The sequence below is a fragment of the Catenulispora pinisilvae genome (assembly GCF_015356865.1).
Classification (GTDB): Bacteria; Actinomycetota; Actinomycetes; order Streptomycetales; family Catenulisporaceae; genus Catenulispora; species Catenulispora pinisilvae.
The window spans coordinates 1-43,136 of sequence record NZ_JAAFZA010000072.1 but is presented as its reverse complement, the minus strand read 5'-3'; the positions used below and the strand labels follow the sequence as shown (position 1 = coordinate 43,136).

General features: G+C 69.8%; 34 protein-coding genes and 1 pseudogene. 18 read left to right on the top strand and 17 right to left on the bottom strand.

Features of this window, described 5'->3' with window-relative positions; all coding sequences use genetic code 11:
• Positions 1–305: 305 nt before the first annotated feature.
• Positions 306–2,180, bottom strand: a complete 1,875-nt coding sequence (locus tag IZR01_RS20910; protein ID WP_194924810.1) for an anthranilate synthase family protein — start codon at positions 2,178–2,180, stop codon at positions 306–308.
• 276 nt (positions 2,181–2,456) lie between these two features.
• Between IZR01_RS20910 and IZR01_RS20905 the strand changes: the two genes are divergently transcribed.
• Positions 2,457–3,440 carry a DUF5926 family protein gene (locus IZR01_RS20905; RefSeq protein ID WP_194899920.1) on the top strand — a complete coding sequence of 328 codons (984 nt, stop codon included), beginning with the start codon at positions 2,457–2,459 and terminating at the stop codon, positions 3,438–3,440.
• A gap of 153 nt (positions 3,441–3,593) precedes the next feature.
• Here the strand turns inward: IZR01_RS20905 and IZR01_RS20900 are convergent, their stop codons facing one another.
• Entirely contained in the window at positions 3,594–4,787 is a 1,194-nt protein-coding gene (locus IZR01_RS20900; protein WP_194924809.1) for a hypothetical protein, read from the bottom strand.
• Between the two features lie 181 nt (positions 4,788–4,968).
• On the bottom strand, positions 4,969–5,595 hold the full coding sequence (locus IZR01_RS20895; RefSeq protein WP_194893967.1) for a TetR/AcrR family transcriptional regulator: 627 nt from the start codon (positions 5,593–5,595) through the stop codon (positions 4,969–4,971).
• Positions 5,596–5,625: 30 nt separating this feature from the next.
• Between IZR01_RS20895 and IZR01_RS20890 the strand changes: the two genes are divergently transcribed.
• Positions 5,626–6,327 (top strand): glycosyltransferase family 2 protein, encoded by a 702-nt coding sequence (locus tag IZR01_RS20890; RefSeq protein ID WP_194924808.1) that lies wholly within the window; start codon positions 5,626–5,628, stop codon positions 6,325–6,327.
• On the opposite strand, the gene IZR01_RS20885 is transcribed toward IZR01_RS20890, so the two are convergent.
• On the bottom strand, positions 6,293–6,613 hold the full coding sequence (locus IZR01_RS20885) for a rhodanese-like domain-containing protein (protein ID WP_194893971.1): 321 nt from the start codon (positions 6,611–6,613) through the stop codon (positions 6,293–6,295). The genes IZR01_RS20890 and IZR01_RS20885 overlap by 35 nt on opposite strands.
• A gap of 83 nt (positions 6,614–6,696) precedes the next feature.
• Here IZR01_RS20885 and serS point away from each other — a divergent pair, with 83 nt between their 5' ends.
• Positions 6,697–7,974 (top strand): serine--tRNA ligase, encoded by a 1,278-nt coding sequence (serS, locus tag IZR01_RS20880; protein ID WP_194924807.1) that lies wholly within the window; start codon positions 6,697–6,699, stop codon positions 7,972–7,974.
• Between the two features lie 182 nt (positions 7,975–8,156).
• On the opposite strand, the gene IZR01_RS20875 is transcribed toward serS, so the two are convergent.
• The 4 genes from IZR01_RS20875 to IZR01_RS20860 form a co-directional block, all read right to left on the bottom strand.
• Positions 8,157–9,311: a hypothetical protein gene (locus tag IZR01_RS20875; protein ID WP_194924806.1), complete on the bottom strand. Its 1,155-nt coding sequence runs from the start codon at positions 9,309–9,311 to the stop codon at positions 8,157–8,159.
• Entirely contained in the window at positions 9,301–9,861 is a 561-nt protein-coding gene (locus IZR01_RS20870; RefSeq protein WP_194924805.1) for a SigE family RNA polymerase sigma factor, read from the bottom strand. Before IZR01_RS20870 ends, IZR01_RS20875 begins: the two co-directional genes overlap by 11 nt.
• Positions 9,862–9,955: 94 nt before the next feature.
• Positions 9,956–11,311, bottom strand: a complete 1,356-nt coding sequence (locus IZR01_RS20865; RefSeq protein ID WP_194924804.1) for an MFS transporter — start codon at positions 11,309–11,311, stop codon at positions 9,956–9,958.
• 47 nt (positions 11,312–11,358) lie between these two features.
• Entirely contained in the window at positions 11,359–12,681 is a 1,323-nt protein-coding gene (locus IZR01_RS20860; RefSeq protein ID WP_194924803.1) for an MFS transporter, read from the bottom strand.
• Positions 12,682–12,882: 201 nt separating this feature from the next.
• Here IZR01_RS20860 and IZR01_RS20855 point away from each other — a divergent pair, with 201 nt between their 5' ends.
• Positions 12,883–14,277: a cell wall-binding repeat-containing protein gene (locus IZR01_RS20855; protein WP_194893960.1), complete on the top strand. Its 1,395-nt coding sequence runs from the start codon at positions 12,883–12,885 to the stop codon at positions 14,275–14,277.
• 41 nt (positions 14,278–14,318) lie between these two features.
• On the opposite strand, the gene hutI is transcribed toward IZR01_RS20855, so the two are convergent.
• The 4 genes from hutI to hutU form a co-directional block, all read right to left on the bottom strand.
• Positions 14,319–15,479 carry an imidazolonepropionase gene (gene hutI, locus IZR01_RS20850; protein WP_194924802.1) on the bottom strand — a complete coding sequence of 387 codons (1,161 nt, stop codon included), beginning with the start codon at positions 15,477–15,479 and terminating at the stop codon, positions 14,319–14,321.
• 324 nt (positions 15,480–15,803) lie between these two features.
• Positions 15,804–17,180 carry a formimidoylglutamate deiminase gene (locus tag IZR01_RS20845; protein WP_438939627.1) on the bottom strand — a complete coding sequence of 459 codons (1,377 nt, stop codon included), beginning with the start codon at positions 17,178–17,180 and terminating at the stop codon, positions 15,804–15,806.
• The gene (locus IZR01_RS20840) at positions 17,171–18,364 is read right to left on the bottom strand and encodes an allantoate amidohydrolase (protein ID WP_194893970.1); all 1,194 of its coding nucleotides are present in this window, start codon (positions 18,362–18,364) and stop codon (positions 17,171–17,173) included. The genes IZR01_RS20845 and IZR01_RS20840 overlap by 10 nt, the downstream gene beginning before the upstream one ends.
• Positions 18,365–18,429: 65 nt before the next feature.
• Entirely contained in the window at positions 18,430–20,100 is a 1,671-nt protein-coding gene (hutU, locus tag IZR01_RS20835; protein ID WP_194893957.1) for a urocanate hydratase, read from the bottom strand.
• Between the two features lie 90 nt (positions 20,101–20,190).
• Between hutU and hutH the strand changes: the two genes are divergently transcribed.
• The gene (gene hutH, locus IZR01_RS20830) at positions 20,191–21,744 is read left to right on the top strand and encodes a histidine ammonia-lyase (protein ID WP_194893956.1); all 1,554 of its coding nucleotides are present in this window, start codon (positions 20,191–20,193) and stop codon (positions 21,742–21,744) included.
• A 130-nt stretch (positions 21,745–21,874) separates the two neighbouring features.
• Here the strand turns inward: hutH and IZR01_RS20825 are convergent, their stop codons facing one another.
• The gene (locus IZR01_RS20825; protein ID WP_194893955.1) at positions 21,875–22,642 is read right to left on the bottom strand and encodes a hypothetical protein; all 768 of its coding nucleotides are present in this window, start codon (positions 22,640–22,642) and stop codon (positions 21,875–21,877) included.
• 193 nt (positions 22,643–22,835) lie between these two features.
• On the opposite strand from IZR01_RS20825, the gene IZR01_RS20820 reads away from it, so the two are divergent.
• Positions 22,836–23,261 carry a hypothetical protein gene (locus IZR01_RS20820; protein ID WP_194924801.1) on the top strand — a complete coding sequence of 142 codons (426 nt, stop codon included), beginning with the start codon at positions 22,836–22,838 and terminating at the stop codon, positions 23,259–23,261.
• A gap of 73 nt (positions 23,262–23,334) precedes the next feature.
• On the opposite strand, the gene IZR01_RS20815 is transcribed toward IZR01_RS20820, so the two are convergent.
• From IZR01_RS20815 to IZR01_RS20805, 3 genes are all read right to left on the bottom strand, one after another.
• Complete coding sequence (locus IZR01_RS20815; RefSeq protein ID WP_194924800.1) at positions 23,335–24,657, bottom strand: MFS transporter; 1,323 nt, start codon at positions 24,655–24,657, stop codon at positions 23,335–23,337.
• Positions 24,657–25,172 (bottom strand): ArsR/SmtB family transcription factor, encoded by a 516-nt coding sequence (locus tag IZR01_RS20810; RefSeq protein WP_194893952.1) that lies wholly within the window; start codon positions 25,170–25,172, stop codon positions 24,657–24,659. The genes IZR01_RS20815 and IZR01_RS20810 overlap by 1 nt, the downstream gene beginning before the upstream one ends.
• Before the next feature lie 99 nt (positions 25,173–25,271).
• Positions 25,272–26,210, bottom strand: coding sequence for a MurR/RpiR family transcriptional regulator (locus tag IZR01_RS20805; protein WP_228554490.1), 939 nt, complete (start codon positions 26,208–26,210; stop codon positions 25,272–25,274).
• A gap of 125 nt (positions 26,211–26,335) precedes the next feature.
• Between IZR01_RS20805 and IZR01_RS20800 the strand changes: the two genes are divergently transcribed.
• The gene (locus tag IZR01_RS20800; protein WP_194924799.1) at positions 26,336–28,564 is read left to right on the top strand and encodes a (Fe-S)-binding protein; all 2,229 of its coding nucleotides are present in this window, start codon (positions 26,336–26,338) and stop codon (positions 28,562–28,564) included.
• Positions 28,565–28,693: 129 nt separating this feature from the next.
• Positions 28,694–29,737, top strand: coding sequence for a hypothetical protein (locus IZR01_RS20795; RefSeq protein WP_194924798.1), 1,044 nt, complete (start codon positions 28,694–28,696; stop codon positions 29,735–29,737).
• A gap of 336 nt (positions 29,738–30,073) precedes the next feature.
• Here the strand turns inward: IZR01_RS20795 and IZR01_RS20790 are convergent, their stop codons facing one another.
• A complete protein-coding gene (locus IZR01_RS20790; protein ID WP_194893948.1) occupies positions 30,074–30,277 on the bottom strand; it encodes a hypothetical protein in 204 nt (67 codons plus the stop codon).
• Positions 30,278–30,670: 393 nt separating this feature from the next.
• On the opposite strand from IZR01_RS20790, the gene IZR01_RS20785 reads away from it, so the two are divergent.
• The 10 genes and pseudogenes from IZR01_RS20785 to IZR01_RS20740 all read left to right on the top strand — a co-directional run.
• Positions 30,671–31,651: a helix-turn-helix domain-containing protein gene (locus IZR01_RS20785; RefSeq protein ID WP_194924797.1), complete on the top strand. Its 981-nt coding sequence runs from the start codon at positions 30,671–30,673 to the stop codon at positions 31,649–31,651.
• A complete protein-coding gene (locus tag IZR01_RS20780) occupies positions 31,648–31,854 on the top strand; it encodes a DUF397 domain-containing protein (protein WP_194924796.1) in 207 nt (68 codons plus the stop codon). The genes IZR01_RS20785 and IZR01_RS20780 overlap by 4 nt, the downstream gene beginning before the upstream one ends.
• Positions 31,855–32,094: 240 nt before the next feature.
• On the top strand, positions 32,095–32,307 hold the full coding sequence (locus IZR01_RS20775) for a DUF397 domain-containing protein (protein WP_194924795.1): 213 nt from the start codon (positions 32,095–32,097) through the stop codon (positions 32,305–32,307).
• An 83-nt stretch (positions 32,308–32,390) separates the two neighbouring features.
• Entirely contained in the window at positions 32,391–34,361 is a 1,971-nt protein-coding gene (locus IZR01_RS20770) for an HSP90 family protein (RefSeq protein WP_194924811.1), read from the top strand.
• 8 nt (positions 34,362–34,369) lie between these two features.
• On the top strand, positions 34,370–37,558 hold the full coding sequence (locus IZR01_RS20765; protein WP_194924794.1) for a hypothetical protein: 3,189 nt from the start codon (positions 34,370–34,372) through the stop codon (positions 37,556–37,558).
• 164 nt (positions 37,559–37,722) lie between these two features.
• Positions 37,723–38,205, top strand: coding sequence for a SigE family RNA polymerase sigma factor (locus IZR01_RS20760; RefSeq protein ID WP_228559918.1), 483 nt, complete (start codon positions 37,723–37,725; stop codon positions 38,203–38,205).
• On the top strand, positions 38,202–39,344 hold the full coding sequence (locus IZR01_RS20755) for a hypothetical protein (protein WP_194924792.1): 1,143 nt from the start codon (positions 38,202–38,204) through the stop codon (positions 39,342–39,344). Before IZR01_RS20760 ends, IZR01_RS20755 begins: the two co-directional genes overlap by 4 nt.
• Before the next feature lie 171 nt (positions 39,345–39,515).
• Positions 39,516–40,799 carry an adenylosuccinate synthase gene (locus tag IZR01_RS20750; protein WP_194893941.1) on the top strand — a complete coding sequence of 428 codons (1,284 nt, stop codon included), beginning with the start codon at positions 39,516–39,518 and terminating at the stop codon, positions 40,797–40,799.
• A 128-nt stretch (positions 40,800–40,927) separates the two neighbouring features.
• Positions 40,928–42,289 carry an aspartate aminotransferase family protein gene (locus tag IZR01_RS20745; protein ID WP_194924791.1) on the top strand — a complete coding sequence of 454 codons (1,362 nt, stop codon included), beginning with the start codon at positions 40,928–40,930 and terminating at the stop codon, positions 42,287–42,289.
• Positions 42,290–42,383: 94 nt separating this feature from the next.
• Positions 42,384–43,136 (top strand): annotated as a pseudogene (locus IZR01_RS20740) (hypothetical protein); the annotation flags it as partial.

The following is a 43,136-nucleotide window of genomic DNA, read 5'->3' as shown; positions in this document are numbered from 1 at the left end:
GGGTGAGGGGCGTGCGGCGAGCGGACGGGGCGGCGCCTTGAGGCTTTGAGGCGAAGCGCGAAGGCGCGGCTGTCGGCGCGGGCGGAGGAGGTTCGCGTCGGCGGTCGGGCTGAGGATGATCCGCTGTGGCTGTGGCTGTGGCTGTGGCTGTGGCTGTGGCTGTGGCTGTGGCTGGGCTGCGGCTGCGGCTGGGCGCCGGCGGAGACTGTGGCGCGATCGATTAGCCGGTGTCAGCCACCTGATGCTTCGGCATGCGGCGGCGCGCCTGGTAACCCGTGACCCCGGATCGCGCCGCCGCAGCCGCTTCAACGACTCAGCAGCCGCCGGATCTCGCGTCCGAGGATGCCACGCCCGTCCATCGTCAGCACCGACTCGGGGTGGAACTGGAGCCCGGTGAAGGAGGGTCCCCGCAGCGCTGCTGTCAGGCTGCTGTCGGGGATCGCCACCGTTTCCAGGACCAGGAACTCCGGAAGGCGCGCCGCGTAGGAGTTGTAGAAGGCGACTCGCTCCCGGCTGCCGAACAGGTCCAGCTCCGCCTGCATCCCCTGCATCGGCGTGGGCAGCCGGACCAGCTCCAGGCCGAGTTCGGCGGCCAGCGCCTGGTGGCCGAGGCAGAGGCCGAGGGTGGGCGTGCGGTGGTCGATCAGGAGCTTGGCTAGTTTGCGGACCCCGTTGATGCGTGGCGAGGTCAGGTCGCGGGGGTCACCGGGGCCGGGGCCGAGCAGGACCAGGTCGTAGGCGCTGTGGTCGGGGACCTCGTCGTGCGCGACGCGCGTCGTCTCCAAGCCGAGGGAGCGCAGCTCGACTGCCAGCATCGACGTGAACGCGTCCTCGTTGTCGACGATCAGCACCCTGCGTCCGGCCAGCACCGGGTCGACCAGGTTCTCGGGCTCGTGCTCGTTCAGCCAGAAGGGGGACAGGGTTTCGTTACGGGCCGCCAGCAGTGCGGCGATCTCGGGGTCCTCGGACCACGGTGCCGTGCGGGCCTCCGCCGCGGTGCCCTGGCTGGTGCGTGCCGGGGATGTCGGCCCGAACGCCACCCCGAAGGCCCGCAGCACCCCCGCCGCCTTCGCGTACGTCTCCCGCACCTCCTCGTACGGATCCGACCCCCGCACCAGCGTCGCGCCGACCGGTACCCGCACCGTCCCGTCGTTCGCCACATACGCGACCCGCAGCAGCAGGGGCGCGTCCATCTCCGGCGCCCCGGTCTCGTCGCGGGAGATCAGCGCCGCGACCCCCGCGTAGTACCCGCGGCCGCCTCGTTCGTGCCGCTTGATCACCCGGAACGCGTTGCGGATCGGGGAGCCGGTGGCGGTGGGGGCGAACATGGTGGTGCGCAGGATCAGGCGCGGGTCCATCGTGGTGCGCGCCTCGATGTAGTACTCGGTGTGCGCGAGGTTCGTCATCTCCTTCAGGAACGGTCCGCGGACCCGGCCGCCGAGGTCCCCGACTTCGGCGAGCATCTTCAGTTCCTCGTCCACGACCATCGCCAGTTCGTCGCGCTCCTTGGCGTCGCCCAGGAACGCCACCACACGCTCTCGTGAAGCCGTAGCCGGGGGTTCGCGCAGGGTTCCGCTAATGGGGTTCATCACTGCGACCCCTCTGGAGAGCGATACATGGCGTTCCGGAGTCGCCCCGACCATCAGCCCCTCGCCGGTGTCGATGAGGAACGTCCAATAAGCATTCCGCTCCCGCTCCAGCAGTGCGTGGAACGCTCCATACGCCGTCTCCCGTGCGGAGTCGCAGTGTCCGACGAACGTCCGGCGCAATACGAAGTTCGACCCCTCGCCCGCGCCGATCTCCTCATCGAGTACGCGTTTTACGGACGCCCCGTATGCCTCGTCATCCACATCGAACGCGCCGTCCCGCAGGACCGGCGGTGTGGCGGGCGGCAACTCCGTGATCAAGCATCGGGAACGTTCCCTGATACGCAGGGCGAGCAGTGGCGTGTGGTCGTCGTGACATTCGTCCCCGCGTTCCATGAGCTGCCTATAGGGGACGAGCGCGAGGAGCGCGTCAGAGTCCTCTGTAGGGAGATCCGCCAGTGCGGGGAACTGCTCGAAGGCGCCCCCGGTGAGCAGTTCGACGTCCGGCTCGGCGCCGCGCCGGATCAGCACGAACGGTCCGTCCGGGAGACGGAAGCCCGGTAGCAAGTCCTGCGGCAAGCCCTGGTGTGCCATTGCGGTGCCTCTCTAAGGAGGCCGCTCCGTGAGGCCCACCGGGGTTCTCCAGAGAGTTCTCAGAGAAACCGAAACCGGCCGCCTCGTGAGGCGGCCGGTCGGGAGCGTGGGTGCGCTGTTACCGGGGTCCGCCTGGGGCGGACCACCACCACTGTTGGGGGAACGAGCGCATGACCGCACAGTAGCAGGGTGTCACCCGCCGTGTGCGCCCGTCTCACCCTCCGGGCCTACTAGGCTGACCGAAGCAAACATCCCACGCAGGAAGGCCGGCCAGCCATGGGCAAGAAGTCGAGTAGGGCCGTGAAGGCCGGGCAGACGCCGGTCCTGGACGGCGAGATCCCGGTCGTCGGGGCGCGCGAGGCGTGCCCGTGCGGGTCGGGCCGCCGGTACAAGGCCTGCCACGGCCGCGAGGCCGCGCACGCGGCGCACCAGCAGGCCGCCGAGGTGACCGCGAACAAGCGGCCGTTCGAGGGGCTGCCGGGCGAGACGGACATCGTCGCGATGCGCGAGCTGGTGCCGGCCGCCACCGCGCCGCTGAAGCTGGCGGGCGAGCACGCCGGCCGCACCGTCACCCTGGCCACGGTCCTGCCGATGGCCGCCCCGGCGGTACACCGGGACACCGGCGAGATCATGCTGGCGCTCCAGACCCTGGCCAGCTCCGGCGACCCGGACCGGGACCTGGCCGACGCGCTGCTGCGCGCCCTGGACAGCGAGCCGGGCACGGTCGTGGACTCCGCGGCCCCGGCGGCCGAGGGCCCGCGGCTGCGGGACCTGCTGGACACCAGCGCGGACAGCCTGGACATCACCGTCCACGACGACTTCTCGTTCTGGATCATCGACGGCGCGGAGGTGTCGGCCGAGGCGCAGCTCTCGCTGGAGCACGCCAACGCCGCCGCGTACCCGACCACGAAGCTGGCCTCGGTCCCCTCCGCGTACTGGACGCGTATCCGCGAGAAGGGCCACCTGCGCTGGGTGATGCCCCACGAGGAGGAGAAGCTGATGGACGCGCTGGCGCGGCTGCACGCGGCCAAGCAGTCCGGCCTCGGCGAGGGCACCCGGTACGTCGGCGCCTTCCGCGCCTGCGGCCTGGTCGTCCCGGTCTGGGACCTCCCCAAGGAGATGGAGGCCTCGGAGATCGAGAAGCCGGCGGCCGAGTTCGCCGAGCGGCTGGCCAAGGCGCTCGCCGACGACAGCCCGCTGACGAACGAGGAGCGCCGGGCGCGCGCCGGTCTGGTGAGCCGACAGGTGACGCTGCGCTAAAGGTGGCACTGCCTCTATAGAGCGCTCGATAGGGCTCTATAGAGGGCTCGTTATAGAGCAGTGTTCGTTGTACAGCGACGAAGCGCGGGAGTCCTTAGGGGCTCCCGCGCTTCTGCATTACTAGGTATTTCGCTACTAGGTTCTTGCCAGGTACTACTGATGCCGCCCCCGACCCCGCCGCGTAGCGAAATACAACCCCGTCCCGCCACCGAGTCCGAGCACTGACAGCAGCGCCCACCAGATCGAACCGTCCCCGTTGTCCGGCGCCACCGCCTTGCCGACGTTCGCGGCGGGCAGCGCTGGGCCGTCCGCCGGGGCACCGGCTCCCGGTTCGGACTTACTCCGGCTCCGCTTATGGGCGGAGTGCCGCCCCTGATGAGCAGCGGGAACATTCCCGGCGGAATCGGGACCGCCGTCTTCGCCCTCCACCACTGCCGGCCCTTCCGGATCCACAGCCGGATCCACACCCGGCCCCGGAGCCACCGGAGGATTCCCGGCAACCGCAATAGGACTGCCCGGCGTGGGCTGCGTCCCGGTGGGGCTCGGAGTAGGACTCGGCGACGCCGTCCCCGAGCTCTGACACGCGACCTGCACATCGCCCAACCGCAGCTTCTGCACCAGTCCGCTATAGAGCTGCTTCCCGGCCTTGTCGTAGAAGACCCCGCTAATACTCAAGTCCAAATGCGCATGCGCGGACGTCGCCGACGTCTGCTGCTCCTGCGCGGCCGTCGTCGAGTACGTGACCGCCAGACTCCCGTGATCCACCCCCGTGACCCCGAGCTGAGCCCCGGTCACCGGAAGCGTGGTCTTCCCCGTGGTCAGGCTCGTCCCCAGCACCGTCACAGAGTCGGGAGCGGTGTGCACATAAGTAGTGGCGCCCGGAGAAGACGGAACGCACTCGGCATGCGAGTCCACCGAGGAGATCGAGTAGAGCTTCTTCCCATGCAGCGAGTACTCCACCGCCGGCTGCGCGTCCGCCCAGTTCTTCGCCGGATCCGAGTGCGTCTTGGACTGCGCCGGCTGGTCCAGCGTGACCCGGTCGAGCACCCCGGTGGGGTCCTGTGAGCCGTCGGCGGAGCTGTCGCCGCCGTTCTGGGCCATGGTGCTGGTCGCGTAGGAACCCTCGAAGGCGTTGACCGACAGGGCCGGGACCCCGGCCACGGTCAGGGTGATCAAAGTGCTCGCGGCCGCGTGGGTGGTGGCGGCGTTGGCGGCGGCGGTGGCGTTGGGGGTGGCCGCGGCCGCCGCGGCGGCCGGCAGACCCGTGCCGACCAGTGCCGTCCCGCCCGCGGCGGCGGCCGAGACCAGGGCCACGGCGCGCGGCGGGGCCGTGCGTGTAAGTGCCATGCCGGACATGAAATCGCACGATCGACGGTGGATCCGGCATTTCGCCCACCGCCGATTCGCGTCTCGAACATTCTTGTTTTGCGTCGAACGATCGGCCTGGGTACTGTGCTTCCAGCCCGGTCGCTGGTGCATCCCCCGTCGCCAGCGGCCGGGCGTCTAACCACCGGCGCGGCAGCGACTATTACCCGCCGTGCTCGGGATCGGACGCCCCGGGACGGTCTCCCCCGGGCCGCAGATAAGCGTCCAGCATCTCGGTCAGCTCCTCCAGCAGCCGGTCCATCGGCACCTGCCCGGCCGCCCGCGCCGACACCACGAACGACTGCGCCGTCAGCAGCACCGTCCGCGCCTGCAACGCCACCGAACCCGCCCGGATCGACCCGTCCTCGTGCCCCTGTTCCAGCCGTACCGACAGCAGGTCCAGCGCGTAGTGCTGGAGCGGGCCGAACTCGCGGGTCAGATACGGCAGCAGGAACTCCGCGTCGGACTCCAGGATCTTGTGCATCAGCAGATCGCCGTGGAACGCCAGCACCACCTCGACCGTCCCGGTGACCAGCAGCTGGCGCGCGCTCCGGCCGCCGCCGGCCTCCTCCTGCAGGCCCGCGTTGCGCCGCACCACCCGGATCAGCTGCCGCCCGAGCACTTCGGTCAGCAGCGTGTCGATGTCGGGATAGCGCCGGTACAAGGTCATCCGGGACACGCCCGCCCGGCGCGCCACCTCGGCCAGCGTGGTGTTGCGCAGTCCCAGGTCCAGCAGTGCGCTCTGGGCGGCGTCGAGGATCTTGTCGTCGCTGTGTCGGCTGCGGTCCATCGCCCGTCACGCTACCTCTAGGCTCGGGGCATGGAGGCGGAACCTGTCACGGAGGTCACATCGAGTGACGTCTTCGTCATCATCCCGGCATGGAACGAGCAGGAGCGGATCGCCGCGACTGTGCGCGCCGCCGCCGAGCTGGGCACCGTCCTGGTCATGGACGACGGCTCCCGGGACGCCACGGCTCGCCGGGCCCGCCGGGCCGGGGCCCGGGTCCTCACCACGCGCCACAACCTCGGCAAGGGCGCGGCGATGGCCGCCGGCGTCAAGGCGCTTCCCGAGCAGGCCCGCTACGTCCTGTTCCTGGACGCCGACCTCGAAGCCAGCGCGGCCAACGCCGGTCCGCTGGTCCAGGCCGTCCGCTCCGGCGGCTGCGACATGGCGGTCGCGCTGCCGCCGCCGCAGCCCGGGGGCGGCCACGGCCTGGTCGTGGGTCTGGCCCGGGAGGGAATCAGGAGGCTGACCGGCTTCGAGGCCGAGGTTCCGCTGTCCGGGCAGCGCTGCCTGACCCGGCGGGCCGCCGAGGCCGTGCCCTACGCGCCGCGCTTCGGCGTCGAAGTCGGCCTCACCGTGGACCTGCTGCGGGCCGGCTACACAGTGGCCGAGGTGCCGGCGGAGCTGCGGCACCGGGTCACCGGCGAGGACTGGCGGTCCCAGGTCCACCGGGCCCGCCAGTACCGCGATGTGCTGCTGGCCCTCAGATCACGGTCCCTGCCGCTCCGGAGTCCGTGACCACCGACTTGCCGGCCGCGGCCCAGGCCTGCATGCCGCCGGTGACGTTGACCGCCTCGACGCCGTTCTGGATCAGGTACTGCGCCACCTGGGCCGAACGGCTCCCGGCGCGGCAGATCACGTAGACCGGGCCCTCGGGCGCGCCCAGTTCCTCCTTGCGCGCCACGAACTCCGACATCGGGATGTGCTTCGCGGTCGGCGCGTGCCCCGCCGCCCACTCGTCGTCCTCTCGGACGTCGAGCAGCAGGCCGCCCTCGGGCAGCGCGTTCACGTCAGTCGTGGCCAGCATCGGTAGTACTCCTTCGGTCCGGCTTGGGACATCCATCAAAGCATTACGGCCGAGCCTGCCGGACCGGCTAGCCTTGGTCCATGATTGACCTGCGTCTCCTCCGCACAGACCCGGAGCGTGTCCGCGCCTCGCAGCGCGCCCGAGGTGAAGATCCGACCCTCGTCGACGCGCTGCTCTCTGCGGATGAGGCGCGCCGCGCGGCCGTCTCCCGCTTCGACACCCTGCGCAACGAGCAGAAACTGCTCGGCAAGCAGATCCCCAAGGCCGCCGGCGAGGAGAAGTCCGAGCTCCTGGAGCAGGGCAAGAAGCTGGCCGAGGAGGTGAAGGCGGCCGAGGCCGAGCAGCACGAGGCCGACACCGTGCTCAAGCAGCTCCAGCTGGCCATCTCCAACGTCGTCATCGACGGCGTCCCGGAGGGCGGCGAGGACGACTTCGTCCTGCGCGAGACCATCGGCACCCCGCGCGACTTCGCCGCCGAGGGCTTCGAACCGCGCGACCACGTCGAGCTGGGCCGGCTGCTCGGCGCCATCGACCTGGAGCGCGGCGCGAAGGTCGGCGGCGCGCGGCAGTACTACCTGACCGGCGCCGGCGCACTGCTGGAGATCGCGCTGCTCAACCTGGCGATGGCCCAGGCCACCAACTACGGCTTCATCCCGATGATCACCCCGTCGCTGGTGAAGCCGGAGGCCATGGAGGGCACCGGCTTCCTGGGCCAGGCCGCCGAGAACGTCTACCGGCTCCCCGAGGACGACATGTACCTGGTCGGCACCTCCGAGGTGCCGCTGGCGGCGTACCACATGGACGAGATCCTGGACGCCGCCAAGCTGCCGCTGCGCTACGCCGGCTACTCGTCCTGCTACCGCCGCGAGGCCGGCAGCTACGGCAAGGACACCCGCGGCATCATCCGGGTGCACCAGTTCGAGAAGGTCGAGATGTTCTCCTACGTCCTGCCGGAGGACGCCGAGGCCGAACACCTGCGGCTGCTGGAGTGGGAGAAGGAGTTCCTCACGGCGCTTGAGCTTCCGTTCCACGTGATCGACGTGGCGGCCGGCGACCTGGGCAGCTCGGCGGCGCGCAAGTTCGACTGCGAGGCCTGGATCCCGACCCAGGGCAAGTACCGCGAGGTCACCTCGACCTCGAACTGCACCGAGTTCCAGGCCCGGCGCCTACAGATCCGGGCGCGCGGCGCGGACGGCGTGAAGCCGCTGGCCACGTTGAACGGCACGCTGTGCGCGATGCCGCGGGTGATCGTCGCGATCCTGGAGAACCACCAGAACGCCGACGGTTCGGTGACGCTGCCGGCGGCGCTGCGGCCGTACTTCGGCGGCCGGGAGAAGCTGGAGCCGGTCACGGCCTGAGGGATCCGGCGCGCGGGACCGATCGCGGGACCGATGAAAGGCCGGGGGATCTCGGAAGGCCCCTGCTGACAGAATGCGATGGCGGCGGCCAGCTGACTTGGACTCAGCTGGTCGCCGCCTTTTCGTGCGGGCGGTGCGGGTCGTGCGGGTGTGCGCGAAAACGCGCGGATCGTGCTGACCGCTCAGTGACTGTGGACCGGGTCCGCTGTCTCGCTGCCCTGGGTCTGCGGCAGATTGTCGATGTAGGTGCGGTAGCTGTCGGCGTACGTCTGGAACGCGGACGAGTCGAGGAACTGGGCCAACTGCTGCTCGGTCACGACGTGTGCGGCGGGCGGGTTCTTCCCCACGGCGGTCTGCCCGCTCCAGCGGTTGATCCACTTGGTGTTCTGGTCGATGAAGGTGCTGAGGGTCCCGTCATACATCCCCGCGCGGTACCAGGCATCGATGTCGAGGCCGTCGGTGACCCGGATGCTCGTCGCCTGCGGGCCGGTCACGACGGCCGTCAACGTCCAGGCGTCGGTGCCGTCGATGGGTTCGGGCTCTCGCCACAACGCGCCGTGCCAGCCACCGGCCGTGCCGACGGGTGTGCAATGGACCATGCCCGCCAGGCTCGGCGGCGCCGTCGTGCAGTCGCTCGACGCGGCCGACCCCACGAACGAGAGGGGGTCGTCGGCGACCTGCTTGACGTTGCCCGGGCCGCTGATCCCGAGCAGGTCCCGACCGTCGGCCGTGACCAGCTCATAGCCGTTGGGGGTATAGACGTTCGCCGGATCCTCCGGGTGGACGGCCAGGTACTTCAGCTCGGAGCCGAAGTACTTCGTCTGGTCGGCGTTCCCCGGCAGCGGGTCGGTTCTCATCTCCTCGTTGACCTTCTTCACCTGCGCCTGGTCCAGGCGCGGGTCGAGCGTGAGGTCGGGGAGGTACCTCGGCACCAGCTGTGCATCGGGGATCGTCGCGTGCAGCGCGGTCCGCAGCGCCTCGCAGTTGGCCTGGTCGACCGCCGGATTCGAGGACAGTTCGTTGACCACCTCGACGTCCGGGTTGGGCGTGGAGACCCAGTGCTGGTGCGTGCAGTAGTCCGGGCCCGAAGCCGCGCTCGACGCGGCCGGCTCGGGCGTGCGGACCGACGCGCCACCGCGGGGCAGCGCGCTGACCGCGACCCCGGCCGTGGCCAGCACGGCCAGCGCCACGCCGGCGGTCTGGTAGCGCCGGACCTTCACCGTGCGCTCGTAGCCGGTCAGCACGCCGGGGACGACGTCCCCGGTCAGGTCGGCGTCGGCCAGCGCGTCGTCGAAGAGGCGGTGCATCCCTTCGGTGTCCGGGTGTTCAGTTTCCATGTGAGTTCTCCCAGAGCTCGGAATCGGTGGTGGCGAACCCGTCGCCGAGCAGCGTGCGCAGCCTGGCCAGGGCGCGCGACGACTGACTCTTGACGGTGCCGGTCGAGCACCCGAGCGCGGCGGCCGTCGCCTCCACGCTCAGGTCCTCCCAGTACCGCAGCACGACCACGGCCCGCGCCTTCGGCGGCAGCCGGTCCAGCGCCGCCAGCAGCGTCAGGCGCAGGCCCACGGAGTGGTCCGGAGCCGAGGCGGCTTCGAACGTCTCGGCCTCCCACGCCTTGTCCCACAACGCTTTGCGCTCCCGGCCCGCCTTGCGCAGGGCGGTGCGGTAGGCGTTGATGAGGACGCGGTGCGAGTAGGCGTCGACGTCGTCGACCCGCCGTACCCGGCGCCAGGCCCGGCACAGGTCCAGCAGTGCCGTCTGGGTCAGGTCCTGGGCGGCCTGGCGGTTCCCGCACAGCAGGTACGCCGTGCGCATCAGGTGCCGTTGCCGGGCCTGGGCGAACTCGGTGAAGTCCGCCAGCTCTTCTTGGGTGAGCCTGCCTAACACCGGATCCCCGCCCTCTGTGGTGTGCTGTCGTTCATGACAGCCGCTTCAGAGTGCGCCAGGGGCCGGGAGGTTGCATCGGATTGCGCGGCGGTTCTCAGGTGCGTGCGGTTTCCGGTTCGTCTTCCGGTGCGCGGTCCGGCTCGGTGTCTGGTTCGCGGTCTGGTTCGGCGGCGGCGATCCCCTTACGCGGCAGCAGGATGAAGGCGTAGGCCGCGGCGGCGAGGAACAGTAGGCCGGTGATCGTGAAGATGGTGTCGATCGGTCCCATGTGCAGTCCGCCGGCGTTCGCGTGGAAGTGCAGCATGACCGTGCTGAACAGCCAGCCGATCAGCATCGTCGAGCCGAGTTGGGTGATGCTGATGACCGGCATGAACACGGAGATCACCCGGCCCAGCATCTTGCGCGGCGTCACCTGGATGACCAGCGGCTCCAGCGTGGCGTTGACCACGGCGATCGGCAGCGCGTACACGAAGATGAGCGGGATCGCCGCCCAGATCGAGGTCTGCCGGGCGTAGCCCATGATGAGCAGGCCCGCCACCACGACCGGCAGCCAGATCGCGTTGACCAACCCGATCCGCCGGACCACGCGGACCGAGAACAGGGCGCCGATGATGGCCCCGGCGCCGAAGGCCATGCCGAGCAGACCGTAGAGCTTGGGCGCGGCGTGCAGGTTCCGGGTCACGAAGAAGACGTCGAGGGTGTTCATGGCCTGGGCGCCGAAGTTGGCGATGCACGAGGCGACGATCAGGACCACCAGCACCCGGGTCTTGGCGAAGAACGTGATCCCGATCTTGAAGTCGGCCCAGAATCCCGACTGGCTCCGCTCGGCGGCACTCGTGGAGTTGTCCGGGATCGGCACCGACCGGATCGCGAGGAAGGACACCACATAAGACAGGGCATTGATGATGACCGCCCACTGCACGCCGGCGGCGAACAACAGCGGCGCGGCCAACGGCGGACCGATCATCCCGGCCAGCGCCTCGGTGGACTGGGTGATGCCGGCCGCCTTCGCGATCTGATCGGGCCCGTCGACCACATCGGGGACGACGGCCATACGCGAGGGTCCGAAGAACGTCCCCGCCGCGTTGACCCCGAAGACGACGACGTAGATCAGCGTGAGCCACGCCCCGACCGGCAGCTTGTCGGCCGGGATGAAGGCGACCGCGGCGAGCCCGCCGACCAGCACCGCCCGGACGGCGTCCATCCACAGCATCGTGCGCTTGCGGTTCCACCGGTCGGCGAAGACCCCGGCCGCCGGGGCGATGGCGAACGCCGCCACCAGACCCGAGAGCAGGACCCCGGACACCGCCATCGGGGCCCAGCTCTTGCCGTTGCCGAGCTTGGTGGCGATCCACAGGATCAGCGTCGTGTTGAAGACGTAGTCGCCGACCTTCGATACGGCCTGGCCGTACCAGAGCCGGGTGAAGTCCCGGTTGATGATGGTCTTCATCGTCCCCCCGTGGCTGTGGCGTTGCTGCCTAAAGGTAGTAAGGGTTCTCAGGTCTCTGCGAGCTCGGGCTCTCTCGCGGTTTCCACCGGGGCGGTGATGCCGTCACGCGGCAGCATGAGGTAGGCGTAGACCGCGGCGGCGAGGAATAGCAGGCCGGTGATCGTGAACATGGTGTCGATCGGTCCCATGTGCAGTCCGCCGACGTTCGCCCGGAAGCGCACCATGACCGTGCTGAACAGCCAGCCGATCAGCACTGTCGAGCCGAGCTGCGTCATGCTGATCACCGGCGTGATCACCGAGGCGACGCGGCCCAGCATCGCCCGCGGCGTCACCTGGATCACCAGCGGCTCGATGGCCGCGTTGACCATCGCCACCGGCAGCAGGCCCAGGAAGATCACGGGGATCGCGGCCCAGATGGACGTCTGCCGGGCGTAGAGCAGGACCAGCAGCCCGGAGGTCCCGACGGTCGTCCAGACCGCCTTCACCGTCCCGATCCGGGCGACCACCCGGGTGGACAGCCGGCCGCCGACGATGGCCCCGGCGCCGGCCGCCATGCCGAGCAGACCGTAGAGCTTGGGCGCGGCGTGCAGGTTCTGGGTGGTGAAGAAGACGTCCAGCGTGTTCATCGCCTGGCCGCCGAAGTTGGCGATGCAGGCCGAGACGATGACCACCACCAGCACCCGGGTCCGGCCGAAGAACGCGAGACCCGCGGCGAAATCCGCCCAGAAGCCCGACCCGGATCGCTCGGCGGCGGTCGGGGCGTTGTCCGGAATCGGGACCGTACGGATCATCATGAACGATATCGCGTAAGACAGGGCATTGATAACGATTGCCCACTGTACACCGGCGGCGAACAACAGCGGCGCGGCCAGCGGGGGGCCGATCATCCCGGCCAGCGCGTCGGTGGACTGGGTGATGCCGGAGACCTTGGCGATCTGCGCCGGGCCGTCCACCACGTCGGGGACGACGGCCATGCGGGATGGGCCGAAGAACGTCCCTGCGGCGTTGACGGCGAAGACGACGACGTAGATGAGCGCGAGCCATACTCCGACCGGGAGCTTGTCGGCCGGTATGAAGGCGATCGCGGCGAGCCCGCCGACCAGGACGGTGCGGATCGCGTCCATCCGCAGCATCGTGCGCTTGCGGTTCCAGCGGTCCGCGAAGACCCCGGCCGCCGGGGCGATGGCGAACGTCGCGATCAAGCCCGAGATCAACACACCGGACACCGCGCCCGCGGCCCAGCTCTTGTGGTAGCCCAGTTTCGTGGCGATCCATAGCACCAGCGTCGTATTGAAGACGTAGTCGCCGACCTTCGATACCGCTTGTCCGTACCATAACCGGGTGAAATCCCGGTTGATGATGGTCCTCATCCGCCCTCCCCCGCTAACCTGGCCCCACGCGCTGTTCACCCTCGCCACAAAATACCCGCTCGGCAATAGCGACGGCATATTTACCCACAGCGTTTTAGCGACTGTCTATACGCCGTCTGACCTTTGATGGCGGACGCGGAATACGCGAAGCTCGGCGACGACACCCTCCGTCCCATCTCGTCTGCTGGGGGCTCTTCGCCAATGAAACGCAGAACATCCAGCCTGCTCACCGCCGTCGCGCTGGTCTCGGGCGCGGCCGCCTCGGCGCTGGCCGTCGCGCCGGCGCACGCCGCGACCGACTCCGGGACCTGTGCCTCGGGGTTGGAGAAGCAGGGCCCGATCGCCTTCAACCCGCCCGGTGCGGTGGCGCCCGCGCCGATCACCATCCGGGTCGCCGGGAACACCGTCGACCCGGGGAACGGCTGCACCGCCACCCTGGACTTCGGTGACGGCCAGCAGGCCTCGCTGTCCACCGACGTCGACGTCGTGCACACCTACCAGAACCCCGGCGACTATCGCGTGACCCTGACGCTCCAGTGGCCGGGCTACTCCCCGGCCGTCGAGAGTGGTCACCTGTTGATCGGCGGCGCCGCGGGGCAGGCGCAGATCAACCGGATCGCCGGCACCGACCGGCTGGACACCGCGGTGCAGATCTCGAAGAAGCAGTGGCTCACGGCGGACCCGAAGAGCAGCTGGGGCCAGGCGCAGACCGCGGTCATCGCCACCTCCGGCACGTTCCCGGACGCGCTGGCCGGTGTGCCGCTGGCCTCCTACAAGCGCGGCCCGCTGCTGCTGACCCCGCCGAACGCCGGGCTGTACGGCCCGGCCAACGACGAGATCAACCGGGTGGTGCCCAAGGGCCGCACCGTCTTCATCCTGGGCGGGTACTCGGCGGTCGCGCCGTCGGTGGACCAGGAGCTGATCAACGAGGGCTACAAGGTCCAGCGCTTCGCCGGGCAGACCCGCTTCGACACCGCGCTACAGGTCGCGAAGTTCGGGCTGGGCGACCCGTCGAACGTGGTGGTGGCCACCGGTACCGACTTCCCCGACGCGCTCTCGGCCGGTCCGCTGGCCGCCGGCCCCCGGGCCACCGAGGTCGCCGGCCAAGCCCCGCAGCCGGCCGCGATCATCTTGACCAACGGCGCCTCGTTCTTCGACCCGACCACCTCGGCCTACGTCAAGAGCAAGCTGGGCACCAAGAACTGCGACGCGGTGAGCGCCGTCGGCGGGGCGGCGGTGCACGCGCTCAGCGCGCTGGCCGCCGGGCAGTGCCACAGCGAGCTGTCCGGTGCCGACCGGTATCAGACCTCCGCCAAGGTGTTCGGCGAGTTCTCGCTGACCTACCTGGTCGGGGTGGCCAGCGGCAGCACCTTCGCCGACGCCCTGACCGGCGCCGCGTACGTGGCCAACGTGCAGCAGCCGCTGCTGCTGACCGACCCGAACACGCTGCCGGACCCGATCGGCGGGTACTTCGACGCGATGGGCAAGCAGCCCGGGGTCGCGTTCGTCGACGTGTTCGGCGGGCCGAAGGCGATCACCGACCACGTGTACGGGCAGATCACGGACGCGGCGCACAGTGGCCAGTACAACCCGTGATCTGTGCTGCGCAGCCTGAATCAACAAACTGAATCAGCGCTTCACCCGGCGGGCGTCCCGTTCTTCCACACCCTGTGGACGAGCGGGACGCCCGGCCGGTAGGCGAGGTGGATGAAGCTCGGGGCGTCCAGCACGGCGAGGTCCGCGCGGGCCCCGACGCCGAGGTGGCCGACGTCGTCCCGGCGCAGGGCCTCGGCCCCGCCGACGGTCGCGGCCCACAGGGCTTCGGCCGGGGACATGCGCATGTCCCGCACCGCGACGGCGATGCAGAACGGCATCGAGTTCGTATAGCAGGACCCTGGGTTGCAGTCGGTGGCGATCGCGACGGTCGCACCGGCGTCCAGGAGTCGGCGGGCGTCGGGGTAGGGCGAGCGCGTCGAGAACTCCACACCGGGCAGGAGCGTCGCAATGGTCTGCGATCCGGCTAGCGCCTCGATGTCGTTGTCGTCCAGGAACGTGCAGTGGTCGGCCGAGGCCGCGCCGAACTCGACGGCGAGTTGCACGCCGGGCCCGTTGCCGAGCTGGTTGGCGTGCAGGCGCAGGTCCAGGCCCTTGGCGCGGGCGGCGGTCAGGATCTCGCGGGTCTGCTCCGCGTCGAAGGCACCGCGTTCGCAGAAGACGTCGGCGAAGTCGGCGTAGGGCGCGCAGGCGTCGAGCATCGGGCCCTTGACGAGGTCGACGTACTCGGCGGGGCGGTCCTTGTACTCGGCGGGCACGACGTGCGCGCCGAGGTAGGTGACGGCCTCGACCTGCTCGCGCGCCAGCCGCAGCGCCCGGGCCTCGTGCTCGACGGTGAGGCCGTAACCGGACTTGCACTCGACGGTCGTGGTGCCCTGCCGCAGCATCTCGTCGGTGAGCCGCTTGAGGTTGGCGCGCAGCGCGTCATCGGACGCGGCCCGGGTGGCGGCCACGGTGGTCCGGATCCCGCCGGCGCTGTAGGGCGCGCCGGTCATGCGCGCGGCGAACTCCTGCGCGCGGTCGCCGGCGAAGACCAGATGCGCATGGCTGTCGACGAAGCCGGGGATCACCGCCCGCCCACCGAGGTCCACCCGCTCATCGGCATCGGGGGCCTGCGCCGCGGGACCGGTCCAGGCGACGCGGCCGTCGGCGATGACGAGGGCGGCGTCGGCGAGCGGGCCGGGGGCGTCGGCTTCGGCGTGGGTGGTGAGCTCGGCGATGCCGGTGAGGAGGGTGGTGGTCACGCTGCTCCATTGTGTTATGGGCGATTCGCCCCAGTTACAAGTGTCGCCGATCGCGCTGACAAGTGCGCCGCCGAGCCCGAAGGCCTGCCGCGCCGATCCAGGAAGCCCTGCCGTGTCGAGCACGAAAGGTCTGCCGTGCCGAGCCCTGCCACGCCGAGCTCGAAAGCCTGTCACGCCGAGCCCTGCCACGCCGAGCCCGAAAGCCTGCCGCGCCGGAGCCCGGAAGACCTGCCAGCCGCCGAGCTCGAATGGCCTGTCAGTGGGCCCGGCAATACTGATAAATGGGGCGAATCTCACATAACATAATGCGCCCCGACACCACCGCTACTTGAAGATCGCCCCGATCGACGCCGCCAGCCGCCCCGGCACGTCCGACACCAGCGCGTGCTGATGATCGCGCACCGTGAAGCGCCCCGCCACCACGACATGCCGGACGTCGGCGGCGGTGGCGGCGAAGATCACCGATTCGGCGGCGTGGGCGGGTTGCACCCCGGCCAGGCGGACGGTGTCCAGGGCGATCGTTGTGAAGTCCGCCAGCGCGCCGGCTTCCAGGCGGCCCGCGGCCGGCCAGCCGAGGGAGGCGTGGCCCGACTCGGTCGCCGCCTGGAGGAGTTCGCTGGCGAGCCAGTGGCCGCGGCGTTCGGTGCGCAGGCGTTCGTCCAGTTCCACGGCGCGCGCCTCTTCGAAGAGGTCGATCATCGCGTGGGAGTCCGAGCCGAGGTTGACCGGGGAGCCGGCCAGGTGCGCCGCGTGGGCCGGGCCGATGCCGTCGGCGAGGTCGCGTTCGGTGGTGGGGCACATGCAGACCGCGGTGGCGGAGGTGCCGAGCAGATCGATGTCCATCTGCGACAGGTGCGTGGCGTGGACCGCCGTGGTGCGGGGCCCGAGTGCGCCGACCGCGTGCAGCAGTTCCGTGGGGGTCTTGTGGTGGCGGGCCAGGCAGGCGTCGTTCTCCGCGCGCTGTTCGGACAGGTGGACGTGCAGCGGCATCTCGTTCTCCGCCGCGAAGGCCACCACCGGCGGCAGCTGGTCCACCGGGACGGCGCGGACGCTGTGCACCGCCGCGCCGACGCGCACCATGTCAGAGCCCGCATACGCCTTGCGCAGCGCCTCGACGCGGTCGGCCCAGCGGGCGGCGTCGCCGTCGGAGAAGCGGCGCTGGACGTCGTTCAGCTCGGTGTCGAAGCCGCCGGCCAGGTAGCACGTGTCCAGCAGCGTGATGCGGATCCCGGCGGCCTGGGCGGCCTGGGTCAGGGCGTGGCCCATGGCATTCGGGTCCTGATACAGGCCGCCCTTGGGCGAGTGGTGCAGGTAGTGGAACTCGCCGACCGCGGTGACCCCGGCCAGGGCCATCTCGGCGAAGACCGCGGTGGCCAGTTCGCGGTACGAGTCCGGGTCCAGGTGCGCGGCCGCGGCGTACATGCGCTCGCGCCAGGTCCAGAACGTGCCGGACTCGACCTGGGTTCGGCCGCGCAGGGCCCGGTGGAAGGCGTGGGAGTGGACGTTCGCCAAGCCCGGGATGGTCAGCCCGGTCAGCTTCTCGGCGTCCTGGGGCCGTGGCTTCACGCCACAGGTGACAGACGAGATCCGCCCCGCCGCCACCTCGATGAGGACCTTGGTCTTGATCTCGCCGCCGACCCAGGCCAGCTCACACCAGAACTGCTTCGGGGTCGGCGGGTTCTCCGGGAAAGTCACTGGCACAGCTCCTGCAACACGTCGGCGAGTGCGGTCACCCCGGCGAGGCAGTCGCGGTCGTCCGCGTGCTCGCCGGGCGCGTGCGACACGCCGGTGGGGTTGCGGACGTACAGCATCGCGGTCGGTACGGCCGCAGCCAGGATCCCGGCGTCGTGCCCGGCTCCGGTCGGCAGCACGGGAACGGCGCCGAAGGTTTGACGAAGACTGCCCGCCAGTAGGTTCCGCAAAACGTGGTCGAATTCCACGATCGGGGTATGCGACTCCCGTTCCGTGCTCAATACGGTGCCGTCGCGGCCGGCCCGTTCGTCGGCCGCCTTGATGATTTCCTCGGTCACCGCCGCCAGGATCTCATCGCCCGGAGCCCGTACATCGAGCCAGGCGCGCACCCGCGACGGGATCGCGTTGGTGCCGTTGGGCTCGACGACCAGCCGGCCGAAGGTCGCCACCGCGCCGCCGAGCTTGGCCTTCTTGCGCGCGGCCAGCACGGTGTTCGCGTAGGTGAGCATCGGGTCGTGCCGGTCCTGCAGCCGCGTGGTGCCGGCGTGGTTGGCCTCGCCGGTGAAGTCGAAGCGCCAGCGGCTGTGCGGCCAGATCGTCGAGGCGACCGCGACCGGCGATTCGGTGAACGCCAGTGCCTTGCCCTGCTCGACGTGCAGCTCGACGTAGGCGGCGATGCCCTTCAGCCGCTCGTCGTCGCGGCCCAGTGTCTCAGGGTCCTGTCCGGCCTGCTCCATCGCGGCGGCCATCGGGACGCCGTCCAGATCGCGTAGCCCGCGCGCCTTGTCGGCGTCCAGCGCGCCGCTCATCAGCCGCGATCCGGCGCAGGCGATGCCGAACCGCGCGCCTTCCTCGTCGGAGAAACAGGCCACTGCGAAGGGCTTGGCCGGGCTGAAACCGCGGGCCCGCAACACGTCGATCGCCGCGAACGAGGACACCACACCGAGCGGACCGTCGAACGCGCCGCCGTCCGGCACCGAGTCCAGGTGCGATCCGGTGACGATGGCGCCGGGGCCCTTGGGCCCCCACCAAGCCCACAGGTTGCCGTTGCGGTCGGTCTCCACCTCCAGGCCGCGCGCGGCGGCCTCGGAGCGGAACCAGTCGCGGCAGGCAAGATCCGCGGTGTTCCAGGCGAATCGGCGGTAGCCGCCGGTGTCGGAGTCGAGGCCGTAGGGCAGAAGCGAGCGCCACATCTCGGCGTAGCGGCTCGCTTCCGCTTCGTCCACAGCCCTGTGGATAAGGCTTTGCATGGACACTTTTACGCGTCACCCTCACGCATCGGCACTCGCACGCCGCGCTCGTCGGCGACCTCGTCGGCCCGGTCGTATCCGGCGTCCACGTGCCGGATCACCCCCATGCCCGGGTCGTTGGTCAGCACCCGGCGCACCTTCTCCCCGGCCAGCTTGGTCCCGTCGGCGACCGTCACCTGCCCGGCGTGGATCGAGCGGCCCATGCCGACGCCGCCGCCGTGGTGGATCGACACCCACGAGGCGCCGGAGGCCACGTTCACCATCGCGTTCAGCAGCGGCCAGTCCGCGATCGCGTCGGAGCCGTCGGCCATCGCCTCGGTCTCCCGGTACGGCGAGGCCACCGAGCCGGAGTCCAGGTGGTCGCGGCCGATCACGATCGGCGCGGCGAGCTCCCCGGAGGCGACCATGTCGTTGAAGCGCGCCCCGGCGCGGTCCCGTTCGCCGTAGCCGAGCCAGCAGATGCGCGCCGGCAGGCCCTGGAAGTGGACCCGCTCGCCGGCCATCTTGATCCACCGGGCCAGCGATTCGTTCTCCGGGAACAGGTCCAGGATCGCCTTGTCCGTCTTCGCGATGTCCGAAGCCTCGCCGGACAGCGCCGCCCAGCGGAACGGGCCCTTGCCCTCGCAGAACAGCGGACGGATGTAGGCCGGGACGAAGCCGGGGAAGTCGAAGGCCCGGGTGTAGCCGGCCAGTTGCGCCTCGCCGCGGATCGAGTTGCCGTAGTCGAAGACCTCGGCGCCCTTGTCCTGGAAGCCGACCATCGCCTCGACGTGCTTGGCCATCGACTCCCGGGCCCGCTGCGTGAACTCGGCCGGCTTGTCCTTGGCGAACTGCTTCATGTCGTGGAAGTCCATGCCCAGCGGCAGATACGCCAGCGGGTCGTGGGCCGAGGTCTGGTCGGTGACGATGTCGATCGGCGCGTCCATCGCCAGCAGCTGCGGCACCAGTTCGGCGGCGTTGCCCAGCACGCCGATCGACAGCGGCTCGCGCTTGTCCCGGGCCTCGGTCGCCAGCTGGAGCGCGTGGTCCAGCGAGTTCGCCTTCACATCCAGATAACCGTGCTCGACCCGGCGGTCGATGGAGCGCTCGTCGCAGTCGATGCAGACCGCCACGCCGCCGTTCATCGTAACGGCCAGCGGCTGCGCGCCGCCCATGCCGCCCAGACCCGCGGTCAGGGTGATGGTCCCGGCCAGGGTGTCGTGGAACTTCTTGGCGGCGACCGCGGCGAACGTCTCGTAGGTGCCCTGAAGGATGCCCTGCGTGCCGATGTAGATCCAGGAGCCGGCGGTCATCTGCCCGTACATGGTCAGGCCCAGGGCCTCCAGCCGCCGGAACTCCTCCCAGTTCGCCCAGTCGCCGACCAGGTTGGAGTTGGCCAGCAGGACGCGCGGGGCCCACTCGTGGGTCTGCATGACGCCGACCGGCTTGCCGGACTGCACCAGCATCGTCTCGTCGTTCTTCAGCGTCTGGAGCGTGCGCACCATCGCGTCGAACGACGCCCAGTTGCGCGCGGCCTTGCCGGTGCCGCCGTAGACGACCAGTTCGTCGGGGTGCTCGGCGACTTCCGGGTCGAGGTTGTTCATCAACATCCGCATTGCGGCTTCCTGCTGCCAGCCCTGCGCGGTGATGCTCGTGCCACGGGCGGCGCGCACCGGGCGCGGACCACTGGTCGCGGTCATTCCTGGACCCCTCTCATTCATGCGGGCGATCGACCGTATGATCTCATTCATTCAGACGGAGTCGGTACCCGACAAGGGAGCAGGGCATCAATGAGCCAGACAACGGTGATCGGTGAGGCGGATCTCACTTTCGGTGACGTCGTCGCCGTGGCCCGGGGCGGTGCCCGCGTCGAGCTGTCCGCGACCGCGCTGAAGGCGCTGGCCGAGGGCCGTGCGGTCGTGGAACGGCTGGCCGCGGCCCCGACTCCGGCCTACGGCATCTCGACCGGCTTCGGCGCGCTGGCCACCCGGCATATCGATCCGGAGATGCGCGCGCAGTTGCAGCGCTCCCTGATCCGTTCGCACGCCGCCGGAATGGGCCCGCTGGTCGAGCCCGAGGTGATCCGCGCGCTGACCCTGCTGCGGCTCAAGACGCTGGCCACCGGCCACACCGGCGTGCGCCCGGTGGTCGCCGAGACCATGGCCGCCCTGCTGAACTCCGGGATCACGCCGGCGGTGCGGGAGTTCGGCTCGCTGGGCTGTTCCGGCGACCTGGCCCCGTTGTCCCACGTGGCGCTGGTGCTGATGGGAGAGGGCGAGGTCGTCGGTGCGGACGGGGTTTCGGCGGTCCCGGCCGGCCCGGTGCTCGCCGAGCACGGCATCGAACCGCTGGAGCTGGCCCCCAAGGAGGGCCTGGCGCTGATCAACGGCACCGACGGCATGCTCGGCATGCTGATCCTGGCCCTGGGCGACCTGGCCGAACTGGTGAAGATCGCCGACGTCTCGGCGGCGATGTCGGTCGAGGCGCTGCTGGGCACCGACAAGGTCTTCCGCGCCGAACTTCAGGCCATCCGGCCGCATCCCGGCCAGGCCGCCTCGGCCGCGAACCTGATGAAGGTGCTGCACGGCTCGCCGATCATGGAATCGCACCGCGAGCCCAACGAGTGCACCCGGGTCCAGGACGCCTACTCGCTGCGCTGCGCCCCGCAGGTCGCCGGGGCCACCCGCGACACCATGGCGCACGCCGCGACCGTCGCCGAACGCGAACTCGCCTCGATCATCGACAACCCGGTGGTGCTGCTGGCCGACGGCCGCGTGGAGTCCAACGGCAACTTCCACGGCGCCCCGGTCGCCATGGTGCTGGACTTCCTCGCCATCGCCGCGGCGGACCTCGGTTCCATCGCCGAGCGCCGCACCGACCGGATGCTCGACGTGGCGCGCTCGCACGGTCTGCCGCCGTTCCTGGCCGACGACCCGGGCGTCGACAGCGGCCTGATGATCGCGCAGTACACGCAGGCCGCCTTGGTCAGCGAGAACAAGCGGCTCGCGGTCCCGGCGTCGGTGGACTCGATCCCGTCCTCGGCGATGCAGGAGGACCACGTCTCCATGGGCTGGTCGGCCGCGCGCAAGCTGCGCACCGCGGTCGACAACCTGCGCCGGATCCTGTCCGTCGAACTCGTCACCGCCGCGCGGGCGTTGGAGCTGCGCGCGCCGCTGAAGCCGGCCGCCGGTACCGGCGCGGCCGTGCGGGCACTGCGGGACGCCGGAGTCGGCGGCCCCGGGCCGGACCGCTTCCTGTCGCCGGAGCTGCGCGCCGCCGAGGACGCGGTGAAGTCCGGCGCGGTGGTCGCGGCCGTCGAGACGGCCGTGGGACCGCTGAACTGAGGCTCTTCCCGCCTCACCTAGACCGGCGCGCGCCCGTGGGTTCCAGCCCCGCTGGCGCGCGCCGCTTTTCCGGCCGGTGCTGCGTCTCCAGGTTCTCAGGCGCTGCCTTCGCGCTCTCGCCGGTGCTGTTTCAGCTGCCGGAGAGGCGCTGCGCCATCGCCGCCAGGAGCGAGGCGTCGAGTGCGGGGTTGTAGTCGTGGTCGCTGCTCATGCGGAGTGTGAGCGCCGCGATCTTGGTGCCTTGGAGGACGAACAGGGTGTGGGTGACGCTGCCCTGCGCTTCGGGGGCCAGCCAGGCGAAACTGGTCGCCGTCTGCACCGTGACGCGGTCGCACTTCGGGGTGGACAGCGTCATCTGCTTCGCCGCGTTGCTTGCCGAGTCGAAGGCGTAGATGTCCTCGGTCGCCATGGTCTGGCTGTTCGCTGAGTGGTAGACGCCTTCCCAGACTCCGTGGGTCAGCTGCGTCCCCAACGCGTTGTCGCAGACGGTCGGCAGCGGGTGCTCGACGTTGAGTTCCCAGAGCTGCGGTGCCGTCCATTGGTAGACCGGCCAGTCGGGAAGGCTGCTCTGCCGCAGGAACTCGGCGGTGATGGGGGCGGGCGCGCTGTTCGGCGGACTCGCCGCGGTCGGGGTGGATACCGGCGCGCGTGTGGCGCTCGGCGATGAGGCGGCGGAGCCGGAGGCGCTGGTCGCTGTCGAGCCGGTGTTCGGGCCGGTGGCGCTCGTGCTCGTGGTGCTAGCGCTTGTGGCGATAGTGCTCGTGGTGCCGACGGTCGGGCTCTTGGCGGTTGGCGACCCGGCAGAGGCCGCGCTCGCGCACGCGCCGAGCAGTGCGCTCAGCGCGATCGCGCAGCCGGCGGCGATCGCGGTCGTGCGCGACCGTGGTGTCTCCATCATCGAATTCCCCGTTCGACAGTGATTCGGCTGTGACTGGTGTCGTGACTGGTGCTGTGACTGGTGCCGTGCTGCCTGTTACGACGTGTGACCATGGGAGTGGGTTGCTCGCCCGATGCGGGGTAGGGCTGGCACCACCAGGGCTCGGGGGCGACCGTCATGGCAGGGTGTACCCAGGTCACCCGATCATGGACTCATGCGGCTGAGATTTTCGGTGTGGGCCAGGACCCTGATGGCGTCCCAGGCGGCCCGGCACAAGATGGCGATCACCTTCGTCGGCTCGGCGATCGTGCTGGTCGGCTGGATGGTGTTCCTGGCCAGCACCCTGCACGGCCGGGCGGTGGTCAGTCACTGGTCGACCGTGTGGATCGGGCTGGACACCATGGAGGCGCTGGCCCTGGCCACCCTCGGCATCCTGCTGATGCGGCACGACCACCGGGCCCGCACCGCCGCCACCGTGGCCGCGACGCTGTTCGGCATGGACGCCTGGTTCGACGTGATGCTGTCCAGCAGCGGCGGGGATTTGGCCCAGGCACTGCTGCTGGCGGTGGTGTTCGAGATACCGCTGGCCGCGGCGTGCGCCGGGATCGCGCGGCAGACCGCGCGCTGGTACGACGTCTGAGATCTGATGTGCAGTGCTGACCGAGCAGCCCCGGCCCGAGCAGCGCCGGCCGGTCGCAGTGGCCTGAGCGATGTCAGGCCATTGCGAGCACGTCGGCCGCCTGGCCGCTGGCTGCCGGAGCGTCGGCCGCCTGGCCGCTGGCCGCCAGAGCGTCCGCGGCCTCCCGCTCCCGCCGTTCCGCCGCCTCGGCCAGCGCGGCCTCGATCCGCTTGTTGCTCGTCAGCCGAGCCGCGACCACCGTCATCGACATCAGGATCCCGGCCCCCAGGATGAACGGCGCGCGCAGCCCGGCGACGTGCGCCAGCCACCCGCCGAACACGGCGCCCGCCGGCCCGGCGCACAACGCGATCAACCGTGCGGTCGCGGCGACCCGGCCCATCAGGTGGTCCGGCACGATCGCCTGCCGCACCGCCGGACCCACGCCCATCGTGGTGCCGATGCCCATGCCGAGGGCGATCTCGCCGATGCCGGCGATCCACGCGTTGGGTGACAGCCCGATCCCCAACAGCGCCACGCCCTCCACCATGGCGGTCAGCGTCAGCGTCCCGCCGGTGCCGAGCCGGGCCGCCAGCCACGCCGCCACGAACGACCCGCCCAGCGCCCCGACCGCGCCGGCCGTCAGGTAGATGCCGTAGGCGGAGGTGCCCAGGTGCAGGGTCTGCTTCACGAACAGCACCAGCACCGCGTTGGCGCCCATGAAGGCGAAGTTCCCCAAGGCGGGCCGCAGGGCCAGCCCCACCAGCAGCCGGTTGCCGAACAGGTACGCCGCGCCCTCCCGCGCCTCGCGCAGCAGCGAGCCGCGCGGCTGGGCTGGTTTCGGCGCCGACTTGGGCAGCGTCCAGATCGTCAGGGAACTGACAAGGAACGACAGCGCGTCCCCGAAGATCGGCACCGCCCGCCCCAGCCCGAACAGCAGCGACCCGGTCGGCGGCCCGACGAAGCCGCCGAACGCCTGCTGCGTGCCCTGCAACCGGGCGTTCGCCCGCTGCAAGGTGTCCAGGTCGCGGTCCAGCAATTCCGGCAGCAGGGCGGTCGAGGCCGTGTCGAAGAACACCTGCCCGATCCCCAGCAGGAAGGCGGCCGCGAAGAGCAGGTAGAGGTCCGCGGCGCCGGCCGTCACGAGCGCCGTCACCAGGGCCAGCAACAAGAACCGGCACAGGTCCGCGGCCACCATGGTGCGCCGCCGGTCCAAGCGGTCCACCAGTGCGCCGCCGAGCATCCCGAAACACAGCCAGGGCAGCATCGCGCAGGCTTCCAGGGTGCCGAGCAGCACCGTGTTGTGCGTCATGGTCAGGGCGAGCAGCGGCAGCGCCGCGAAGTAGATGCCGTCGCCGATCGACGAGACCGCCGAGGCGGTCCATATCCGGTGGAACTGTGCGGGGAGCTTCGAGGCCATCAGAGGTCCTTCGGTCGGTAGAAAGCGAGAAACAGGTCGGCCGCCGGCTGCGAGGGGTCCGAGGCCTCGTGCAGTTCCTCGACCAGCGCCGTGATCCGGTTGTTGAACTCCTCCCAAGCCGCCGGGCTGAGCCGGGCGTGCTTCAGGAACATCCGCTTCTGGTCGCTCGGTGGCGCGGCCTCGATATCGGCCAGCGCGTGCCGCATCAGCGTCTCCGGCTGTCCGGGCCCGGGATCCGGCAGTTCGATCCGCCGTCCGGTCATCGCGTAGTACTGCTCGGTGACGCCGCCGACCTTGCGCGTCTGGACGACCGCGACCAGCCCGGCCTTCGCCAGTACCTTCACGTGGTGGTTGGAGCTGCCCTTGGCGATGCCGAGCCGCTCGGCGAGCTGCGTGATGGTCGCCGGGCCGTCCCGGAGCACGCGCAGGATGCGGTGCCGGGTATGGCTGGCGACGGCGCGCAGTTGTTCGTCGCTCTGGATGTGGATGCTGTCGGGATCTTCGGAAGCGGTCACGGTCCTATGGTCAAGGAGTCTTGACCGTCGGTCAAGAGTTCTTGACCAACTGATCGCGCGAGCGCTCGCACGATGGGTGGTTTTGTTTGGCTACGTCGCTTACTTGACGTAGAACCCGCGGGTCTCCGCCAGCGCCTCGTACGCCTCCAGGCGTTCCTGCGTCCGCTCCGGGGCGGCGTCGGCCAGCGCCTGGAGCAGCAGGGCGGCGAACGCCATCGGCGCCGCGTGCGAGTCGAAGACGGACCGCGATCCGACGCCGACCGGCAGCAGCACATCCGCCAAATGGGCGAATGGCACCAGCGGCACGTCGGTCACTACAGCTGTCTTTAGCCCGAGTTCTCTGGCGTTCTGTAGAACGACTACAGACTCCGCCGAATAGCGCGGTAGTACGAAGGCGACGAGCCACGTACCGCCAGCCGCCTTCGCCTGGAGCAGCGCCTCATGGGCCGGGGATCCCGGAGTGTCGATGGCCCGTACATCCGGGTGGATGCGGGCGGCTCCATAAGCGAAGTACGACGCGATCGGTGCGGACATCCGCAGGCCGATGACCGACAGCGGCTCCGAACCGGCGAGGTCACTGCCGAGTCGGGCCAACCGGGCCGGATCGGCGGCGTACTTGTGCAACGCCTCCAGGTTCGCCTGGTCGCTGGCCAGCGCGGAGTGCAGCTCGTTCCCCGCCAGCTGCTCTCCGCGGAACCCCTGCTCGGGGGCCCGGAGGGCTATCGGCCGCAGCGCGGCCCGCAGCTCCGGGTAACCCGAGAAGCCCAATGCGGCGGCGAACCTGGTCACCGAGGGCTGGCTCACCCCGACCCGCTCCGCGAGCTCCATGCTGGACAGGAAGGCGACCTCTGGAAGGTTCTCCAGAAGGTAATGCGCTATCCGGCGCTGTGCCGGCGACAGCCGTCGGCCGTCCAACAGCGCCAGCAGCTCGTCCGCAGGTGGGAGCGAGGAGGTCGGCCGCGCTATAGGCGATGTAGTAGGAGTCACAGCATCAGGAGCCGTCACAGCCTTCCCTCCTCCCTGCGCGACTGCCAACATCACTTGTGGCGCGCCAGAAGTTACTCGTCAGTAGGATAATCTGGGGCCTCGACTACCGTACCCTCCGTACGGACGGTGATCGGGATGTGTCCGTCGATACGCACGTGTAGGAGGAGACCGAGGCTATGCAGCTCGCAGCCATCGTCGTCTCGCTGGTGATCTCAGTCATCGGCTTCGGTCTGCTGGGCCGGACCGCCGTTTACATCTACCAGTTCGTGAAGCTCGGGCAGTCGACCGCGCCGGGCGCGCGCACCGGCCAGCCGCTGGAACGCACTAAGACCCTCTTCCGGGAGTTCGCGATCCACACCCGGCTGGCCCGCAAGGGCAAGCGCTGGATCGGCGCGATGCACTGGGTGGTCATGGTCGGATTCGGCCTGCTGTTCTTCACCCTGGTGACCGCCTACGGCCAGCTGTTCTCGGCGGACTTCGCGATCCCGCTGATCGGCCGCTGGTGGCCGTTCGAGTTCGTCACCGAAGTGGTCAGCTTCGTGATGATCCTGGCGATCATCGGGCTGATCGGCGTCCGGCTGCGCAACCGCCCGGCGGGCGCCGGCTCGAAGGAGAAGGGCAAGCGCTCGCGCTTCTTCGGCTCCACGATGTGGCAGGGCTACTTCGTCGAGTGGGTCATCCTGCTCATCGGTGTGTGCATCATGCTGCTGCGCGGCTTCGAGGGCGCGCTGGGCCACCACCTCTCCTACAGCGCGCACTACCCGGTCAGCTACCCGCTGATCCACGCCTTCGACGGCATGTCGCGCGGTTCGCTGGAGAACGGCATCTACGCGGTCGCGATGATCAAGATCGTCATCTCGATGATCTGGGCCATCACCATCGGCCTGAACTCCACGATGAGCGTGGCCTGGCACCGGTTCCTGGCCTTCCCCAACATCTGGTTCAAGAAGAAGGACGACGGCGGCACCGCGCTGGGCGCGCTGAGCCCGATGGTCTCCGGCGGCGTGCCGATCGACTTCGAGGACCCGGCGGAGGACGCCAGGTTCGGCGTCGGTGCGGTCGAGGACTTCACCTGGAAGGGCCTGCTGGACTTCTCGACCTGCACCGAGTGCGGCCGCTGCCAGGACCAGTGCCCGGCTTGGAACACCGACAAGCCGCTGTCGCCGAAGCTGCTCATGCTGGGCCTGCGCGACCACGCGGCCGCCAAGGCGCCGTACCTGTTCGCCGGCGGCGGCAAGGACCTCGAAGGCAACGAGAAGCTGGCCGAGGAGAAGTGGCTCTCGCTGCCGGACATGGTCCGGGCCGAGGCCGAGCGGCCGCTCATCGGCACCGCCGAAGAGAACGGCGTCATCGACCCGGACATCCTGTGGTCCTGCACCACCTGCGGCGCCTGTGTCGAGCAGTGCCCGGTGGACATCGAGCACGTCGACCACATCGTCGACATGCGCCGGTATCAGGTGATGATCGAGTCCTCGTTCCCGTCCGAGGCGGGCACGATGCTGAAGAACCTGGAGAAGGCGCAGAACCCCTGGGGCATGCAGCCCAAGAAGCGCACCGAGTGGATCGCCGAGCTGGACTTCGAGGTGCCGGTCTTCGGCGAGACGCTGGAGGACATCTCCGAGGTCGAATACCTCTACTGGGTCGGCTGCGCCGGCTCGCTGGAGGACCGCGCGAAGAAGACCACGAAGGCGTTCGCCGAGCTGCTGCACATCGCCGGCGTGAAGTTCGCGGTCCTGGGCGGCGCGGAGTCCTGCACCGGCGACCCGGCCCGCCGCCTGGGCAACGAGTTCCTGTTCCAGATGCTCGGCCAGGGCAACGTGGAGATGCTCAACGAGGTGTTCGGCGAGGACACCCCGCGGGAGAAGCGCAAGATCGTGGCGACCTGCCCGCACTGCTTCAACTCACTCGCCAACGAGTACCCGCAGCTCGGCGGCGAGTACGACGTCATCCACCACACCCAGCTGCTGGACACCCTGGTCTCCGAGGGCAAACTGACCCCGGTCACCCCGATCGACCAGAACATCACCTACCACGACCCCTGCTACCTGGGCCGCCACAACAAGGTCTACACCCCGCCGCGCGAGATCATCGCCAAGGTGCCCGGCCTGAAGAACACCGAGATGCACCGCTGCAAGGAGAAGGGCTTCTGCTGCGGCGCCGGCGGCGCGCGGATGTGGATGGAGGAGCGCCTCGGCAAGCGGATCAACGTCGAGCGCGTGGACGAGGCACTGTCCACCAACCCCGACGTGATCTCCACGGCCTGCCCGTACTGCCTGGTGATGCTCGGCGACTCGATCACCGCTCGCAAGCAGGCCGGCGAGGTGCCGGAGTCGATGGAGGTCGTGGACGTCGCGCAGCTGCTGCTGACTTCGGTCAAGCCCGCGCCGGCCCCGGCGAACGCCTGAGCCGTCGAGGCCGGCGATGATCAGCCGGTAAAGGCGTGACAAAGAACCGCGACCTGTAGACGATCAACAGTTCGACGCTGCTAGCCTCGCCTCCGCAGGGTATGGGATACCGCGGAGGTGGGGCTTTCAGTGTCTTTCGACGAGCCAGGGGACGACTACCTGGACGACCTGTCCCGGACGCGTGATGAGGGCTCCCGATATCCGGCTTCGGCGCCGCCCGGCCCCGCCGACGACGACTACGACTTCGACACCGGCGGGGTCAGCCGCTCCGGCTCGGAGAACGAGCCGACCACGCCGCTGCCGACGCGCAGCCGGCCGGTGCTGCCGCCGGATCCGCCCTCGCGGTGGCGGCAGCGGGGCGGCCGGGTGTGGCGGTTCACCCGCACGCTGGCGTTCACCGTCCTGGTGCTGGCCGGGCTGGCGGCGATCGGCGACGTGCTGATCAACCACTACCCGCGGACCAGCCGGCACACGTATGCGTACTCGAATGTGCAGCAGCTGCTGGTCGCGGTGGACGGCAACGGCTCGATCGACATCACCGGCACGGACTCCGAGCAGGTGACCATCAAGGCGGTGGACAAGGGCACGCTGCTGGAGCCGGTGGAGCGGCAGATCATCAGCAGCGGCGGCTGGCTGATCGTGAGCGTGCACTGCCCGAACAACGAGTGCTCCTCCAAGTACGACATCCAGGTCCCGCGCTCCATGTCGGTGGACGCGATCATGGACCACTCCAGCGACCAGGCGGACATCAGCGCCACCGGACTGTCCGCGGCGGTGCGGCTGTTCACCGGGCGGGGCAACGTCACGATGAACCACCTGGCCACCACCTCCGACGTGAGCGTGACGGCCAACGGGCAGGTCGAGGCCACGGATGTGAGCGCGGCCAACCTGGAGGTGTTCGCACCGATCGGGGACAAGATAGACCTGGGGGTGGCCGGGGACATCGCCAACATCCAGAACATCCGGGTCACGGCCGGGCAGCCGGCCGAGGTGACGTTGACCGTGCCGGCCGGCGGGTACCGGATCTCGTGTGTCCCCTCGGGGCACTGCACCGGGGCGAGCGGGGACATCACGCAGGATCAGACCGGGCCGGTGCACGAGGATCCGAACTCGACGCACAACATCCAGGTGAACGTGGTGCAGAACACTGCGAAGATCCAGGCGGCCGGCTGAGCCCGGCTGAGCCCGGCTGCTCGCCGTAGACGCCACGCGGCGCGCCCCCGATCTGTTCGGGAGGCGCGCCGTTTTTGCCGTCCAGCGGTTCTGCTGTGTAGCGGTCTTGCCGTCTTGCGGCCTTGCTGTGTAGCGGTCTTGCTGTCCAGCTGTTCAGTTGTCCTAGATGCGGATAGCCGGGATGCGGTTCCTACCGCTTCCGGTCACGGTCGATGCCTCTGCCGAGTACGCGCTTGGCGTCGGAGAGGTACTGGAGAAGGCGTCCTATGAGGTACGCCGAGAAAACGCCACCGAAGATGATCAGTACTTCCAAAGGGGTCCTCACCTCCCACCGCTTCAGGCCGCGAGCCCGAGCTCGCCGTCAGCGGAGTCCGCCGGCGGCATCCACGGGCACTGCGGGCACCGGGACGGCCAGCACCGGGCACACTGGCCCAGTCCCGGATCGGCGCCGTCGGGCACCGCGTCCCTCCGGCCGGCCAGGTAAGCCGCCCAACTGGCCTGCTGGGTCCGCTCCTGGTCGGCGACCCAGGGCTGCACCATCGCAGCACCGAAGCACAAGGTGCAGGTCAACCGGGCCTTCCCGATCCGGCCCCGCACACACCGCGGGCATTCCTCCAGGCCGGCGGACGGTGATTGGTCACGGGGCGTGGGGGTAGAAATCTCCACGAGGTTCCTCCCGTTCTCTTCGAGTGATATCGGCTGGGGGCCTCTCTCGCCGGGTCGGCGCCGCACTACGTCGACTCGGCTTTCTCATTGCTCCAGGCGGGTGGCTTCTTAGCAGAGCCCTGTCGCGTACCCCTGTCTTAGTTGTACGATGCTCCTCGTTCGACAGAGCTGTCAATTGCCAGGTGAACTTTCTGAGTGAACCTGCAACAGGCATCTACCACACGGTGGTTGCCTCATGAATGTGCCCACAGAACTTGCATACGGAACATGCCCGACGGCAAGGAGGCCGACGTGCGAGCCAACCAGCGGAACCAGCCGGTGACCGGGATCAATGTTCTGCGGTGGGAGCTCGGCAGCGAGTTGCGCACGCTCCGACTCGCGGCCGGAAAGAGCATCGCTGACGCTGCCAGGTGTCTGGAGTGCTCGGACGCGAAGATAAGCCGGATGGAGAACGGTCAGCGCGGGGCCGTTGCCCGGGACGTGCGCGACCTGTGCAAGTTCTACGGGGTGCCGGCGCAGCGGCGGGACCAGCTGATGACGCTCAGTCGTGAGGCGGCGGCGGCTGATCAGGCCACGGTCACGACGATCGCCGCCCGCTATTCGACCTATGTCGCGCTCGAGTCCCAGGCGCGAACTCTCCGAACCTATGAGGCCACGTTCGTCCCGGGGCTGCTCCAGACATCGCGGTATTCACGCGCGGTCATCGCGCAGAACGGCGGCGGGGATCTCGCGGAAGAGGACGTGGCGCAGCGGATCCAGATCCGTTCGGACCGGCAGCGGCGGCTGTGGGGCAGCGATGAAGACCTACTTCAGGCTCACTTCATCATTGACGAGAACGTCCTGTGGCGTCCCGCGGGTGTCAATCCAGAGACCCGCGCGATCCGCGAAGAACAGATCGATCGCTTGATTCGCGCGACGATGCTTCCCCACGTGACGCTACAGATCATCCCCTATGAGGCTGGTTTCTATCAGGGGATGGAGGGAGCGACCATCAACCTGCTGAATCTCGACGAGGGGCCGAGGACCAGCAGCACCTGCTATCTCGAAGGCATGTTCATGGAGCTCTTTGTCCGCGGACACGGGGAGATCGCGACGATCGGGGCGAAGTTCGCGAAGATGTCCGAGACGGCGCTGTCCCCGACGGATACCCGTAAGTTCTTGATGAGGCTGGCTCGCGGCAACTACGAACACTGGTCTTCCGCACGGCCATCCGGGCCGTCGGAACGGAGAAAGGTAGCCATGTCATGATCGACACCGACGGCCTGCAATGGCGCAAGGCCGCTGCCAGTTCGGCAAACGGCTCTTGTGTTGAGCTGGCGCCGGGGGGACGCGGGGCGGTGCTTCTCAGGGACTCGAAGAACCCGAAGGGTGCAGTGTTGACCTTTACGCGTGCGGAGATCGCCGCGTTTCTTGATGGAGCGAAGGCTGGAGAGTTTGACGACCTGGCCTGACCGCCGACACCGCACCATGTTCTTGCCTCACCTATAGCCGACCCGGTCGAAGGTGTCGACGAACGCTCCACGCCCACAAGGCAAGGGGCGTTCGCGTACATTCGCGATCATTGAGTGAGCGCCCACCTGTGTCGTTACCACGGCAAAGTCTTGGTAATGGGAGACTTGCGGCGATTCGCTACCTGTACCAACGGGTAGGAAGAACTCCCGGTACGGCGCGTCAATACGGGAGGGCAGTCTATGGATATCGATCAAGACAAGGCGCGTTGGATCAAGTCCAGTGCGTCGGGCGGCACTGGTGGCGCCTGCGTCGAGACCACAAGCGTCAAGGCGGACGAGATCCTCGTCCGCAACAGCCGGGACCGCACTGGCCCCGTCCTGTCCTTCACCAAGGCTGAATGGGTCGCCTTCGTGGCGGGGGTGAAGGCCGGGGAGTTCGACGCGATCGTCTGAATCCGTCGCGGTTGCGGCCATTCCGGCGCCGGGTGTCGCCGCGGGTGCGTAGCATCGAGCCCGTGTCGTCGTCCGAGAAGCCGCTGGTCTCCAAGTCCGCGTCCGCCGCCACTGATGCCGGTGGGCGTGGTCTTCCGTCTGTGCACGCCTTCCAGGTGGATCTGCGGGGGATCGTCGATCTGCTGTCGCACCATCTTTACTCCAGTCCGCGGGTGTTCGTGCGGGAACTGCTACAGAACGCGGTGGACGCGATCACTGCGCGGCGGGTGGTGGATCCCGGGGCGCCCGCTGTGGTGCACGTCATCGCGGACGGGGCGCAGGTGCAGGTGCGGGACAGTGGGATCGGGCTGACCGAGGACGAGGTGCACCGGTTCCTGGCCACGATCGGGCGTAGTTCGAAGCGGGGTGTGGCCGGTGTGGCCGGCTCGGCCGGGGTCGCCGACGGCGCCGCCTTCGGGGACGGGCTCGGCGGCTTCGGTGATGCGGAGAGCCTGCTGGAGCGGGGTCGCGGTGACTTCCTCGGGCGGTTCGGCATCGGGTTGCTGGCCTGCTTCGTGGTCGCCGACGAGATCTCCGTCGTGACGAAGTCCGCGGTCGACGTCGCGGCGCCGGCCGTCGAATGGCGCGGGGCGGCGGACGGGCATTACGACATCAGGATCCTGGCCCCCGAGGAGTCGCCCGCCCAGCCCGGCACCACCGTCACCCTGAAGCCCAGCCCTGGCAAGGAGTTCTGGTTCCAGGCGCCGCGCGTCGTGGAACTGGCGCGGGACTTCGGCAGCCTCCTGCCTTATGAAACAGTCCTCGAAGACGAGGCTGGCTACACCTATCGGATCACCGAGACTCCGCCGGTGTGGGATCGCGAGTACCCCTCGCCGGGCACGCGCTTCGAGGCGCTGGCGGCGTACTGCCAGGACATCCTCGGCTTCGCGCCGTTGGACATCATCGAGCTGAATATTCCGCTGCTGGGCATCAAGGGTGCCGCCTACATCCTGCCCACCGCGGCCACCACCTCGGAGCAGGGCGGGCACCGGGTCCACATCAAGGGCATGCTGCTCACCGACCAGGCCCGCGGCCTGTTGCCGGACTGGGCCTTCTTCGTCCGCTGCGTCATCGACACCGACGCGCTGCGCCCGACCGCCTCTCGCGAGGCCCTGTACGAGGACGACCGTCTCGCCGCGGTGCGCGAAGCGCTCGGCGACCGGGTCCGGGACTGGCTCGCCGGGCTGGCCGCCACCGATCCGCCTCGCCTGAACCGGCTGCTGGCCGTGCACTACCTCGGCGTCAAGGCCCTGGCCCGCTTCGACGACGACCTGTTCGCCCTCACCCTGCCTTGGCTCCCGTTCGAGACCACGGCCGGCCGCATGCCGCTGACCGCCTTCGCCGACCAGCACCGCGTCGTCCACCTGACGGCCGGGGACGAGGAGTTCCAGCAGGTCTCGCAGATCGCCGCGGCCGCCGGCCTGGGTGTGGTGAACGGCGGCTACACCTACGACGCCGACCTGGTGCGCAAGCTGCCGCGGGCGCTGCCCGGGGTCACCGTCGTGGACCTGGACCCGGAGACGATCGCCGCGCACCTGGACACGGTCGACCCGGCCGAGGAACTGGCCGCCGGCCCGCTGCTGGCCACCGCCCGCCGGGTTTTGGACACCCTGGACTGCGACGCGGCCCTGCGTGCCTACCATCCGGTGACCATCCCCGCGCTGCTGCTCGACGGCCGCGAGGCCCGGCACGAGCGGGCCCGGGTCGACGCCGAAGCCGAGGCCGCCGCCGACGGCGACGACCTGTGGGCCGGCATCCTCGGCGCGCTGCGCAGCGTCGGACCGCGGGCCCGGCTGGTGCTGAACCACCGCAGCCCCTTGATCCAGGGCCTGATCGAGCTGGAGGACGCCGAACTGGCCGCCACCGGCATCGAGGCCGTCTACGGTCAGGCGCTCCTGCTGTCCAAGCGCCCGATCCGCTCCGGCGAGTCGGCCCTGCTCAACCGGGCCTTCCTGGGCCTGCTGGCGCACGCGGTGGGGCAGCGGCCGGCAAGCCAGGCTGAAGAAGAAGGCTGAGTCCGGCGATGGCCAGCACGAGCGAGGCGGCGTTCCAGCGCCAGGCCTGGACCCCGGAGGGATTGCGCGCCGCCCTCGAAGCGAACGAGAACGAGCCGGCCGGCCGGGCCCGTTCGGTACGCGCCGAGGCGCTGCTGGCCGCCGCCGACAAGCTGGCCGATCCCGAGACCCAGATCTGCGCGCTGCACACGGTGATCGAGGCCTACGAGCGCGGCGGCGAGAGCTTCCGCTCGCCGGTGTTGTTCTCCCGGCTTCTGCGCTTGTGGGATCGCCACGGCAAGACCCTGCGCGACGCCAGCCGCCTGGAGTACGAGACGCACTGGGTCTTCAAGTGGATGACCTCCGACCTGCTCTCGGTCCCGGAGGTCCCGCTGGCGACGGTCCACGGTTTCGTCGACGAGATGGAACGCCGCTACCGCCTGGCCGGCTACGGCCTGCGCGCCGTCCACGACCAGCGCTTCCGGATAGCGCAGCATCTGGGCGACGTCGCCCAGGCCGAGAAGCACTTCGGGCGCTGGCTGGCGGCCGAGCGCGACGCGATGAGCGACTGCCGGGCCTGTGAGCACCTGGCGCAGGGGGTCTGGCGTGCGCAGCGCGGCGACGACGTCGCCGCGCTGCGGCTGTGGCGGCCGACCGTCGAGAACGAGATCGCGTGTCTGGACGAGCCCGCGAGCACGTTGGCCGCCTCGCTCAAGCCCCTGCTGCGGTTGGGACGCTTCGACGAAGCGCGCTCCAATCACCTGCGGGGATACCGCCTGCTTCAAGGTCACGTCGAGCTGCGCGCCGCCTTCGGATGGCACATCGAGTTCTGTGCGCTGACTGGCAACGGGGTGCGGGGTCTGGAGATCCTCGCGGAGAATCGGCGGCTGTTCGATCCGCCTTTCGAGCCGCTGGACTACCTGGAGTTCTTGGCGTGCACCGCGTTGCTGTTGCGCGGCCACGTCTCGACCTCGACCTCGACCTCGGACAAGACGGTGGCCGGGCCGAAGGGGCGGGACTGGCCGCTCGCGGAGCTGTCGGCCCGCGTGCGGTCGGAGCTCGACGGCCTCACGGCCCGCTTCGACGCCCGCAACGGCAACGACGCGGTGAGCTCGCGGGTGGCCGCCACGCTGGCGCAGACGCCGCTGATCGAGAAGCTGACGCTGACCGTGCCACTGCCGCGTCCGACCGTCCCGCCGCAGCTGATGCCGCACCTCGTGCTGCCGACGCAGCGCGGGCCGGTCACCGAGCCGCCCGACCCGGACGCCGACGCCGACTTCGACGAACTGCTCGCCGAGGCCCGCCGGCTGTTCAACGTGGCCCACCCCGGCGCGATGAAGATGTGGGAGCGGGTCGCGATGGCCGCCGAGCGGCGCGGCATCGAGCTGGATCCGGAGGCGCGGGCCCAACTCGCCGAGGAGCGGGCCGCCGACGCGCTCGAACGCGAGGATCTGGAACGTGCCGTCACGCTGCTCGGTGAGGCGGTCGAGCGTTACGAGGCCGGGGGGTGGGAGGGGCGCGCCGTCGCGGTGCGGGCTCGGAAGCTGTTGGCCGAGGCGTTGACTCAGCGGACGTACCAACCGATTCCGGAGTCGGCGCTGGCCGAGCTCTACGCGACTGCTCGGGTCTTGCACGCGCGGGGGCTGGCCGAGCCGGAGGACATCCTGACTGTTCGGCGGGCGCAGGCTTTTGAAGCGCGCCGGACGACCGAGACCTATCCGGCTGTCGATCTCGAGGCTGACGGTAGTGGCGACCTCGATGACGACCACGATGGTGGCCGCCGCGTACGCGGTGATGACCATCGCGCCAGCGACACCGACCGCGCCAGCGACACCGACCGCGACACCGACCGCGACACCGACACCGACACCGACACCGACCGCGACACCGACACCGACACCGACCGCGACACCGACACCGACACCGATACCGACATGGACCGCGACCGCGAATCAGCCTTCGAAGCCTTCGCGGCCAGCGTCGAGGCCCTGCTGGCCGACGCGATCGAGTTCGACGTCCCGGCCCGCGCGGCGGCCGCGCACACCATGCGCGCCGAGATCGCCCAGCGCCAGGGCCGGCCGGAGGAGTCGGTGCCGGAGCTGTTGGCGGCCATAGCTTTGTACGACCGTGCCGAGCGTCCGTGGGCGAATCTGCACCCGAACATGCTCCTCGCCCAGGCCTACCTCGCCTCCGACCGCGACGCCGACGCCGAGCGGGCTGGGGTGGCCGCCTTGGACATCGCCGACCGCTGGCCCGAGCAGCGCTTCCCGGCCGGCTACACCCGCCAGGTGCTGGCCAACGCCACCGGCGGGCAGGGCCGCTACGACGTCAGTGCCGAGCACGCGTTGCACGCCGTGGCGTGGGCTGATCAGCACGGCGTCCCGGACCTGGCCGCCAGCGCCCGGCACAGCCTCGCGTTCGCCTACGAACAGCTCGGCCAGGACGCGGACGCCGCGGCGATCCTGGAATCCGCGCTGCCGGAGATGGTCCGGTACCTCGACGACCCGACCGTGGTCAACGCGCGCTGGGCGTTGGCCCGCTGCCTCGGCCGCCTGGAGGACTACCGGGGCGCCGCCGAGCAGTACCTGCTGGCCGCGGCGATCGCCGAGCACTTCCCGCAGCAGGGCGGGCACGCGATGCTCGCCGCGTCCGCCGGGCACGCGCTGCGGGCCGCCGGACTGCCGGACGAGGCGCGCCGGGCGTTCGACCGGGCCGTGATCCTGCTGCGCGTGCTGCCGGACCCGATCAACCTGGCCAAGACCCTCAGGGCACTGGCCTGGGTGACGTTCGGCGAGTCGGAGGAGACCGCGCACGACAGCGAGCGCGAGGACGTCCTGGACCAGGTGCTGCTGTTGTTCGCGGAGGCGGCGCAGGTGCTGGAGGCGGCCGAGGCATCCGGCGGGTACGAGCGCGACGCCCAGGTGATCGCCTACGAACTGGCCGAGACCGACGACCAGCTGGCCCGGCTGCACCTCAACGCCGACCTCGCCGACAAGGCGATGCCGTACGCCGAGCGCGCCGCCGTCGGCTTCCGGGCCCTGCTTCCGCACAGCGCGATGGACTACGACTTCTCCGAGCAGATGGTGGCCTGGCTGCTGGACCGGTACGGGAGCCGGGACGCGGCGCTCGAGCGGCTGCGCGAGGCCATCGCGGCGTGCACGGAGGCCGGGGTCGAGGCGGTGCGGTGCACGGCGTTCCTGGATCAGCTTTCGGACTGAGCCGGTGCACTGTGCGTGCCGGCACCGCGGCCGACAAATTACCCTGCTTTCCCATGCAACGATCCGGGCCCGACCGGTCCTCTTCAGCGGCATGAAGCACGAAGCGGGGGGTCCGGGTGCGGGGTGACGACACCGACGGTTACGACGTGGAGTTCCGCGAGTACATGGTCAGTCGCTGGGGCGGCCTGGTCCGGTTCGCCTACGGGCTGACCGGCGACCGCGGCCACGCCGAGGACCTGGCCCAGACCGCGCTGGCGAAGGCGTACGCCTCCTGGTCCCGGGTCCGGCGCGCGGAGGACCCGGACGCCTACGTCCGCAGGATCCTGATCAACGCCAACCACCGCCGCTTCCGCAAGCGCCGGGTCGAGGAGCGCACCGGCGACGTGCCGGTGGACGTCCTCCAGGGCCTGACCATTGCGGACGACACCGGCGCCTTCGACGAACGCGAGGCACTGATGTCGGCCCTGATGGAACTGCCGCCCAAGCAACGCGCGGTCGTGGTGCTCCGCTACTGGGACGGCCTGACGGAGACCCAGGCCGCCACGGTGCTCGGCTGCTCGGTCGGCACCGTGAAGAGCCAGGCCTCGCGCGCGCTCGCGAAGCTGCGGGCCAGCGCACAGCTTCAGGACAGGAGTTTGACACTGTGAGCGAGGACGAGCTGATCAGCCTGCCCGACGAGCCTGACGAGCTCGAAAAGCTAGAAGAGTCAGAACGGCTCGCAGACCCCGAAGAGGACCAGTTGTTCACCGACCTGGGCCGCTTCCAGACCGGCGCGATCCCGGTCGATGCCGTGCTGAGGCAGGGCAAGGCGATCCGCCGGCGGCGCCGCGTGGTCGGCAGCGGGCTGGTGGCGACGGCGGCGGCGCTGACCATCGCGGTGCCGGTGGCGCTGGCCGGGGGGAGCGGCCGGGCGGTGTCGGCGGCGTCGGGCCCCAGGATCGTGGTGAACCAGCCGGTGGTGAGCGGGTCCGATGGGTTCCAGTTCTCCGGCATGTTCGACGGCAAGAAGTGGTCGCTGAAGCTACTCCCTAGCTGCGGCTTCGGACAGTCATTGCCCAATGGCGATTGCATGGCCATGATGACCGGCGTACCTCCTGTCACCACACCGGTGGACTTGTCTGTGGACGACGTGAAGGGCCCAGGAAGCGATTACTACTTCTACGCGCTGGAGTACGGCCCAGAGACCGCCTACGCGGTGGTGACGCTCGGTACGGGGGAGCAGGTCACGGTGCCCGGCATCGATGTTGACAGCACTCACCGCACCGCCTGGTTCCCGGCCCCGCCTTCGACCCCGATTTCGAAGATCGTCGCCTATCGCAAGGACGGTACAGAGATCGGCCAAACTCCGGACTGGGGGAAGGACATTGCGGATCCCGAGACCCTCGCCACCTGGTACCGGCCGGATGGCACGCTGATGTACCCGGTGCCGGACGTGGAAGTCGCCAAGGGCACGACCGGCGGCGTCGCCTGGTCGATCGAGGTGACCTTGGGAAAGATCGGCCGGTGCTTCTTGTATCGAATCGGCTCGGTCCCGACGACCGTGTGCGCGGCCTCTGGGGCGGCGCCGAAGGCCTACATGAACAACATCGGCAAGCCCGGCCCGAAGGATGGCGTCGTCATCGGCGAGGCCGCCGGCGGGGTCACCCGCGTCGACGTCACCTATAAGGACGGCACCGTCAAGCACATCACCCCCGTCGTCTCGAACGGCCACGCCTTTGTCGGCACCTACGTCCCCGCCGGCGCCACCGTGGTCTCCATCACGTCCGTGACCGGCACGAACGGCTAACAACAGGCCAACCGGAATGGCCATTCCCGGTCACGACGCGGTAAACTCTTGCCGCAAGAGCCCCTGTCGCCGCTTGCGACCAGGGGCTTCCGTCGTTTTACACAAAGACGCGTCGCCCTAGAGGGACCTACTGGCAGCTAGTAGGCGTCTAAGCGTTGGAAAGGCACTTCCATGCCCGCTCTCGTGCTCGTCGGCGCCCAGTGGGGCGACGAAGGCAAGGGTAAGGCCACGGACCTGCTCGGCGGCTCGGTCGACTACGTCGTCCGTTATCAGGGCGGCAACAACGCCGGCCACACTGTCGTCATCGGCGACCAGAAGTACGCGCTGCACCTGCTGCCCTCCGGCATTCTCTCGCCCGGCTGTGTGCCGGTGATCGGCAACGGCGTGGTGATCGACCCCGCGGTGCTGTTCGCCGAGCTCGACGGCCTGGACCAGCGCGGGGTGGACACCTCCCGGCTGCTGATCTCGGCGAACGCGCATCTGATCACTCCTTACCACCGGACCATGGACAAGGTCACCGAGCGGTTCTTGGGCAAGAACAAGATCGGGACCACCGGCCGGGGTATCGGGCCGACCTACGCGGACAAGATCAACCGGATCGGGGTGCGGGTCCAGGACCTGTTCGACCCCTCGATCCTGCGGCAGAAGGTCGAGGGCGCGCTGCGCGACCGGAACCAGATGCTGGTGAAGGTGTACAACCGGCGCGCGCTGAGTGCCGAGGCGGTGGTCGAGGAGTACCTGGGGTACGCCGAGCGGCTGCGGCCGATGGTCGCCGACACCTCGCTGGTCGTGAACAAGGCCCTGGACGACGGCAAGGTGGTGCTGCTGGAGGGCGGCCAGGGCACGCTGCTGGACGTGGACCACGGCACCTATCCGTTCGTCACCTCCTCGAACCCGACCACCGGCGGGGCGTGCACCGGCGCCGGCATCGGCCCCACCCGCATCACCCGCACCATCGGCATCCTGAAGGCGTACGCCACGCGCGTCGGGGCCGGGCCGTTCCCGACCGAGCTGTTCGACGAGAACGGCGAGGCGCTGCGCCGCATCGGCCACGAGTACGGCGTCACCACCGGCCGGGACCGGCGCTGCGGCTGGTACGACGCGCCGGTGGCCCGTTACGCCTCCCGGGTGAACGGCCTGACCGACTTCTTCCTCACCAAGCTGGACGTGCTGACCGGCTTCGAGCGGATCCCGGTCTGCGTCGCCTACGACGTGGACGGCGTGCGGCACGACGAGATCCCGATGACGCAGACCGACTTCCACCACGCGACGCCGGTCTACGAGGAACTGCCGGGCTGGACCGAGGACATCTCGGGCTGCAAGACCTTCGAGGACCTGCCGAAGAACGCCCAGTCCTACGTCAAGGCGCTGGAGGACATGTCCGGCGCGCCGATCTCGGCGATCGGCGTCGGGCCGGAGCGCAACGCCACGATCCAGGTGCGCTCGTTCCTGTGAGGGCTGTGCTCGTTTCTTAAGGGCTGCGTCCGTTTAAGGGCTGCGCTCGTTCCTGTAAGGGCATAGTGGCGATCCCTTGACACGTTGCGGCCTCCCGATCGGGAGGCCGCAACGGTACGTTCTGAGGTATGACTGACGACCTCAAGGCGGCCGGCGCCCAGGTTTTCGCCGACGACCGCGCCCACGTGTTCCACAGCTGGTCCGCGCAGGGGGCCATCAGTCCGGTCCCGATCGCCGGCGCCGAAGGTTCCTATTTCTGGGACTACGACGGCAACCGCTACCTGGACTTCTCCTCCCAGCTGGTGAACACCAACATCGGCCACCAGCACCCCAAGGTGGTCGCGGCGATCCAGGAGCAGGCCGGCAAGCTGTGCACGATCGCGCCGTCGTTCGCCAACGACGTGCGCGGCCAGGCCGCCCGGATGATCGCCGAGCTGGCCCCGGGCGACCTGAACTACGTCTTCTTCACCAACGGCGGCGCCGAGGCCGTGGAGAACGCGGTCCGGCTGGCCCGCCTGCACACCGGCCGCTCCAAGGTGCTCTCCACCTACCGCAGCTACCACGGCTCCACCTCGACGGCCATCTCCCTCACCGGCGACCCGCGCCGCTGGGCCAACGACGCCGTGGGCCAGTCCACCGGCGGCGCCGTGCACTTCTTCGGCCCGCACCTGTACCGCTCCCACTTCCACGCCACGACCGAGGCCGAGGAGTGCGAGCGCGCGCTCAAGCACCTTGAGGAGACAATCCAGTACGAGGGCCCGGCGACCATCGCCGCGGTCATCATGGAGACCATCGTCGGCACCGCCGGGGTCCTGATGCCGCCGGCGGGTTACCTGGCGGGTGTGCGCGCGCTGTGCGACAAGTACGGCATCCTCTACATCGCCGACGAAGTGATGGCCGGCTTCGCGCGCTCGGGCGCCTGGCTCGCGATCGACCACTGGGGCGTCACCCCGGACCTGATCACCTTCGCCAAGGGCTCCAACTCCGGCTACGTCCCGGTCGGCGGCGTCATCATCTCCGAGAAGATCCGCGAGACCTTCAAGGACCGCGTGTACCCGGGCGGCCTGACGTACTCCGGGCATCCGCTGGCGTGCGCCTCGATCGTCGCGACCATCAACGCGATGAAGGAGGAGAAGACCATCGAGCACGCGGCGTGGCTCGGCGAGGAGGTCTTCGGCCCGGAGCTGCGCGCGATGGCCGAGCGGCACCCGAGCGTCGGCGAGGTGCGCGGGGTCGGCGCGTTCTGGGCGCTGGACCTGGTCCGCTCGAAGGAGACGCGGGAGATGCTGGTGCCGTACAACGCGGCCGGCGCGGACGCGGCGCCGATGAACGAGCTCGCGGCGGCGATGAAGGCCCGCGGCGTGTGGCCGTTCATCAACTTCAACCGGCTGCACGTGGTGCCGCCGTGCAACATCTCCGAGGAAGACGCGCGCAAGGGGCTGGCGGCACTGGACGAGGCGCTGGCGGTCGTGGACGTGTACGCGAGCTGAGAGGCGGTGTCGGCGGGTACCCGCCTCATCTGCTGATACGCGGTTGTTCGCGTCCTGAGATCGATCAAGGGGTGGACACCACTAAAGTTGCCACATGAGCCACGAGGTGGTGTTCCTCCCGCACATCCTGGGCCAGACCTGGTCCCAGGCCCTGGCCGCCGCGCGCACGGCGGCCCGCGAGGAGGACCCGAGGATAGTGGCCGCGCGCCTGGAGCCGTGGCCCGACCTCGTCCTGCACGCCGCGGAGATCCTCGGCCAGATCCAGGAGTACCGCGGCCGCGGCCAGCGCGAACTGCTGCACCCGGTGACCAGGCTCAGGTTCACCTTCTTCGGCGAGGACGGCGTCATCGCGCTGCCGTACTGGTACGACGGCCCGGTGGCGCGCATGGCCGCGACGATGGCGTTCCGCTTCGCGCACGCGGTGGAGGACGACACCGGGTTGGCGGCGTACGACCCGCAGCAACGCACCCCGCTGGCCGAGATGGGACTGGAGAAGTTCGTCGCGGGGTACCTGCGCGGCCGCGACAGGGCGCTGGGCCAGACGCAGGCACGCGGCCCGGTACCGGTCGGCCACGCGCTGCCGAGCGGGCGGAGCGCTTCGCGGCGCGAGTTGGCGGCGGGGCCCTCGGCGCGCGACGCCGGTGGGGCGCGGGAGCCGCGGCCGGTGGCTGATGCACGGCCCGGGGGCGGCGACCCGCGCACCGGGCAGTCGGCGCGAGCGGCGGATTCGGGCGGATCGGCGGGTGCGGGCTGGCTGCGGCGCGGCGGGAAGCCGGCGCGGGGTGAGCAAGCACGGGGTGAGCAAGCACGGGGTGAGCGGGCCGGGGCACGGCAGGATGCTGAGCGG

Coding starts and splice junctions, on each gene's coding strand:
- IZR01_RS20840 (WP_194893970.1), bottom strand. CDS start 18,364: ATGTGGCGCTCGCTTCTGCCCTACGGCCTCGACTCCGACACCGGCGGC.
- IZR01_RS20905 (WP_194899920.1), top strand. CDS start 2,457: ATGGGCAAGAAGTCGAGTAGGGCCGTGAAGGCCGGGCAGACGCCGGTC.
- IZR01_RS20790 (WP_194893948.1), bottom strand. CDS start 30,277: ATGGTGCAGCCCTGGGTCGCCGACCAGGAGCGGACCCAGCAGGCCAGT.
- IZR01_RS20895 (WP_194893967.1), bottom strand. CDS start 5,595: ATGGACCGCAGCCGACACAGCGACGACAAGATCCTCGACGCCGCCCAG.
- IZR01_RS20780 (WP_194924796.1), top strand. CDS start 31,648: ATGATCGACACCGACGGCCTGCAATGGCGCAAGGCCGCTGCCAGTTCG.
- IZR01_RS20865 (WP_194924804.1), bottom strand. CDS start 11,311: ATGAAGACCATCATCAACCGGGACTTCACCCGGCTCTGGTACGGCCAG.
- IZR01_RS20760 (WP_228559918.1), top strand. CDS start 37,723: ATGGTCAGTCGCTGGGGCGGCCTGGTCCGGTTCGCCTACGGGCTGACC.
- IZR01_RS20765 (WP_194924794.1), top strand. CDS start 34,370: ATGGCCAGCACGAGCGAGGCGGCGTTCCAGCGCCAGGCCTGGACCCCG.
- IZR01_RS20855 (WP_194893960.1), top strand. CDS start 12,883: ATGAAACGCAGAACATCCAGCCTGCTCACCGCCGTCGCGCTGGTCTCG.
- IZR01_RS20745 (WP_194924791.1), top strand. CDS start 40,928: ATGACTGACGACCTCAAGGCGGCCGGCGCCCAGGTTTTCGCCGACGAC.
- IZR01_RS20775 (WP_194924795.1), top strand. CDS start 32,095: ATGGATATCGATCAAGACAAGGCGCGTTGGATCAAGTCCAGTGCGTCG.
- IZR01_RS20805 (WP_228554490.1), bottom strand. CDS start 26,210: ATGTTGGCAGTCGCGCAGGGAGGAGGGAAGGCTGTGACGGCTCCTGAT.
- IZR01_RS20785 (WP_194924797.1), top strand. CDS start 30,671: ATGCCCGACGGCAAGGAGGCCGACGTGCGAGCCAACCAGCGGAACCAG.
- serS (WP_194924807.1), top strand. CDS start 6,697: ATGATTGACCTGCGTCTCCTCCGCACAGACCCGGAGCGTGTCCGCGCC.
- IZR01_RS20750 (WP_194893941.1), top strand. CDS start 39,516: ATGCCCGCTCTCGTGCTCGTCGGCGCCCAGTGGGGCGACGAAGGCAAG.
- hutU (WP_194893957.1), bottom strand. CDS start 20,100: ATGACCGCGACCAGTGGTCCGCGCCCGGTGCGCGCCGCCCGTGGCACG.
- hutH (WP_194893956.1), top strand. CDS start 20,191: ATGAGCCAGACAACGGTGATCGGTGAGGCGGATCTCACTTTCGGTGAC.
- IZR01_RS20820 (WP_194924801.1), top strand. CDS start 22,836: ATGCGGCTGAGATTTTCGGTGTGGGCCAGGACCCTGATGGCGTCCCAG.
- IZR01_RS20910 (WP_194924810.1), bottom strand. CDS start 2,180: ATGGCACACCAGGGCTTGCCGCAGGACTTGCTACCGGGCTTCCGTCTC.
- IZR01_RS20800 (WP_194924799.1), top strand. CDS start 26,336: ATGCAGCTCGCAGCCATCGTCGTCTCGCTGGTGATCTCAGTCATCGGC.
- IZR01_RS20825 (WP_194893955.1), bottom strand. CDS start 22,642: ATGATGGAGACACCACGGTCGCGCACGACCGCGATCGCCGCCGGCTGC.
- IZR01_RS20900 (WP_194924809.1), bottom strand. CDS start 4,787: ATGGCACTTACACGCACGGCCCCGCCGCGCGCCGTGGCCCTGGTCTCG.
- IZR01_RS20875 (WP_194924806.1), bottom strand. CDS start 9,311: ATGGAAACTGAACACCCGGACACCGAAGGGATGCACCGCCTCTTCGAC.
- IZR01_RS20890 (WP_194924808.1), top strand. CDS start 5,626: ATGGAGGCGGAACCTGTCACGGAGGTCACATCGAGTGACGTCTTCGTC.
- IZR01_RS20815 (WP_194924800.1), bottom strand. CDS start 24,657: ATGGCCTCGAAGCTCCCCGCACAGTTCCACCGGATATGGACCGCCTCG.
- IZR01_RS20860 (WP_194924803.1), bottom strand. CDS start 12,681: ATGAGGACCATCATCAACCGGGATTTCACCCGGTTATGGTACGGACAA.